This window comes from Pirellulales bacterium, from assembly GCA_036267355.1.
Lineage (GTDB): Bacteria > Planctomycetota > Planctomycetia > Pirellulales > DATAWG01 > DATAWG01.
The window spans coordinates 57672-115342 of sequence record DATAWG010000036.1 but is presented as its reverse complement, the minus strand read 5'-3'; the positions used below and the strand labels follow the sequence as shown (position 1 = coordinate 115342).

Below are 57671 nucleotides of genomic sequence, written 5' to 3'. Positions count from 1 at the left end.
GTCCGCGAGATGATCCTCGCCGAGAACAAAGCCGATCGCGTGACGGCGATCGCCAAGCTGCTGCCGTATCAGCGCGAAGACTTCGAGGGAATTTTCAAGGCGATGAAGGGCCTACCGGTGACGATCCGGTTGCTCGATCCGCCGCTGCACGAATTCCTGCCGCAAGACGACAAGAATCAGAAGGAAATGGCGCAGCGCTTGGGCGTCAGCCCGGCCAAGGTCAAGCAGCGCGTGTCGCAGTTGCACGAAGCAAACCCGATGCTCGGCCATCGCGGTTGCCGTTTGGCGATCACGTATCCCGAGATTCTGGAAATGCAGGTGACCGCGATCGTCGAAGCGGCGATCAACTGCAAGAACCGCAAGATCGACGCTCAGCCGGAGATCATGATCCCGTTGGTTTGTGCGGCGAAGGAACTGGCCGTGCTGGTGGATCTAACCAATGCGACGATCGAAAAGGTGAAGAAGGACAAGAAGTTCAGCGGCAAGCTCGATATCACCGTGGGCACGATGATCGAGATTCCGCGAGCGGCCCTGACGGCCGACGACGTCGCGAAGCATGCGGATTTCTTCAGCTTCGGTACGAATGATCTGACGCAGCTCACATTCGGCTTCAGCCGCGACGACGTGAACACGTTCCTGCCCGATTATCTGAAGCAGGAGATTTTGCCGCGCGATCCGTTCCAAACGCTCGATGTGACGGGCGTCGGCCAGTTGGTCGAAATGGCGGTAATGAAGGGGCGGTCAACCAAGGCGGATTTGAAATGCGGCATTTGCGGCGAGCACGGCGGCGACCCGGCGTCGGTGGTGTTCTGCCATAAGGCCGGGCTGAACTATGTCAGCTGTTCGCCGTTCCGCGTGCCGATCGCCCGGCTCGCGGCCGCCCAAGCGGCGCTGAATTCGAAATAGTGCCAGTGGCGGTGTGAAGCCAGCGGCGGCGTTAAGCCCAGGGAAGGCCTGGAACGCTTGTGCCATTGGAGGGCGGTTTCCAGGCCTTCCCTGGGCTTGGGGCGCCGCTTGCAGATTTCAGATGCCGCGATCGGTATAGTGTATGATTGAGCGTATGCCGTCCGACGCCGCTTCCCTTCCGCCGTCCGCCGAATTCGAAGTGCGGCATAATGCGCTCGGCCGCTTGGAATTGATCGATGGCGCCGGCCGGCGGCATGAAGATGTCGAGCCGATCCGCGCATTTCCGATTTCCGATCCCGACCGCGGAATTTCAATCTGCGATCGCGATGGACACGAGCTTTATTGGATTGATCACTTGTCGGCCCTGTCGCCGGCGGTTCGCGCCGTGCTCGAAGCCGACCTGAGCCAGCGGGAATTCATTCCAGTCGTCCGCCGGATCGTGCGCATGGCGGCGTTTTCGGAGCCCTCGGAATGGGTCGTGGAAACCGACCGCGGCCAAACGCAATTCCTGCTCGGCAACGAAGAAGACGTGCACCGCATCGACGCCAAACGAGCGATGATCGTCGACACCAACGGCGTCCGCTATCTAATCGCCGACATCGGCGCCCTAGACGGCCACAGCCGCCGGATTCTCGAGCGCTATTTGTAGCAGGCGACAGTCTTGAGCGCACGTCGTAGCGCTCGGGCACTGGCAAGCGCGGTCGGCCAGCACCGGCCGGGGCCCAAGATCGAAGCTCGCTTGCGGTTTTTCGCGTTTGAATCCCGAGCCAGATGCCGTCGGCAACTATTTCTGCCGCACGTAGCCGCGGTTTACGCAATCGATCAATTGCCGCAGTCGGCCGAGACTGCGGCGGTTGAAGCGGAACACCAACCGCGGCAGTGCCACGAGCGACGGCTCGCCGCGCTCCTCGGGCAGCGCATTGCTCAGCTCGATTTTGCCTTCGATGACGATGTCGCGAAATTCGGAATTGAGCTCGTCGAGCAATTCGGGTGTCGGCCGTTGGGTCAGCCGCATTACGAGCCGATGCTTCACATAGCGCATGCTGTGATAAACGCGGAAGAATTGCATAATCTCGTTCACGGCCACGTCGACATTGTCGGTCGTCTTATAGAGCGAAAGATCTTCCGACGAAATCATACCGCGGGCCAGAAGTCGATCGCGAACGAATTGCTCGAACGGCTGCCAAAAATCGCCGCCGGCTTGGTCGAGAAAGACGACGGGCACCATCTCTCGCTTGCCGGTTTGCAAGAGCGTCAGCACTTCCAAGCCTTCGTCGAGCGTGCCGAATCCGCCGGGCAGAAGACACACGGCGTCGCACTCCTTCACGAACATCAGCTTACGCGTGAAGAAATATTTCATGTGCACCAGCTTCGAATCGCCGGCGATGATCGAATTCGACGATTGCTCGAAGGGGAGCATGATATTTAGCCCCATCGAGTTTTCGCGGCCGGCGCCGACGTGCCCGGCTTCCATGATGCCGCTGGCGGCCCCGGTGAGCACGAGCCAACCGAGTTGGGCCATGGCGTGGCCAAACGCGACCGCCTGCTGATAAGCCGGCTCGGTCGGGCGCGTGCGGGCCGAGCCGAACACGGTCACCTTCCGCCGGGAGCGATAGGGCGTAAACACCTTGAAGGCGTAGCGCAGCTCGCGAAGCGTGCGGCTGAGGATCTTCAGATCGCCATGCGACGTTTGGTCGGAGGCCAGCTTATCGGCCGATTCCTTGATCTGCTCGATCAGCTCATTCAGCCGCTCGCGGTCGAGCGGCTCCGTCACCACCGGAATGTCGTCCGGGGGCTCGGGCAAAGATAGAGATTCCGAATCGATGTCGCTCACGCCTATTTCTCGCACTTCCGCCGCGTGCAACCGCCTAACCGCGACCGTTCAGGGAACGGGAGGCCGCCTCTGAGCACCAAAGGGTCGTAGCGCCAAGGGGTCGGGCACATTTTCCGGCGTCGCCATCGGCGGCAATTCAAGCCGCAAATGTGCCGAAAAATGAGCCAGACCCCGGTAGCACCGGCCACAATTATACGCCATAGCCGTTGCGCGGGTAGCCGAGGCGGAGGGTGCCGGCGCAAAGCGGAGGAATGTAGCGAAGGCGGCGTTCGCTTCAAGTGAGGCGCTCCCGGCCGGAGAATGCGAAATGCAGCAAGTCCGACGCGCACGTCGGCGGCGAGTCAGCAGCTCCCTGGCGCCAAGGAGCCGGCGAACAACGATGGCCCGGTGGGCCTCGTAGGAGCTTTAGCTACCGACGGGCAGTTTGCGCACGCGATGCCGGGCATCCTCGACGACCACGATAGCCCCTTGAAGCAAGTCGGCGCTCGAATCATTCAACACCTGGCCCAACCGCGGAATCACGAAGTCGGCGCGCGTATTGTGGAGGCGAAACAAGACAACGCTGATGGTTTCGCTGCCGCTGCCGGCAAGAATTTCACCGAAATCCAGGTCAAAGGTTAGGACGATCCGCTGTTCACGCCCGGCCTTTCTGAAAATCTCGCCGTTGGGGAGGCGCTGCAGCCTTCGAGCGAATCTAAATGGGACGAGCGCGAATTCAAGTTGCCGCAGAAAAATAACTTCGGCATCTGGAATTCGAGATGCCCACGGTCGGCGTTGGCGTCAGCGGAACCGCGACACCGCTCGTGTACCACTGGCATTGCCAGAGATGGCATGTAAACATCCGTTCGGCACACAAACTGGCAGAGCCAGTGGCACATGAGCGGCGCGTGGTCGCTCAGGCCGACGGCCGGCGGTAGTGTTGATAGGCCAGGATCACTTCGTAGAGATCGCTCGAGATCGTGATCTCGTCGTTTTGGAAGTCCTGAAGCCAGGTGCGGCGGCTGGCGACGGCGTCGGCCAGCAAATGCAAGACATCGCCCAACGGCACGTTGACCGTCTCTCGCGCGACGCGCGATTGGCTCAGTGTGGCGGTTTCGTTTTGTGGTCCGTTGTACACGCGCAAATGACGTTGGGCCATCGTAGACGCATCCTTACGTCGGAGTCAAAGTTGACATTGGCGGCGGCAAAAGCGTTTTTGCCGCAGCGCCCGCGGCGTGGAATCCCTTCCCCGCCACTTCGGCTGCCTGGCTTACTGGCACGCGCGTAGTTATCGACCGGATGTGCCGCGCAAGTTTGGTGAATTTCGCAGCGCGTTTGGATTTTTCGCGGGTGCGGTGCTAGCAATCCGTTGCTCGATTCTTGACAGGAAGATGTAAAACCGCTTAGATGTTTGGCTTAGGGGCAATTTGGGCCTGCGGCGGCTGCTTGCATTGGGCGAGCGGGTCGACTTGGGCTGCCCGTCGCGCACCGTCGCTCGACGGCGCGAAGGATCTTTTTTCGCGCGCAACAGCGTCTCGTTCGAGGTGGCTTTGGCCCTCTCCCGGCGGGAGTTGATGCGATTAGGGGTTTTTGCGTTTGGGCATGGGTCTGACCATTACTGTCGATCTTGGCTCCGTTGCCCACAGCGTCGCCTTGCCATTGGTGCAGGTCGAAAGCGTCGTTCGCCTGCTGGACGCCGGCAACACCGTCCCTTTCATCACCCGCTACCGCAAGGACCAGACCGGCGGGCTGGATGAGGAGCAGATCCGGCAGATTGAGGATCGCGTCGGCCGGCTGCGAATGCTGGCCGAGCGGAAGCAGACGATCTTGCGCTCGATCGAAGGCCAAGGAAAGTTGACGCCCGAACTGGCGGCCGCGATCAATAGCGCGGATAGCACGAAGCGGTTGGAAGACTTGTATTTGCCCTACAAGCCGAAGAAGCAGTCGCTGGCCACCTTGGCCCGCCAACGCCAATTGGAGCCCTTGGCGAAAGAGCTCTTGTCGGCCGACCCCGCCGCCGCCGATCTCGATGCCCGAGCGCGCGATTTCATCAACGCCGATCGGCAAGTGCTGACCTCGGGGGATGCGCTGTTGGGCGTCGGCCATATTCTGGCGGAAGATTTCAGCGAGCGCGTCGAGCTTCGCGATCGGCTGCGGAAAATTCTCAAGCGCACCGGCAAGCTGGTCTGCACGAAGACGGAAATTGCCGACAAGCAAGGGAAGGAATTTCTCGACTATTTCGAGTTCCAGGAACAATTGAGCAAGATTCCGCCGCATCGCATTCTGGCGATCAACCGCGGCGAAAAGGCGAAGATGTTGCGCGTGCGGATCGATGCCGAAGCCGACGAGATGGCGCGCGTGGCCGAGGAGCTGTTCGTGCGGCCGGAGCATCCGCATGCCGATTTCTTGCGGGGCTGCGTGCGCGACGCGCTCGCTCGCCTGGTGGTGCCGAGCTTGGAGCGCGAGATTCGCCGCGAGATGACCGAGTTTGCCGAGACGCATGCCGTCGAGGTGTTCGCCAAGAATTTGCGAAACTTGTTGCTCCAGCCGCCGGTGCGAAATCGCCGGGCGCTGGCGGTCGATCCCGGTTTCAAGAGCGGCTGCAAGCTGGCCGTGCTCGACGAATTCGGCAGTTTGCTCGATCACAGCGTCGTGCACCTGATCGGCAAGGCGGAGCGCAAAGCGGAGGCCCGGGCGAAGCTCGTCGAGTTGATCAAGCAGCACAATGTCTCGGTCGTGGCGCTTGGCAACGGCACGGCCTGCCGTGAGACGGAGCAGGTGTTGGCCGAGATGATGGGCGAAGAATTGAAAGACAGCCACGTGGCCTATGTGATCGTCAACGAGGCCGGCGCGAGCGTTTATTCGACAAGCCCGCTGGGGCGCGAAGAATTGCCCAGCTACGATGCAACGCTCCGCGGTGCGATATCGATCGGCCGGCGGATGCAAGATCCGCTGAGCGAGCTGGTCAAGATTGACCCTGCCAATATCGGCGTCGGGCTGTATCAACACGATGTCAAGGCGAAGCATCTGCGGACGTCGCTCGATGCGGTGGTCGAGTCGTGCGTGAATTATGTCGGGGTCGATTTGAACACCGCCAGTCCGGCGCTTCTGCGATACGTGTCCGGATTGAATCAGTTGACGGCCCGGCGATTGTACGATCATCGGACAGCCAACGGCCCGTTTAAGAGCCGCGAGCAATTGAAAGAGGTGTCGGGATTCGGGGAAGCGACATTCGTTCAAGCGGCCGGGTTTTTGAAAATCGGCGACGGCGAAAATCCGCTCGACGGCACGTGGATTCATCCGGAAAGCTACGATGTCGCGCGGCGCGTGTTGGATCGGCTCGGCCATTCGCCGGCCGAATTGACGGGCAAGGAAGCGGCCGGCGAGTTGGCGCAGAAAACTGCCGAATTGAATCTGGATCAGCTGGCCGGCGAATTGCAGGTGGGCCGGCTGACCTTGGGCGATGTCGTCGCGCAGCTCAGCCGACCGGGCCGCGATCCGCGCGAAGATCTTCCTCCGCCGATTTTCAAGACCGGTATCTTGAAGTTGGAAGATCTTGCGCCCGGCATGGAGCTATACGGCTCCGTGCTGAACGTGGTCGATTTCGGCGCCTTCGTTGACATCGGCTTGCGCGATAGCGGGCTGGTTCACGTCAGCCAATTGGCAAATCGCTACATTCGCGATCCGCACGAAGTGGCGGCGGTGGGCGACATCGTGAAAGTCTGGGTTTTGGAAGTTGATAAAACGCGGCGCCGAGTATCGCTGACGATGATTCCGCCGGGCTCGAAACGGCACGAACCATCAGGCCGATCGCACGGCGGCCGATCGCACGGTGGCCGATCGCACGGCGAGCGGTCGAACGGGCAGCGCGACGGAGGCCAGCCGACGGGCGGAGCGCAGGCGGGTGGCCAACCGTCCGGTGGAGAGCCGGCTCGTGGTGGCGGGCGGCAGCGTCGAGGTTCGCGTCCACCGCGGCCCGGGACACCGGCGACGCAACCTGCCGCGACCGCGGATGCGTCGCCCGCCGGCGCGGCTTCAGCCGACGGCGCTTCGACGGACGCCGCGGTTCCGGCGATCGCCGCGAGCGGCGAAAAATCTTCGACGAGTTCCAACGCCGAACGGTCGGCCGCCCCGCCGCGCCCGCCGTATGGCAAAAAACCGTATGGCCAGTCCCATGGAAAGCCGTCGCGCGGCGGTGATCATTCCCGGCCGGCATATCGACCGCCGCCAAAGCCGAAGCCGATGATCCCGATCACGGAGGCGATGAAAAAGGGCAAAGAACCGCTGCGCACGTTCGGCGACTTGAAGCAGTTCTTCGAGATCAAGGCTACCGAGCCGACCGAGAAGCCGGCAGCCGAGGAACCGAAATCCGGTTCGTAGGGCGCCGCCTAGAATGGCTTCGGCCGTCCCACCGCTTCCCTCGCTAACGCTTCGGGCTAATTTGCAATCGAGGAAGCCAGATTGTAGCCCGAAGCGTTAGCGAGGGAGAGCCGCGAGCCGAGCTTCTTTTTCTTCAGGCTTATGGCATCGCACGGGGACAGCCGAGTCGCTCAAGGCCGAAACGCAGCCGGGGCAGCCACGCATTTCCTTGCTGGCGCTTCGGGCTCCTGAGCGTTTACGCGGCCGAGGCGCTCGTGGCCCACGGGATCGAATTCCAAGGGGGGATCGAGGGCTGCGGCTCTTGCTGACCGAGCAACCGATCGGCAGCGTTACAAACATCGGTGATTTCGATCGCGCGCATCGATTCGTCGCTGGCTTCGCGGCGCTCGCGGCTCGATCCTTCGACGAGCATTCGCTGGATGGCGATATGCGCTGCCCCGTACGGTCCGTTCTTGAGGGCCGATACCGGTCCATACAATCCCACGCAGGGCGTGCCGACCGCGGCGGCCAGATGCAAAGGCCCTGTGTCGGAGCCGACGAACAAGCGGGCCCGCCGGGCCAATTCGGCAAGTTCGCCGAGCGATGTCGGCGGAGCCATGTGAGCGAATCCGGAAGAGGTGGTGATAATCTGGTCGGCCCACGCACGTTCCTGCGCGCCGGCCCAAACCACGACGCTCGGCAAACGGCGATTGCGCCCCAAATGCCGGGCAACCGCCGCGAATCGTTCGATCGGCCAACGCTTCGAAACCCAGCCGGCTCCCGGGTTTAAAAGTGCAAACCCGCCGCCGAGACCGCGCTCGCGGACGAATCGTCCCATGCTGAATTCATCCGCGGCCTGACGTGGCACGTCGAATCTCACCGCCGGCCGCGAAATGCCGAGCGGCCCGAGCAACTCCAAATAGCGATCGACGACGTGCGTGCCGGTCTGCGAGACCAGGCGATTGTTCAGCCACGTGCTGAATTCGCGTCCGTCGGGCGAAGTGGCCCCGATACGCACGGGAGCTCCGGAAAGCCGCGCTGCCACGGCGCTCTTGGTCAGACCTTGTAGATCGATGGCGATTTGCGGGCGAACGGCTCGCATCTGCCGCGTCAACCGCCACACGGCCATCGGGCTGCGCAGCCAACGCCGCGGGGCCACGATCAGGCGATCCAACGCCGGATGCCCCTCGAGCACTGCAGCCGCACGCTCTTCGACCACCCATGATAAATAGGCATTGGGCAAATGATCGCGCAAAGCGGATAACACGGGCAGGCCGTGCACCGTATCGCCGACCGCACTGAGCCGCACGATGAGGATTCGCATGGGACCAATCGTCGTCATGGCAGTCTCTCCAAACGCATGTGGGATCGATGGCTATTGGCGATGCGAAACGGGCGGCGTATATACTGGGAGATTGGGGAGACCACAATGCCAGATTGGCCGGCGGCAGGAAACGCGGGAAGAGCGGGAGAAGGTGGGATGGCGGGGCTGGTCTTGAGCGGGCTCGTGGGCTCAGCGACCCGTGGAAGGCCTGGGTAGCGGGGAGCAAGTGGGCGAGGTAGCGGTGGCCTTCCACGGGCTTGGAACCGAGGGAAATGTAAAAATGGAGGAAGGTAGCATGAAGCGCCGGCGATATTGGACAATTGGATTGGTCGTTGCTGCAACGCTCGCGTGGACCATCGCGGACGGGGCTCCGCCGATCGCGACAAATCCGGATTCGACACAAACCGCCGCCACCCAGGCGGTGTCCGCGAATTCGACGCCGGCCCATTCGACGGAGGCCGCGCCGCCGGTGCGCCACGGCGAGATTCAATTCAGCCCGAGCCCGAACGAGGCGACGGCCGTGCCCGAACCATTTCGCCTGGAAGCGAAGAAATTTCCGTTCGAACTAACGCCGCAGCCGAGCGTGTCGGATGCGGTAAGCGTGTCGCTGCTGACGTTTCCGTCGCCGGTGCATACGGACCATGTGGCCAACAATACGGTCCATTGCGAATATTATCGCCCTGCAGCGCCGGGCCGATATCCGGCTTGCATCGTGCTGCACATCCTCGGCGGCGATTTTCCTCTATCCCGAACGTTTGCCAATGCGCTGGCGCACCGGGGCGTTGCGGCGCTATTCGTGATCATGCCCTACTACGGCCCGCGGCACGATCCGAATTCATCCGTGCGGATGGTGTCGAGCGATCCGAAGCAAACGGTGCGCGGGATGACTCAAGCGGTGAAAGACATTCGCGTGGCGACGGCGTGGCTCGGCCAACAATCGGAGATCGATCCTCGCCAGCTCGGTGTGTTCGGCATCAGCTTGGGGGGCATTACCGCGGCGCTCGCCGGCGAAGCGGAGCCGCGATTCGAAAAGATTTGCCCCGTGCTGGCCGGCGGGGGCATCGGGGCCATTCTTTGGGATTCAACCGAGCCGCACGTGGCCGCGGCGCGGAAATATTGGGAAGCCGCGGGTGGCTCGCGGCAAAGCCTGCAAGACCTGATGGCGAAAGTCGACCCGGCCACTTACGCCGATCGAGCCCGAGGCCGCAAAATTTTGATGCTCAATGCGTCGCACGACGAACTGATTCCGCGAAAATGCACCGACTTGCTCTGGAAGGGCTTCGGCCAGCCGCGGATTGTTTGGTATGACTGCGGCCATTATTCCGCCCTGTGGCACCTCGTCGATGCCGTCCAACAGGTCACCGATTTTTTTCAGCCCAACGGGAAGTGACGGATGTCGGCCAACGGCGATCGCGTGAATCTTCAAGAAGCCGAGGCGGTGCTGCAGCGCTTGGCCGCGGCCCATGGCCATGCTGCGCCGGCCGATCCCGCCGACTCTGCCAAAGCACCGCACGAGGCCGCGCCGAATGAGTCGGCCGATTCCCGCTTGCGATCGGTCGAAGCGAAATATCGGGCACTGATCGAACAAATACCGGCGGTGACCTTTATGGCCCCCCTCGACGGCTCTCAGGGCGAGCTATACGTGAGTCCTCAGATCGACGAGCTGCTGGGTTTCTCGGCGAAAGAATGGCTCGAAGATCCCGTGCTGTGGTTTCGCCAGCTTCATCCGGAAGATAAAGAGCTGTGGCAAGACCGCTTTGCCCGCACGGTCAATGCCGGCGAGCCGTTTCAAGCCGACTACCGGTTTATCGCGCGCGACGGTCGGATCGTGTGGGTGCATGGCGAGGCGAAGGTCGTTTCCGATGAACATGGACGGCCGATCTGCTTGCAAGGCGTCGCCTTCGATATCACGGAACGCAAGCAGGCCGAAACCATGCTCGAGCAAGCTCGCCATGCGCTCGAAGAGCGAGTTCGGGAGCGCACGGCTGCGCTCGACAAGATCAATCATCAATTGCAGGCGGAAATCGCCGAGCGCACTCGTCTTGAAGAGGAGCTGCGATTGCGGGTAAGCGAATTGGCCGAGGCCGACAAACGGAAAGACGAATTCCTGGCCACGCTGGCTCACGAGCTGCGCAATCCGCTGGCGCCGATCCACAACGCGCTCGAAATCATGATCCTGCCCGATGTCGATGCAACGATGATCGACGCCGCCCGATCGATCATGGATCGGCAGGTGAAGAGCCTTGTGCGGCTTGTGGACGATTTGCTCGATATGTCGCGGATCACGCAAGGAAAGATTGAACTGCGCCGGCAGCACGTCGATTTGGCGAGCGTCGTGTCGCAGGCGATCGAAACGGTCCGGCCGATGATCGATTCGCATCGCCATGAGTTGAGCGTGTCGCTTCCCGATGAGCCGATGCTCGTGAACGTCGATCCGACGCGATTGGCGCAAATCATCGCGAATTTGCTGAATAATGCGGCGAAGTATTCCGATCAGGGCGGACATATATGGCTCTCGGCCTGGCAAGATGGCGGTCAGATGGCGCTCCAGGTGCGCGACGCGGGAATCGGCATCGATCCGGCCGCGCTGGCGAAGGTATTTGAAATGTTCGTGCAGGTCGAAAAGGGGCATGGCCGGACGCACGGCGGCATGGGAATTGGTCTCACGCTGGTACGCCGCTTGGTGGAACTGCACGGCGGAACGGTCGAAGCGTCGAGCGCCGGTCTGGGGCAAGGCAGCGAATTTGCCGTGCGGCTGCCGGTCATCGTCAAACCGCCGGAAAGCGTTAGCGGCGCGAGCGGAAATGGCAACCGGGCGCCCACTCGGGCGGCCGTATTCCCCCGTCCGATTCTCGTCGTGGATGACAACGTCGACGCCGCGAAAACCCTGGCCATGCTGTTGCGCGGCAAAGGATATCGCGTACACACCGAACACGACGGTCCCGCAGCGCTCAATTGGTTGGCGGGACACGTGCCGGCGATGATCTTATTGGATATCGGCATGCCGGTCGTCGACGGCTACGAAGTCGCGCGGCGGATCCGTCAGCAACCGGAGTTTCGCGATGTGCTGCTCATCGCCCTCACGGGGTGGGGACAACCGCAAGATCGCCGTCGCTCACAAGAGGTAGGCTTCGATCATCATCTGGTTAAACCTATCGATTTTGCGGCGCTTGATGATTTGCTCGCGCATCCAAAGTTGCGCGCCGTGCGCTAGACTTCGCTGCGCTAGGAGTCAATAATTCATGTAGCTTTTTCCGAGACCGGATCTTTTTTGAGACCATGGCGGATGCGTGCTTGCGGTTGAACATTCGAGTGCGATGGCGTCCGGGGGCGCCGATCGCGGCCGGTGAATTTGCTTTAGTGTTCGATCATCGCTTGCACGACTTTCCGCCGCCCGAAGTGCTAGCGGGGCTTCGATCGTCGGGGACAAATCGGTCTAGCAATTTCGTTCCAGGGTCGCGAAAATTTTTCTTCGCCTCGGGCTTGCCCCCCCAAGCCATTCATGGAATTTTCACCCTGAGGTTCACCCCGCCATGGCAACGCCCAGCGTCGAAGACAAACGGCCGCTCATACGGATTGATCCCTTGCGATTGCTGATTGTCGACGACAATCGCGACGAAGCCGATTCGTTGGCGATTCTGCTCGGCTATCGGGGATATCACATCGATGTCGCTTATTCGTCGAGCGAGGCATTGGAGCTCGCTTCGCGCTGCCGGCCGGAAGTGTTGCTCTTGGATCTCGGCTTGCCGGGAATGAGCGGCTACGAGTTGGCCACTGAATTGCAGCAGAAGCTCGATCACCCGGTGCTCATCGCCACGACCGGTTTCGCCGACGACGCCTACCGCCGCAAGGGGCAGGAAGTCGGGTTCGAATACCATTTCGTCAAGCCGGTCAGCGTGGCGCGATTGCGGCAAGTGCTCGAATCAGTGTTCAAGAGCCGCCGGCCCAAAGGATTCGGCGCCGCCGAACATCAATGAGGCTCGTTTGCGCAACGCGATCATGGCGGGCATGACGAGCGAGCCGCGGCCCGTTGCTCTCGCTTGCGATACGGGTTAGTCTGGGGGGGAGCACAGCCGCGCATGCTCTGGCCGGCGTCACTGGCTTCGGCAGATCTCGTTTTTCACAATCCGCGCTTTCTGAGGGAACCACTCAAATGTCGCGTCTCGCAGTCGTGGCTTTGCTTGGTGTTGGGCTCGCGCAAATCATGGCAGCCGCCGCCGAACCGGCATCTTCGCCCGCCACCGTGCCGCCGGCGCCGGCCGGGTGGAAGCTCGTGTGGCACGATGAATTCGATGGGCCGGAAATCGACAAAACCAAATGGGATTTCGACCGCGGCAACGGCTTTCAAACGGAAACGAAGCAATACGTGCCGGGCTGGGGGAACGACGAACTCGAGTTCTATACCAACCGGCCCGAAAATGTGTTCCTCAAAGACGGCATGCTCCACATCCGGGCCCTGCGCGAATCGTACAAAGGATTTCAATACACCTCGGCACGGCTGAACACGCGAATGAAAGACGGCAGCCCGCTATTCAACCATCGCTACGGCCGGTTCGAATTTCGCGCAAAGCTTCCCACCGGTCAGGGAATCTGGCCGGCCCTGTGGATGCGGCCGCAAGACGAGAAATATGGCGGCTGGGCCGCCTCGGGAGAAATCGACATCCTGGAAGCACGGGGACAAGCTCCCTCGACGGTGCAAGGCACACTACATTTCGGCTCCCGCTGGCCGGCAAACACTTGGATCAAAAAGGACTACGTGTTGCCCGCGGGGCAGACGATCGCCGACTTCCACGTGTATGCCGTAGATTGGGAGCCCGGCGAGATTCGCTGGTACGTCGACGACAAGCTTTATCAAACGCAACATTTCTGGTGGAGCTGCAGCGATCAGGAAGGCGGACGGGGCTTGCCTCCGAGCAACGAATCGGAGTTGAATCCTTGGCCGGCGCCCTTCGATCAGCCGTTCTTCCTGACGATGAATCTCGCCGTCGGCGGCCGCTTCTTGGGCAATCCCGCTGCGACAACGAAATTCCCGGCCGAGATGGTGGTCGACTACGTGCGGGTGTACGACAAGGCCGACGGCTACGGCGCGGCAAAACCGCGTGGGCCCGGGAAGTTTCCGTTCAGCGCCAACCCGAAGCGATAACGGCCATCGCGCTGAGAATTTCGGAGCCCGCAGCGCTAAGCCCGGATTATTCCATCGCGCCGCACTAGCCCGAAGCGTAAGCGAGGCAGCCACGGAGATTTATCCCTAACGCTTCGGGCTACTATTCCGCAGCGTGTCGCGAATTCCTGGCACGATGAATAACAACAATCCGGGCAAGCAAGGGCGAATCCGTATTCCCTTGCTCGCGCTGCGGGCTCGGGGAATTGCTGGATCACCGCGCGGCTCCCGGTTTCCATTCGAGCCGCGACACTCCGGGGGCCTTCGCAAGCTGTTCGACGACATCCGGCGGCGCGGTGCTTCCCTTGCGTCCGCGCCAACGAATGTCGTAGGTCAGGCGTCGCACTGCGGCGTGTTTCGCGTAGGCGATCGAGAGTGATTCCACTCGATAACCCGCCGTCGAAAGGTTGCGGCGAATGTCTTCCGTTTCGGGACCATCGGCTCCGGCGACCAGCGTCAATCGAGCACGTTGATCCTCGGCAAGCCAGTTTTCGAGATGGCGGAGGACGGAAAGCGTAATGATACCAAGCACGAACGCGGCGAGTCCCAGCATCAATTGTCCGCCGCCGAAGCAGAGCCCCATCACTGTTACGAACCATAGCGTGGCAGCCGTCGTCACGCCCTTCGACATATTCTTCCGCCGAAAGATGGCCCCTGCGCCGATAAAGCCCATCCCCGACAAGATGCCGAGCGGCAGACGCATCAGATCGAGCACAATAAACGAATCCGGCCTCTTGCCGACGGTGTTGAGCAGCAAATTCGCTTGAATCATCGCCACGGTCGCCGCGAGGCATACCAGCAGCGTCGTGCGCAGCCCGGCCGCATGTCCTCGTTCGCGATTGAAGCCGATCACAAAGCCCGTCGCTGCCGCCAGGCCGAGCCGTACTGCGATCTCGTTCCACCCCAATTCGGTTGGCATCGACATTCTCCCGCGTTCTCGCGTTTGGAACCCAAGTGCCTACGGCCAAGGCCGCGGCAGCCATGCCGGTTGCGCCCGATGCGTCAGAGCCGGTCGCCAAAGAACAGGCTGAATAGAAGCACGGCGAGCACGTATCCCGCGATGGCGACGTACATGTAGTCGCGCTCCATGAGAAAGGCAAAGATCGTGAACACGACCCGGGCCACCGGCGTCGCAATCAGCAACAGCAATCCCAAGGCGACCAGCCCTCGCGGGCGCAAGCCGACCGCCGCGGCGATGATTCCCGTCGGGCTTTTCAAATCGGCCGGCACGCCGTGAAACGTCTTGTACTGCGGCTCCGTCGTTCCATATTTGACGAGATAGGCCGCCCCGCCGATCAGCACCACCGCCGCCGCCAGAATCACTCCCGCGCGCAACAATTGACCGACGATCAACTCGACTTTCTTGTCCGTCCAACCGGGTTTATCGGGCTGCGGTGATGTCTGTTGTGGCATGGCTAGATTCCACCGCTCAGGCCTTTGTAAATCATTTGCACCGCCAAGGCCAAGATCACGACGCCGAACACGATTCGCAAAATTCGCGGCTCGATCCTCACCAACACCCGTGTTCCCAACACGGAGCCGACGAGGACGCCGAGCATCACCGGCATGGCGATTCCGGGGTCGATATATCCCCGGCTCAAGTAAATGCCGGCGCTGGCGGCTGCGGTCACGCCGATCATGAAATTGCTCGTGGTGGTCGACACTTTGAACGGTAGCCGCATCGCCTGATCCATCGCCAGCACTTTGAACGCGCCCCCGCCGATGCCGAGCAGTCCGGAAAGCACGCCGGCGATGAGGCTCACGGCGCAACCGGCCGGCACATTCTGAACATGATACCTCTGCGGCCCGTCGCGCGTTGGGCACGTCGAATCCATGCGTAGCAGCGTGGCAATCTTGTCGGACCGATCGTCGAGCAACTGTTCCGGCCGAGGCCGCGAGGCCAGATAGGCCGAAACAAGCAGCACAATGCCGAACACCACGGCGATGGCCCCGGCCGGAACAACCATCGCCAGAAAAGCGCCGCCGAGAGCGCCCGTCGTCGTCGCAATCTCCAGGAACATCCCCACTCGGAGATTCGAATATCCTTCGCGAACATAAGCCGCCGCCGCGCCCGAGGATGTGGCAATGACGGAAACCAGCGAAGCACCGATCGCATAGTGCACATCGACACCGAATACGAGCACCAGCAGAGGCACGATGATCACGCCCCCGCCCAACCCGGTCAGCGAGCCCACGAATCCGGCCGCCAATGATCCCAGCCACGTTAGCGCCGTGAAGACGAGGATGTTCATGGGCGAGAATAATCGGCCGGACCGACGGTTTGCTTAAGGCCGCGTTATAGCTCACTGCCGATCGTTCTTGGAAGCGGCCGGGCTTTTTTTCTCCCGTTTTTTCTTCTTTTGGGCTTCGAGTTTTTCGTGCAGGATTTCTTTCGCTCGCTCCAGTTTCTTGCGACGCGTTGCTGAGAGTCCCTTGCCTCCACGGTTGATGAAATACTGCACCATGCGGATGCCGGAGCCGATTCCCTTGGGGCTGACTTTCTTGTCGGCCAATGTCTCGGCGATTTCTTGTGGTCCCTTGGTAAAGGTTCCCTGGGGGGGAAACGTGGAAACCGTTTTCACCTTTTTAACCCAGCGTTTGTCGGTTCCTTTGCCGTGCGACTTCGAGCCTGTGGCGCGGGAATTCGTTTTCGACTTGGAATTCGTCGATTTGGAACTGGGAGAAGTTTTTGACCGAGGCATAGCTGCGACTGTTTGAATGTTCGGCAATTCGGCACGTTAGTGGTGTTTGAAATATTGCACGGCCCGTTCGTGCTTTTCGGCGGAGCGGCGCGAGTTGAAGGTGCCCAGGTTTCGCCGCTTGCCGGTGCGCGGATCGGTCTTTTTCGAATACAAGCGGAACTCTCCGGATGGCAATTTGCGGATCATGGATGATTCCTCCTTCTTGGTGTAGGTATGCGGCAATCGTTGTGCCGAAACGGGTTATTCCCTTGCCAATGCATCGAGATGTTTGGCCATGGACGCGGTGATTCCTTGGCGAATCTTGTCGATGTCGGCCCATGGATCTTTGGAAAGCGATTTCAGTCGCTGCGGAGTTTCCGCCATGAGAAATTGATTCGCCGCTTTCGTTTGCGGCAAGTCGCTCCAGGCGAGCGGCATCGACACCGGCGCTTCCGGCTTCGCGCGCGTTGAAAAGGGAGCCACGGAAGTCGCGCCGCGCTGATTCCGCAAGTAATCGACGAAAATCTTGCCGGTGCGCTTCTTTTTCGACATGTTCGAGACGTATTTGTCCGGCGCGGCCCGCTCGACCGCGAGAGCCACCGAATGCGTGAATTGGGCGATAAATTCCCAATCGTGTCGCCGCGCGATGGGCGCCACCAAATGCAATCCTTTGCCGCCCGTCGTTTTGACGAAACTCTCCAATCCGATTTCCTGCAAAAACGTTCGCATTTCAAGCGCCCCTTCGACGACCGTCTGCCAAGCGACATCCGGGGCGGGATCGAGATCGAAAATGATCCGGTTCGGCTTTTCCAGCGAATTGCGCTGCGATCCCCAAATATGAATTTCCAGGGCGGCGATTTGGGCCAAAGCCACGAGGCCCTTTTCATCCTCGACCACCAGATAATCTTCCACGCCCGAACTGTTGCGGATCGGTACGCGGCGGAGCTCTTTCGGGGCGATCTCGCCGGGATGCTTTTGAAAGAAGCGTTCGCCCCCCGCCCCGCCGGGACAGCGAACGATCGAAAGTGGTCGATCGACCACGCGCGGCAGAATCCAGTCGGCAATGTCGACATAATACTGAGCCAGATCGCGCTTCGTCGCATCCGCCTCGGCAAACAGCACCCGATCGGGGTGCGTGAGCCGCACGCCGTCGATCGATGTCTCCGCCGCGCCGTTGCGAGACGGCTTTGGCGACTTTGAGGTCGCTGTACCATCTGCACCGTCGGTCTTGCGGCTTCGACCTGCCGGCTTTGCCTTGGTGTGGCGATCCGCCGATCCGCGGGCTGGTTTCCGCGACTTGCCGCCCGCGCGCGCTGGCGAGCCTTTGGTCGTGGTTGGCTGCGGCTCGGAGTCGGGGGTCGGGTGGGGCGTTTCTTTAATCACGGCGCTGGCCGGCTTGTCTTCCCGCAGGCCTTGAAAAGACGGCTGCCGGAGTAAGCGGTCGTTGGTCCAATTGCTGAAGGCGATCTCGGCCACGAGGTCGGGCTGGACCCAGTGGACGCCCTTCATTCGGCCAAGCCCCGGCGAAGCTGAGTCAAACGGTGATTTCGTTTGTTCCAGCGGTTGCAAGCGGGATTTCAGATCGGCCAGCGTCTTGTCTGTGAAGCCCGTGCCGACGCGGCCCGCATAGTGAAGCTTCTTGTCGCCGTCGTGATAGCCGACCAGCAGGGCGCCGAAACCGGCTCGCGAGCCCCCCGGGTCGGTGAAGCCGCCCACGACGAATTCGGCCCGCTGATGGGCCTTTGTTTTCACCCAATCCATTCCACGGCCGGAAGAGTATGGCCGATCGCGGCGCTTCGAGACGACGCCCTCCAAGCCGCGCTTTTGCGCCTGCTCGAAGAACACCGGGCCATTGCCTTCGATGTGCTCCACGAGCCGCACTCGGCCGCGGTCGGTCGGCAATCCCAACTCCGCGAGCCGGGCCTTTCTCTCTTCCAGCGGCAAACCGCGCAAGTCTTCTCCATCGAGAAACAGCAGATCGAACACCATGAACGTCAGCTTCTGCCGCTTCCGATCGCGAAAAGCATTCTGCAGCAGTTGGAATTCAGTCACTCCATCGTCGTCGAAGGCCACGACCTCTCCGTCGAGGATCGTGTGCTGCAGATCGAGCTTGGCGACCGCCTCAACCAACTCGGGCAGCTTTTCCGACCAGTCGAGATCGTTGCGCGTCACGAAGCGAATGTCGGCTCCGTTCGCGGTGCAGATCATCCGGTAGCCGTCGAATTTGATTTCGTGCAACCATTCGTCGCCGTCGGGGGCCGCCTCGACAAGCGTCGGCAATTGCGGAGCAACGCTTGCCGGCGGCTTCGCCTTCTTGCCACGTGCCGAAGAGTTCGCTTTTCGCGATGCTGCACTGGTCGAAACCGCCTTGCTCGATTCCCTGGCGCTGCGCTTTGCGGTTCCGTTCGTCGAATGAGGAACCCATTTCGCCGGCGCCGATTTCTTGGAGTCTCGATTGCTGTGATGAACGCTCCGCTTGTCCGCGGCGATTTCATTCAGATCGCGGCCGGTTTTGACACTGAGCGGCTCGGCCTCGGCGATGTCGAATTTGGTTTCATCCCGCGCTTGGGCATCGCGCACCTTGAACAGCAGCCATTGCGGTTTGGCGGTTTGTGGACCATGGCGGCGGATCAGCAGCCACTCGCCTTTCAACTTTTCGCCGTGGAGGTTGAACTTCAGTTTTCCGTTGCGATATCCGGCTTGCGGATCTTCGAGTGGTTCCCACACGCCGTGGTCCCAGAGCATGACGGTGCCGCCGCCATACTCGCCTTGGGGAATCGTTCCCTCGAACGATCCATACTCAAGCGGATGATCCTCGACTTCGACGGCCAGCCGTTTTTGGCTTGGGTCGAGGCTCGGCCCTTTGGGGACGGCCCAGCTCTTCAGGACGCCGTCGAGTTCGAGGCGAAAATCGTAGTGCAGATGCGAGGCATCGTGTTTTTGGACGACGAAGGAAAAGCCTTTCTTTCGCCAGACTTTTTTTTCACGCGAGCTTTTCGATTTCCGGCCGCTCGGCTCGGGAGTGCGTTTGAAATCACGCTTTTGTCGATAGTTTGCCAGCGTCATTGCAGGAAGCCTCGTAGATTCGGTCGGTCATGCGGAACGCAAATCTGAACACAGCGCATCGCGTGCCGATTACGCTTCGTTACGCCGCACACGGCATAGAATTCGCATTATCGGCGCACGAGGTTCCACATTGAAAGTCGCAGGAGATTCGATCATGCCACGAGGCGACAAATCAAAGTACACGGGCAAACAGAAGCGGCAAGCCGAGCACATCGAAGAAGGATACGAGGATCGCGGCGTATCGGAGAAAGAAGCGGAACGCCGAGCCTGGGCGACCGTGAACAACATGACGAAGGGGGGCAAAAAGCCCGGCGGCTCGGGCCGCGGAAAGAAAATGGATAAAACATCGGCTAAGAAAGGGGGCAGGCTCGGCGGCAAAGCTGCCGGCAACCGTCCCGCTACCGCAAAAACCGCGTCGGCAAAGAAAGCGGCCCGCACAAGAGCGCGACACAAAGCGGCGAAATAGGGCGGCGGTATACCGCAGCGAAATAGGGCGGCGATAAGCGGAAGCGGAAACCTCCTTTGCCGCCGATGGCCTCCTTATCGCAAGCCGAATTTTTGCTCGTAGAGCGCGACTGCCGCTTCCAGAATTTCGAACGCGGCGCTCGCAGCACGGAAACCGTCAACGTCGACTTTCTTATCCTCCAACATCTTGTAGTCGCGGAAGAACTGCTCCAATTCTCGGAGCCGATGCGAGGGAAGGTCTTCGAGCCCGAAAATCTGGGAATAGTGGGGATCGTCGATATGCACGGCAATTAGCTTGTCGTCGATCCCCTTCTCGTCGCGCATCGGCATCAAGCCGATGGCCCGAACCCGCATCATCGCCGTCGGAAGGATCGCCTCTTCGCACAGCACGAGCACGTCGAGCGGATCACCGTCTGCGCAGAACGTCTGGGGCACGAAACCGTAGTTCTCGGGATAGTAGACCGCGCTGAACAGAATCCGATCGACCCGCAGCAGCCCGGTTTTCTTGTCGAGCTCGTATTTCACCTTCGAGCCCTTGGCAATCTCGATGACTGCCGGAAACCATGCCTTTCGATCGGCCGGAAGCGACACATCATGCCAAGGATGAAAGCCGCTCATGGTAATTTCCCCTGTCTTGGATCGATCGACACGGCATTGTAAAACACCTTCGCAACCGCCGTTCCCAACGCTGATACTGATCGGCCGAAACACGGAACGCTTGCCGTCCTGCCAGCGAAAGCCCGCAAAACAGCCGCGAATGTCCAATTCTTCCTGGAAAGGCGGTACGAAAGTTGCCCCGATTGTCAGCGGGCAATTGTCTCCGTGACCAAAGGAGTATTTTATGTCAGAGCTTAATGAAAAACGTGTTGCGATCATCGCGACCGATGGTTTTGAACAAGCCGAACTGGAATCGCCGAAGGAATCGCTGGAAAAGGAAGGCGCCCGGGTCGATGTGATTGCACCGAAGGCCGGGACGATCAAGGGCTGGAACATGACCGACTGGGGCCGCAAGGTGGACGTCGATCGCACGCTCGACCAGGCCAATCCCGACGATTACGACGCCTTGGTGCTCCCCGGCGGCGTGATGAATCCCGACAAATTGCGACGGGACGACCGAGTGTTGGAATTCGTCAAAGCGATTGCCGATGCCGGAAAACCGATTGCTGCGATCTGCCATGGTCCCTGGACTCTGATCGACGCGGGCTTGGTCAAAGGCCGCAAAATGACCTCCTGGCCATCGTTGCAGACCGACCTCAAGAACGCCGGGGCGGAATGGGTCGACGAAGAGGTGGTTGTCGATAACGGGCTCGTGACCAGCCGCAAGCCCGACGATTTGCCGGCTTTCAACAGCAAACTGATCGAGGAAATCAAGGAAGGCATCCACGCCCACGCCCGATAACCGTCGGAGTGGAACCTCATTGGCCCAGCAGTGCGTCGCCGGCCCGGCCGCGCACTGCTGGTTTTTTGCTTTGGTTTTCGCTAGGTTAATGGGGCAACAGGGTGGTCAATTCGTTCAAGGAACCGATTATGGCCGATTCGTCTGCGATGCAAGAGCGACCGATTCGCGTCGGGATTTTCGACTCCGTGGAAAGAGCGCACCGCGCCGTTCAGAATCTGCTCGGCGCCGGTTTTACGCGCAATCAGATCACGGTGATTTGCTCGGATAAGCATCGCGAGCGATTGTTTCAGGAATTCGAACATCAAGACCCGGCAGGGACCACGACGGCGGAAAAGGCGGTGGCGGGAGGCGCAGTCGGGGCGGTCGTCGGCGGCGTGGCCGCGCTCATCAGCGCCATAGCGACAGGCGGAATCGCATTTTTGATCGCCGGCGGAGTGATCGTGGCCGGCGCCGCTACCTTCGGCAGCTTGGTGGGCGCGATGATGTCGCGCGGCGTGGAAAAGGAACTGGCGAATTTCTACGACCAGGAAGTCGAAAAGGGAAAACTTTTGGTCGCCGCCGAAGACGAAGGCCCGCACGCGGCCGCCCATCTCATCCAAGCCGAGCGAATCCTCGCCGAAGCCGACGCGGTGCCAATGAAACTGCCCGAAGGCTGAAACGCCGGGCGCGTCAGCGCTTCAACACCAAAATCGCGAACAAATCGACGGCGAAGAAAATCAGCACCAGCACTTCCATCCACAGCATTCGCTTGTTGCCGACGTCGGAATTCACCACGGTATACAGATTGTCTACCTGGCTCAGGCGGTCTTCGACGCTGTTGCGCCATTGGTCGAGATAGAATCGCTCGCGGGCGCCGAGATACACCCGGGCCAGGTGCCAATCGCCGAAAAATTTGCTGATGTGAGTCACTTCGTCGTTCAGCTTCGTCACATCGACGCGAAAAGCCCGCAATGCCGCGAGCGTTTTGGAATACGTGCCGAAGAATCCGAAGCGGTGCGACTTCACGTCTTCATAGGCCCGGTCCAGATAGCCGTCGAGCCGCTCATCCATGACGCGGTATTCTTCGAGCTGCAAATTGGCCAGTTCGAGCACGTAGAGCACGTCGTCGATATAGCCGGTCAGATCGATCGCCAGCGCGGCGTCCCAATCGACGACCACCGCGTCGGTCTTGGCGAACGATCGGCGGATGCGCACCACCTCGGCCACCTGCGTTTCGCTGAGCGTTCCCGGCTCCGATTCGGTCAGCAATTCGGCCGCCTCGCGGTGCTGCCCGGCCAGCCAGGCGTTTACATCCGCGACATCGTCGATCTGGGTCAGGCAGAAAACCGTATACGCCTCGGGCTCCGACGCCGACGACCTGCGGATCATCACATCTTGCAAGCTCTCGCATGTTTGGCGGCATAAATCGCGGGCGAACGCGTCGAATGTGCGGCGATCATCGAGCACCGGCTTGTGAAACGGCAAGAGCGCGCAGAGCCGCTCGACCTCGAACGACACGCGCATGGCGATCGACACGACGCCGACTTCGTAGATGCGGATCAGCAGCCGCACCGGCCGGCCTGCGAGCGTCGATTGCGCTTGAGGCTCGATCGCCAGCGGTTTGTAGAACTGCACATCGCGGGGCAGGGTGCGGTCGGAGGGGAGCTCGAAAGGAATCGGCTTGTCGGCGAGGATGTTTTCGATCTTCGCCATCTTGATTTCATCGGCGACATCGAAGGCATACAGATAAACGACCTCGCCTTTCATAAATCTATTGCGCTTCCTTCCGATCCTGGCGGTCGAGCGGCGGCAAAAGATGCGTCTCGCCGACTCGCAGATCGTTCCTTGCTAACGCTTCGGGCTACGATCGCCGCACTTCACCGGCCCCGCTAGCCCGAAGCGTAAGCGACGGGCGCCGGCCGGTTATCGATGCCATTGGTTCTATCGCCGCAAATATTGATCGAGCGGGTGCTTGCCGACGACTTTCCATTCGCCGTTGGCCATCTTTGTCCGCGCGCCCGGTCCAGGATCGGCGCCGGTGCTGGCCGGAAGCGGGGTCAGTTCGGCGATGTAGCGCACCTGCGGCTTGCGCCCGGAGCAGCGCAGCCAATCCTCTTGCAAGCGGAACAGGCGGTTGCCGCGCTCCGGCATCCGCAGCCGATCTCCCTTTTGCAACACCAACTCATGCGCTCCGGTCCAACCGAACCAGAAATAGCATGCCGTGTGAGCAGGAATCCAGTGCCCTTCTCCTTGTTCATCGATGAGATAGAACTCGGCCCAATTGTGATCCGGCACCCACACGAGCCGGGCCGGAATTCCTGCCGCACGGCAGAGGGCGACGAACACGGCCGACATCTCGGCACACGCCCCTTGGCGATCGTCGAGCGCCGCCGTGACGCTCGTATACGGCCGCACTTGCGGCTTGATGTGATGCGGAATCCAATCCGCGAATTTCTTGGCCAGGTCCCAGGGGTGTTGCGTGTCGCCACGCAGTTCGTCGAGCAGCAGGCGAACTTCCTTGATCCGCGTCTGGATGCCGGGGCTATCGCCCAGATACAAATTGGCCACGTCGCGAGGGGGCTTTTGCTGGCGCGGAAACTGATCGCGAACGTAGCCCATGTATTGCTTGTAGGCGGTGAGCCTGTATTCCACGGAGGCTGAGATTTTTTGGCCGGGAGCGATTTCGTCGGCCGTGAGATACAATTGGCTGGCATCCGGGCCGACATCGCGGATCGTCGCCTGGCATCCGTCGGTCTTGATCGCCGGCTCCTCGAGTTTTTGCTCGGGAACTTCGATCGGGGCCGGCGTGGTGGCTTGAATTTGGGATGCGCCCCCCCGGCCATTCAATTCGATTCCAATTTTGAGATGGAACGGGCGCGGTTCGAGATAGCCGGTTTCGTTCTTCGGCGGCTGGTTCCAGATCCATTTGCCGTCGCCCACGACCGGCACGATGCTGAATGCCGGCGGCACGGCTGCCGGTTGGCAATCGAAGGAGTTGCCATCGGGGCGAAGAACGCCCGCCGTGCCGCAAACAGCGACCCCGGCGCCCAACTGCAAGAATTTGCGACGTTCCATGATTGAAGCCTCTCCGCCGAATGCAAGCCCGAAGCGTTGGCGAGCGCGCCGCGTGGCGCCGCCCTCGCTAACGCTTCGGGCTAGTGTGATTCCTCGCTAACGCTTCGGGCTAGTGTGATTCCTCGCTAGCGCTTTGCGGCCAGGTTTGTTCCTTGCGTCGCACCTACGGCTGAAACTTGAACGTCGGTTTTCCCATCTTGCCGGCGTAGAAGATGTTGTTCGTCGGGTCCCAGCCGCATTGGCACATGTAGTCGCCGTCGACACCGTGCGGTAGCGGCGCGGCGAGCTTCCAGGTTTGACCGGCATCGGTGGTTTTCATGATCCCCTGCTTGCCCAGCACAACGATGTTGCGTTCGTCCTTGCCAAAATAGGGACCGAGCGAGCACTCGACCGGTTTTCCCAGGGGCGACCAAGTCGCCCCTTGGTCGCGGCTTACGAGCAAGCCATGCGGTCCGACCCAATAGCCGATTCCCTTGAACACGCGCATCGCCTTGCCGCTTGGCCTGAGATCGGAGACGGCTGTCCAGGTCTGGCCGCCGTCGGTGCTGCGAACGATGCCCTTAGCTTTGCAGCCGACGAACGTTTTCGCATCGAACAGCCCGATGCCGTTGAATCCCTTGTCCAGCGTTTTCCAGGTTTTTCCGCCGTCGGGGCTGACGATTAAAACGCCGCCGCTTTCATGCTTGATCGCCAGCAGGCTCGTTTCCGGCCAAGCGACGGCGACGCAATCCAAGTGGCTTTGCGAGCATTTTTGCCACGTCTTGCCCGCGTCGAGGCTGATGGCCGAATTGCCGTAGACGGTGATGCAGGCGAGCCGATTGCCGGCGGGGTCGATATCGAGGCCGAAGCCCGTTTCACAGCGTCCGGTGACATTCCCGCCGTCGACGCGGACAAACGTGGCGCCATGATCGGAGCTTTTCCACAGACCATTGTCGCAGACGACCATGTACACATCGCCATTGGTGCGGTCGACACCGACGCCGCTGGTGAGCCCCGGCCAGCCGATTTTCTTCCCCTCGCGGGCCAATTTGGCGACGACGCTGTCCGAGATATTGACCCATTTGCCATTTTGCGGAGCTTGGCCCGACGAAACGGTTGGCCAGGCAACTAACGTACCGATGGCCATGAGCAATATGATGGGGGCATGTGCCCACTGTTTTGCGGCAACGCTCAAATTCTGGAGGCCTAGCATGTGGCTTATGCCCTGTTTTGATTGGCGCCGGTTGGAGGTTTGTCAGGCTGGAAAGCCTGACCTACGCCGACGCGGCAATGATCGAGCATGGCCTTTGGCGGCATGATGTAGCTCACATAGAACGGCCCGAATTCGGCGTAGCGGGCGCTCGCCTCGTCGAACCGCATGCGATAGACGATGTCTTTGAGAAACTCGGGCCGGCGGGCCCATAGCGTCACGCCCCATTCCCAATCGTCGTAGCCCAGGCCGACCGTGATGAGCTGCGTCACGCGGCCGCCGAACGTCATGCCGGTTCGGCCATGCTCGGCCATCAACTTCTGGCGATCTTCGATCGGCAGCAGAAACCAATTCTCGCCCACCTTGCGCTTCTTGTTCATCGGGTAGAAGCAGGTGTTCGGCCAGGGGGGCAGATCGGGCGTCAGCCGCTGTACGCGCATCATCGCCTCGCGGCTTTCGTAGGCCTTCACCTTTGCCGCGAAAGCAGGGCTATCCGCCGGCGTCCCCTCTTCGACCAACCGACGGCCATATTGCTCGACCGTCGGCACGTATTCCGACACCTCGGTCATCGATACGAACGAATACGTCGGCTCGAGCGCCGACCCCAGCGGGCCAGCCATCAAACGCTGATGAACGGCGTCGACCTTCAGCGGATCGGCATCGAGCAGCATGAGGCCAAAATCGGCCTTATGACCGGCGACGACCGAGGTTTGCAGCCGCGCCGGGGCGTCGGCCGATTCGGGATCGAGCGTGGCGGCGAATTGCTCTCGCCCGGCCTGAATCTCCGCGGCGCTCATCGCCGCCAGACGCCCACGATCGAATCGGTAGAAGAGATGGCTGCAATGCCAACCGTCGGCGGGCTTGAGCGCAACTTCCGACTCTCCACGATTGGCATGACTCATCTTGCAACCGGCTCCGGATGGGGGCGCGAAAGAAAACACTGCGTATGCCCTTTTTAGGGCACGCGGCAGCGGTTGGCAAGCGTTTTGAAGGCAGTCGAAGACAGACGACCGACAGACTCACGCGGAGACGCGGAGGACGCGGGGGATAAGCGAAGAAGAGACTAAAGGCCGGCAATAGTCGGCACGCTATCGTCATCTCTCGCGCGAAGAGCGAGCGGCCGGGTGGCTTGGTATCGCACGGGCGGCCAACTTTCTTTTTCTCTCCTTCGCTTCCCCCGCGGCTCCACGTGATACGTCTTCGCGTGATACGGCTCGTCGTTGCCGTGCTGACCGCCGATCAGCTTGCGGCGGCGGAGAAGTCGGCCACTAGACGCAAGAAGACTTCGCTGGTGACTTGGGAGGGAATCGCTTGCCGGGCGGCGCTCGGTTCTTTCGTCCACCGGCGGAGGCTCAATTTTCCCCCATGCTCGACCAGCAATTCGTAGTAGCTGGCGCCGGCTTCATCGCGTTGGGGCGGGTTCGACCGAAGCTGCACGACGCATTTGCCGGCGTCGACCTCCACCGGGCTAATCGGCTCCAAGAGATACGTCAACCGCCGCGAAAGGTCCTCGGCGACGGCCTTCAATCGATCGATCGAAGCGCCGGCCAGCGGAGCCGATTCCAGCTCGAAGCGAGCAAAAGCGAGCGCCAAAGTTTCGTGGGCGGTGACTTCGGTATGCAGCCGCTGACCTGCCTCCTGGCAGTCCAGGGAGTGTGGATGCAGGGTGTGCGCGAAGAGCGGAATCGAATTCAGGATTTTGGCGGTGTGGGATTGCAACAACATAGCTAATTTCCCCCCTCGAATCACGCTGGGGATTTGCCTTTCTCTCTTATCGGACGGCGAACACCATCGGCTGCAATAGCCATGCCGGATTTGCGGTCAATTTGCCGAGCCACGCTAGTCCGCTCGCAGCTTCGGCGACGAAAATGGCTGAGTTTTTGGGCGGGATCGATCGCTTTATGCTTGTCTCAAGTTGCAACGAAGAAACAACCACGGATCACACGGATGAAACGGATACGAAAGCGGCGGAAATCGAAGCCGGGGTTGCGCCGCAGTCGTTCCACGTTTGACTTCCAGCAAATCTGTTTTTCATCCGTGTCATCCGTGTCATCCGTGGTTGCGTTCTTCTTCCTTCAGCCTGGAGCCTTATTTCACCTGCGTGCCTTTGTGTTCATGCCCGTCGTATGACAATGTGGTCTTCACCTCGTCGATGACCGTCTCGATGTGTACTGGCCGGGCCCACAGGCGGTAGAGGTTCACCAGCGTGTCTTGGGCGTAGCCGGTTTTCAGTTCCAAGCCGTTGAATGTGTGTTCGAGAAACAATTCGCCGCGATTTTTGTAGTTGCCGTCGCGCACGGCGATTTGCGGCCGGCCCATATTCGTCAGATTGAACAATAGGCGTTCTTTGATTTGCGGAAACTCGCGGCTTTCGATTTCGTAGGCGTCGTTGCCGGGGTTGTAGCCGAACGAAAACAACTTGTGCTGGCGGCAAAAATCGAGCGTCAGGAATTCGTCGATGAACATCAGGTCGTTGTAAATCCGGCGGACCTCGAAAATTTTCTGCTTTCCCAGCCCGGCGGCGGTGTCCCAATGATGCTTGGCGACATAGTCGTCGCACTCGTCGAAGTCTTTGCCGAAGCGGCCGCGATTCCAACGATCTTCGATGTCGCGGAACAGCTCGATGCCGAGCTTATAGGGATTCAATCGGGTCGAAGAGCTGGCCATGGTGCCGCTATGGTGGTCGCAATAGCAAATCAAGTCGGCCGGCTGGATGCCTTGCCGGGTCATGATGGTCGAGTGCCAATAGCTGGCCCAACCTTCGTTCATGATCTTGGTCTGGCCTTGCGGCGCAAAATAATAGGCTTCGTCGCGGATGATCGAGAGCACGTCGGCCTGCCACGGCTTCAGCGGGGCATTTTCCAAGACGAACAGCATCACATCGCGCACCGGCTGGCTTGGAAACTGCTCGCTTTGCCGGCGCTCGACCCGCCGCCGCTCGGCCTCGGCCGAGAGCACTTCCGGCGGATTGACGAACGATTCCATATAGCCCTTGGCTGCGAAGCGGCCCGACGGCTCGTCGTGGGCATCGTCTTCCAGCGCCTTGGGCTTGACGCTTTCTTCGTGCCGCTTGATGAACGGCAGATGGATGTCGATCAGGTCTTCGATGCTCAGGCAGGCATCGATAAAGTTTTCAACCTCTTCGACGCCGAAGCGATCCATGTGGCGGCGGATCCGCATGCCATGGTTGGCCATCTGGTCCATCATCTTGCGATTCGTCTTGCTGAACCAGAAGTTGTTCTTGAAGAAATCGCAATGGCCATACACATGCGCCATCACCAGCTTTTGATCCGTGAGCTCATTCGATTTCATCAAATAGGCGTAGCACGGATCGTTGTTGATCACGAGTTCGTAGATCTTTTGCAGCCCATAGGCATACCCCTTCGCGAGTTGTTCGAATTCCATGCCGAACCGCCAATGCGGATAGCGGGTCGGAAACCCTCCGTAGGCGGCCACTTCGTTGAGCTGGTCGGCTTCGACCACTTCGAAGATGGTGGGAAAGAAATCCAGCCCATGCCCGCGCGCATAGCCTTCCATTTGCCGTTGAATATCGGCCAGGTGCGGCGGCAGGGGTTCAAAAACGTCGACGGAAGCCATGGGGGAAGAGCGAGGGTGACGGGTGAGAGTGACGGGTGAGGGACTACGGTTGTGGGGACGGAGTGTGTGCAGCGAATAGGGCTTGGCAATCGCTTGCCGCGTCTCTAACCCCTCACCCTCGCCCTTTCCTACTTTCCTTTTCCCAAAAACGATTTGATTGCGTCGTAGATGCCTTCTTTGTTTTCAATTTCGGCCAGCGTCAGTTTGTCGTGGGCGCCGCCGAAGGCGGACCGCAGGGCGCGGATATACTCGCCGCTGCCGTACGGGCTTTCGACCTGGCCATAACAGAACAGGTTCGAAGCTGGAATGAGTTCTTCGCGCAAGATCCGCAGGCTTTGCTCGTTGTCTTCGCCCCAGTTATCGCCGTCGGAGAACTGGAAGCAATAAATGTTCCACTCCGAAGGGGCGAACTTTTGCTTGATCAATTCGGCGCAAACTTTATACGCCGAACTGATCCGCGTGCCGCCGCTTTCGCGGGTGTGATAAAACGTTTCTTCATCGACCTCGCGGGCCACGGCGTCGTGGATGATATAGCGCGTCTCGATGCCGTCGTATTGGCTGCCGAGCCAGGTGTCGAGCCAGAAGGCCGTCGTGCGAACGACTTGTTTCTGCTCGTCGGTCATCGAGCCGGAAACGTCCATCAGGTAAACCACGACCGCCGTGGTTTGCGGCATGGGCGTGGTGGTCCACGATCGATAACGCTTGTCTTCGCGGATCGGAATCACGCGCGGCGAACCGGCGTCGTAGGAATTCGAGGAAATCTGCCTGCGCAGGGCTTCCATATACGTGCGGCGGAAGTGGCGGAGCGACTCGGGGCCGGTGCGGCGGACGCTCGTGTAGCGCGCCTTTTCGTCGGTGATGTTCGCTTTTCCTTTCGGCTCGATCCGGGGCAATTCCAACTCGTCGCCCAGAATCTCGGCCAGCTCTTCGAGCGAAACATCGACTTCGAGAATATGCGCGCCGGGATCGCTTCCCGCGTTGCCCTGGCCCTGGCCGGGCTGCGGGGCGCCGCCGGCGATCGGAGTGCCCACCTCGCCCTCGCCCTGGCCGACGCCGCCGGAACCGTTTTGGCCATAGCGAAAATGCGGCACGTCGAGTTGGGGCAAGGGAATGCTGATTAGATTCCGCCCCTTGCGGCCGATCATCTCGCCATGCGTGATATATTTCCGCAAATTGTCGCGAACCTTGCCGCGAACGATCTGCTTGAACCGCCGTCCGTCTTGATCGATTTTTAGCATGGCTGGGGGCTGGGGGCTGGGGCGAGGGGCGAGGGGCGAGGGAAGCAGGCTTGCGCGCCCCCTAACACCTCACTCTAACCCCTAACCCTATTTAGCATCTCCTCGGGCAAATATGCTGGCGACGTAGTTCAACACATCGGTCGCGCTTTCTTCGTCGTAACCGTAGTCGCGGATCAAGCGGCCTTTGACCACGTCGATCTTGGCCTGCGTCTGCGCATCGACGACATTCGACACCAGACTGGTCAACTTGATCGTGTCTTTCTGGTCTTCGAACAATTTCAATTCGAGCGCCTTGTACAGCCGCTCGTTCGTCTTGTAGTCGAACGTTCGGCCGTCGATCGACAAGGCGCCGATGTAGTTCATGATCTCGCGGCGGAAATCGTCTTTGCGGCTGTCGGGAATGTCGATCTTTTCTTCGATCGACCGCATCAGCCGCTCGTCGGGCTCGTCGTATTGGCCGGTGAACTTGTTGCGCACTTTTTCGCGCTGCGTGTAGGCCTTCACATTGTCGATATAGTTGCCGCAGAGCCGCTTGAGCGCGTCTTCATCGGCGGCGATGGCTCGCTGCACCTCGTTCTTCACGATATTCGTGTACTCCTGCTTCACGACGCCGAGCAGCTCGCGATATTGGCTGCGGGTTTCCTCTTGGTTGATCAGGCTATGGTGCTTGAGCCCCGCCTCGAGTTCGTTCATGACCATGAAGGGATTGATCGATTTCGCGTCGGGATGTGCCACCAGGGCATTCGAGATCTTGTCTTGCACATAGCGCGGCGAAATGCCTTGCATTCCCTCGTTCACGGCCTGCTCGCGCAGCTCCTTGACGTTGTCTTCCGTGAAGCCGGGGAGCGTCTTGCCGTTATAGAGCTTGAGCTTTTGCAGCAGCGAAAGGTTCGCGTTTTTCGGCTCTTCAAGCCGGGTCAGGATCGCCCACATCGCGGCCATTTCGATCGTGTGCGGGGCAATATGCTTGCCGAGCACTTTTTGGCGGTTGTAGTCCTTCTCGTAGATCTTGATCTCGTCGGCAAGCTTGGTGACATACGGCACGTCGATCTTCACGGTCCGATCGCGCAGGGCTTCCATGAACTCGTTGTTCTGCAGCCGCCGATACTCGGGCTCGTTGGTATGGCCGAGAATCACTTCGTCGATATCGGTCTGCGCGAATTTCTTCGGCTTGACCTTGTGTTCCTGGCTGGCGCCCAGCAGGTCGTAGAGAAACGCCACGTCGAGCTTCAACACCTCGACGAATTCGACAATGCCGCGGTTGGCGATATTGAATTCGCCGTCGAAATTGAAGGCCCGCGGATCGCTGTCGCTGCCGTATTCGGCGATCTTGCGGTAGTTGATATCGCCGGTGAGCTCGGTCGAATCCTGATTTTTTTCGTCTTTCGGCTGGAAAGTGCCGATGCCGATGCGATCTTTTTCGCTGAGCACGAGCCGCTTGACGCGCACATCGTGCACCACGCGGGTCCAGTCGCCTTCGTAGCGCTTAAGCCGCTCGGCATAAACGTAGCGGCAGAAGGGGCACAATTCACCGTGGATTTTCGCTCGCGATTGTCCTTCCTGCCGGCCGCCATTCAGCTTCTCGGTGATTTCGCCGCGAAAGCGTTCTGGCACCAAGTGCAACGGCTCCTCGTGCATCGGGCACCAGTGCACCGTGTTCGGGTCGGCAAGCGCGACCCAACCGAGCGTGTAGAGCGCCCCGCAGTCGGTTTGCGAATAGCGCTCGAGGCCTTTTTTCAAGAGCCGGGCGATCGTGCTCTTGCTCGATCCGACCGGGCCGTGCAACAGCAATACGCGCTTCTCGATGCCGAACCCCTGCGCCGCGCTTTTGAACGCGTTGGCCAGCGATTGCAGCGGGCTGTCCAAGCCGAACACCGCATCGCGGCCACCATCATCGGGGTCGTCGAAAAATTTGTAGCGGACTCGCTTCTCACGGCCGACTTCGTACACCGACGTGCCGTACGACATGAGCATGTCGTAGACGCGCTCGAAGGCATTTCGAGTCACCGCGGGATCGGCGGCCACGAGGTCGAGATATTCCTCGAACGTTCCCTCCCAATTCTTTCGCCGGAATTGGTTGAGGTCTTGCCGCTGCGCCACAAAAGAAATAATTTCGCGTCCGCCGCTCATGATCGTACCTGGGGTTTGTCTCGTGGCAGGAGTCCGTCCGTGCCTTGGCGCGGCGTGCACGAGAACAGCATCGGCCGGATCCGAACCCGACGACCGAGCCGTCGAAATTCGATCCTGCCAGGACAACCGCCGGCAAATCAATCTCACCCACGCAACCACGCAACCTCTGAGGCACAAGCGCGCAGCCACGACCACGCATATCGCGGAAAAGCCGCGGAATCGGTCGGTTTCAGCCGGCGCAGCGCAAGTCCCCATGCCCCCAAACGTTGGGAATCGGAACTTCGCGGCGCGCAACGGCCATCACCGCCCAAACGCAACGGAGACAACCGGCAGAAACTTGCGACGCACGCAAGTGCACAGAAACTTGCAAAAGAACGCGATGGATGTTGCCAGCGCGAATGTTGGCCGAAGCGATCTTCTCGTTCACGCGTTGCCGGGCCGCCCCCGATGGGCTCGCCCGCTGGCCTTCACCTTTTCTAGTATTGCTACAAAATCCGACCAGAGCAATAGCAGCTTTTGAGCCAATCGCGATCGATGCCGAAATTTCTCGATTTTTCTTGTGTCGCGCCCCCACAAACCAATCCGGCGATTGTCCCACGCCCTGCAACTGCGGTTGCGATCGCGAGCAGCCCGGCGGCGCGCCGCGCATCGCGGGCTCTGGCAGCGCACGCTCAATCCGCAAAAGCCGAACGGCCCGCCGAATCGGGCGCACCGCGGATCACCGGCGGCTGCCGGTTCGCATCTCGAATCCAAAGCCCGATGAACACCGGCAACAGCGCCGCCGCAGTCCATTGATACGCCGTCAAGCCGAGCCAAATCCGCGGTTCGGGACGAATGAACTCGGTCCCAAAGCGATACACCAGATACGCGACGATATACAGCTTGATCAATTGCCCCCGCAACGCCCCCCGCCGCCAGAGCAGATAAAGCGCGACGGCAGCCGTAAGGTGAAACGCCGATTCATAGAGCTGCGTCGGATGCCGGGGCAACGCGTCCGCGGTTCGAAACACGACGCCCCAGGGCAGCGATGTCGGCGTGCCGTAGCAACAGCCGGCGCTGAAGCAGGCAAGTCGACCGATCGCCACCGCCGCGGCGACCGGCACAGCAAACGAGTCGCCGGTCTTCACCCGAATTCCGAGCCCCCATTTGGCCAACTCGACGCCGAAATAGCCGCCGACAATTCCCGTCACGATCGTCTTGCCGTTGCTGAACCAAGCCCCGCCGCTCATCAGTCCGCCGTAATCCGTCAGCACGAAGGGCAAGCGCGCCCCGATGAACGCTCCGCAAAACGCCCCTAGCCCGATTCCGAGCCGCTCCATTCGCGAAAGCGGCAAACCGCGCTGCATCCGCCGGCTGATGACAAAGCCGACCGCCAGCGCAAGCAACATTATTAACGGATACGTCCAAGGCATGTGGGCGCTGCTCGAAAAATACGGTCCGCGGCGGGGCTTCCCTCGCTAACGCTTCGGGCTGGCGCGACGCGGCCCGGGCACCGACCGATTCTACCGCCGGTTCAACCATTCGGCGGTCGCGAATTTGGCCGGCACGATCATTTCGGCGCGCGTTCGAAGTCGATCGCCGATTGCCGATTGTGCTGCCGACGTTTCCCACTCCAAATTCAGCCGCTCGCCAAGTCGATTCCGGAACACGGTCGCCAATTCTAAGGGATCGAGCCGCCGGCCCGTCAATTCCGCCAGGCCGGGCAGCTCCGGCGCATAGCGCGAGCGCGCCAAAAGCACGCTGCCATGCTGCAAGATCGCGCCGCGATGGCGGCGCTGCGCGCTGCCCGCGATCTTCGCATCGCCGAGCAGCACGTCGCCCGCGCCATGCCGCTGAAAGCAAAGAAATGGTTCGTTTTGTTTTGCGGGGGAACCGGCGCCGATTCGAACGTCGATCCCCATCGCGGCAAGCGCTTCGACCAGCGCGGCATGCACCGAATCGTGCAAACCGCGCGCAGCGGCCGCCAAACGATCGGCGGTCGGCAGCGCTAGGCTGTAGGTCAGCTCGGCGTCGTGCAGGATCGCCCCGCCGCCGCTGGCCCGGCGGACGAGTGGGCAGTCGCGACTGGCGACATGAACCGATCGCTCCGCGGCCCGCTGAAAATATCCGAGCGACAGAGTCGGCTTTCGCCAACCATAGAAGCGCAATGTCGCCAAGCCATCAATGTCGGCGGCTTCCAAAAGCGCCTCATCGAGGGCCATATTCCACGCGCCCTCCGCAGGCTCATCCCAAAGCCAGCGGCAAAGCGTGAGTTGCCGCCGCTCGCTTGGCGCTAATAGGCGGGCCTCGTTCTTCGGCATAGTTCCTGCGAAGCGTCCTTACTTGATTTCCAACCGATACGGCAGCACCAGCACCGCCGGACGATTGAACAGCCGTGTGAACTGTTCCGCTTCGCCATACGTGCGGCCCAGGGAACCGAGTTGTTTTCCCAGCCGGCTTTGCAATCGGGGCGGGATGAATTCGTCGTCTTCTTGCGAATCGCCAAACAGCGATTCCAAGAGCGTTTTGGGCTTCGGCAAATTCAGGCGATCCACCGCTTCGTCGGGCTTCAACCCGGCAAGCGATTTGGCGGCCGCCAAGGCGTCGTCGAGTGTGCCGACACTGTCGACCAGTTTTTTTCCGACCGCCACCCGGCCGGTGAACACACGGCCGCCGGCCAGATCGTCTTGCAGATGCTTCAAATCGATCTTGCGCCCCTTGGCGGCCTTGGTGGTGAATTGCCGATACATGTCGTCCATCGATTTCGACCAAGCTTCGCGCTCCGACGGCGTGAACGGGTCGATTTCCGATTGCCAGCCGCTATTCTTGCCGCGGCTCACGACCGATGTCGTAATGCCCACCTTGTCCATCAATCCTTTCAAAGCGACTTTGCCGCCGACGACGCCGATCGAGCCGGTGATCGTGCCCGGCTCGGCGATGATCTTTTTGGCGCCCATCGCGATATAGTAGCCGCCGCTCGCGGCCACATCCCCCATGCTTGCCACGATCGGTTTCTTGCAAGTGACCACCTCGCGCCACACGAGATCGCTGGCCAGGGCGCTTCCGCCAGGGCTATCGATCCGCAGCACGATCGCGACCACCTTCGGATTGCTTTCCGCATCACGAATGGCTTTGATCATGGTGTCGCCGCCGCATGCTTCGCTCGTGAACAGTCCGCCTCCTCCCTTGCCATCGACGATCTCGCCGACGGCATAAATCACCGCGATCTTCGGATTCTTGCCGCTCGTTTGCGAGGGCTCGTTTCCGGTGAGCATTTGCATCAGTTTCAGGAATCCGTTGAAGCCCGAGAAATCTTCATCGAGCTTTTTCTTGCCGTAGTTCTCGACCAACTTGATTTCGCTGGCCTGCATCGATTTCTTCAGTTCGTCGATCAATTGGTCGCGGTAGGCGACACGATCGATCAGTCCGGCCGCTTTGGCATCGGTCGCCGAAAAGATACCCTGATCGACGAGATCCTTGACGCGGCCTCGATCCAGCTTTCGGTCGCTGGCGATGGTGTCGATCAATTGGGTATAAAAATCGTCGACGAGCGAATCGATATCTTCGCGAAATTCGCGGCTCATTCCGCTGCGCGTAAAGATTTCACCGGTTCCCTTGTAGGCGCCTTTTTGCAAGATTTCTGCTTGGATGCCGAGTTTGTCGAGCAAGTCTTTGAAAAACGTGACTTCCGCCCGCACGCCTGCCACCGCCAGCGTTCCGCTTTCGGGCATGACGATTTCGTCGCATGCCGACGCGAGCAGATAGTCGCTCGCCTCGCCGGAGCGCAGATCGGCATACACCTTCTTGCCCGATTTACGGACCCGGGCGATCGCCGCACGCATTTCATGGGCCTTTCCGCGGCCGAGCTCGAGATCGCGAAATTCCAGGATCAAGCCCGAGATCTTTTCGTCCTTTCCCGCCTGGTCGATGCGCTCGATGATCCGATTCAAATTTTCCGAGACTTCGCCGAACAGGCCAGCCTCCCCTGCTCCTTCCGGATAAGAGCCGCTCAACTCAATTACCGCCAACTGCACCGGCTTGGCGGCCTTTGAATCCTTCGCTTCGTCGGGCTTAGCGTCGTCGGCCTTCGCCGTTCTTGCGCCGGCGACGAGCAATAGCCCTGTGGCCAACAGCGCGGTTCCAAAAACTCCGAAAGCACGCAAGCCAATTTCGAGCGATCCGTGGGGGCGGCGCATGGCAGAAATCTCCTGGACAGAAATTCAAAAATCGAACGTGCCGGGGTCAAGCAAAACGGTGTAGCCGCTCGCTCCTACAACGTGCGCGGGAAGCCGCACGGCCTCATCTTCGCTTGCGGCCAACCGCGGCGTCAAGCGGCGCGCACCATCCATACCGCACGCTAGCGTGACAGCATCTCTAGGCTGAACAACGCGATTGCGAACCGGTGGCCTGCCACGAATGAGCGGCGATCGCTGAAACAACCAATCCGCGTTGAAGGCTTGCTCGGCGTATGCTGTAATGCTACACGAGCGACCCGAAGGGAACGCGATGAACCGGCAGCGGGCGAGAGCACAGCTCGCTTTGTCTCAACACACTAAGCCCGAAGCGTTAGCACGGGATCAACGGCCGACGGATGCCGCTGTGCTCGGCCGTCCTCGCTTACGCTTCGGGCTAGCGTGCTGATCGCCAGCAAAGGCGAATTATCGCTGCTTTCGTTTAGCCGCAGAGCCAAACATGACCACGATTGATCCGATCCCCGCCGGCACTCCGCACGATCGGCAATGGTTTATTGTCAGCCGCTGGCACCAATATGAAGCCGAGGCCCGGGCAAACTTGCTGCGGATCGTTGGTATCGCGGCTTTTTACGTCGTGGAATTGATCAACCGCGGCGGGCGAATCGGCGCGCTCGAGTTGCCGCGGGTGAGCGATGATCGGTTTCACGCGGCCGTCACCGCGCTGGCTGTCGCCTGGACGATGGTCGCGTTGTCAACGCTGGTCTGCCTGCGCAGGCAATATTTTCCCGCCGCGATGAAATTCATCACGACCAGTTGCGATTTGGTGTTGTTGACCGCGGTGCTGACGATCGCAAATGGTCCGCGAAGCCCGCTGGTGGTGGTTTATTTTCTGGTGATTGCGTTGGCCGCGCTGCGATTGAGCTTGCCGCTCGTGTGGCTGGCGATGGCCGGATCGATGGCCGGCTATTTGTTCTTGGTTGGCTACGCCGATTATTTTGTCAGTGCGGAACGGGCCGAAGTGATGACCGTGCCGCGGTATTATCAATTGATCGTGCTTGTGGCGTTGGCGCTCGCGGGAGTGATCTTGGGCCAAGTGATTCGCCGTGTCCGGACGATGGCGGAAGATTTCGCGCAGCGAATCGCCCAGATGTAACCCCTGCGCGCGAGCCCAAAGCGCCAGCAAGAAAGTCACTAAGCCCAAGGCGTTTCACACACTAGCCCGAAGCGTTAGCGAGGAAGAAGTGCAATAGAGCGTTGCGCTCGCTATTCTTCCGCGCGTGGATCGCCGAGAGTCCCTCGCTTGCGCTTCGGGCTTGTGTTTTCCTCGCTTGCGCTTCGGGCTTGTGGTTCGTCAGGCGTCGTCGCCGGCGAAGAGTTGGCAATAGCTTTCATAACGCCGCGTGTCGAGCCGCCCATCGGCCACGGCGTCTTTCACCGCGCAGCCGGCTTCATGCGTGTGCGTACAGTTGGGAAACTTGCAACGACTCACATACGGTCGCAGATCGCGCATCCAGCCGCCGATCTCTTCCGGCACGACATCCCAAAGCTGAAACTGCCGGATGCCCGGCGTATCGATCACGTAGCTGCCGGGGGAGAGCGGGATCAATTCGGACGTGGTCGTCGTGTGCCGCCCTTTTTGCGATTCGGCGCTGACCGCCGCCACGCGCAAGTGCAACTGCGGTTGAATGGCGTTGAGCAGCGACGATTTCCCGACGCCGCTTTGCCCCACCACGACGCTGGCCCGCCCACCGACCAAGGCTTGCAATCGATCGACGCCGAATCCCGTCGCCGCGGAAACCAGCAGCACCCGGTATCCCATGCGGCTGTAAACGCCCACCAACGGTTGCAAATCGGCCCGATCGACGAGATCGACCTTGTTTATACACAGCACCGGCCGGATGCGATTTTGCTCAGCCGTGATCAGAAAGCGATCGATCAGATGCGGCTTGAGCCGCGGCTCGGCGGCGCTTGAGATAATGAGAATCTGATCGACGTTGGCGACCAAGATATGTTGCCGGCCACGGCTGCTGCGGGCCAACACGCCATGCCGCGGCTCGACCCGCTCGATGATCCCATCGCCTGAGCGATCGATGCGAAACGCCACCCGGTCGCCGGCCACGACCACATGGCGCTGGTCGGTGCTCAAAGTTTTCAGCAACCGCCGCGTCGCGCATTGGTGCAATCGGCCGTCGTCGGACTGCACGGTGCTGGTGAGCCCATGGACGGAAAGCACTCGGCCCCGATGGCAGACCGCTTCGTCGACGGCCGGTTGAACCGCGAAGCCACCCTTCTCCTCGCCGACCTCGCCGACGACGGTTCGCTTGCGCGTCAGATCGCCTTTGCCACTGATCCGTTCTTGGCTGGCGGCATCGAGAGTTTTCTCCTCGTCGGCATCGAAGCGGCGAGTCAGATCGCTTGGGCGAGTGCGCACCGAGCGGTTCTTGCGGAAATCGGCCCGAATCTTTTTCTGCTTCTTCGCCATCCGGGTAGCGGTCCACGGGTCGGGGTCTGGCTCATTTTTCGGCACATGGCGACGTGAACTGCGATCGACGCTTCAGCCGAAAAATGTGCCTGACCCCTTCAATCGCGAATCGTCAGACCGGCCGGTTCGGGTCCTTAATCTGCTGGATACCGTCGCTAGATATATTGTATCGCTTGCGATCGTCGGTGGGGCGCGGAGGTTTGCGCTCCGGCCGCGGCAATGGCTTGTGCGACAGGCCGGCCCGTTCCAGCAGCGACTTCGAAAGGATGTCGTTCGGCAAATTCTCCACGGGCGGCGGACCGATCGCGCCCAACTCCATCGGCGAATAGTTGATGATGTAGCTGTGCTTGGCCACCGAAAGCTCGTCGCCCGGGTCGAGCCGCTTTTCGGTGATCCGCGTGCCGTTCACCTTGACGCCATTGCGGCTCTTCATGTCTTTGATATACCAATAGCCGCCGTTGACGTTCAATTGGCAGTGGTGTGCCGACACGTTCGCAAAGCGGAGCACGATGTCGCAGCTTTCGCGTCGCCCGACTAGAAGCGTTCGCTTCATCAATGGAATCGAATCTCCGCCGCCGATAGGTTGCAACTCGCCGAACATGATGATTCGCAGCCCGGGGTGTTAGGGATGAGGATGGCGCCGCTTTTCGGTCGAGGCATCGCCACTCGGTCGAGTCGCATGTCCACGGCATTGTGGGCACATGCTTGTTGGCGGACGACAGCCGCGCTAAGATGAGCGAGACGTGGCCCCCCTGGCGACGATTCCTAACCAAACGCTAATCCTAAGCCCACCGTGGCGTGTCGTCAAATTAAGCCCCATGTCCATCTCCGTGCAGAATGATTCCGACTGGCGGGCGGCGGGGCTGCGATATTACGCCTACAACTATTTCCTGCGCCGGCGGTTCGGCTGCCGGGTACACAAGGTTAGCCTTGATGCGGGGCTGACTTGCCCGAACGTCGACGGCACCGTGGCTCGCGGCGGCTGCACCTTCTGCGACAACCGCAGCTTCAGCCCCAGCCGGCGTCTGCCGAGGCAAACGATCGAAGGGCAGCTTGAAGAGGGAATGCGGCGGGTCGGGCGGTGGTTCGGCGTCGAAAAATTTCTGGCCTACTTCCAGCCGGCCACGAACACCTATGCCCCCGTCGCCCGCCTGCGATCGCTCTACGAATCGGCGATCGCACATCCACAAGTCGTCGGGATGGCCATTGGCACCCGGCCCGATTGCGTGCCCGACGAAGTGCTCGAGTTGCTGACCGAAATTTCCAGCCGCACCTACCTCTCCGTCGAATATGGAATGCAGACGATCCATGATCGGTCGCTCGACTGGATGAATCGCGGGCATCATCACGATGCGTTTCTCGAGGCGATGGCCCGCAGCCGCGGCCGGGGCTTCGAGATCTGCGTGCATGTAATTCTCGGCCTTCCCGGCGAATCGCACGCCGACATGCTCGCGACCGCGCGCGAGTTGGCTCGGCTGCGGCCCGACTCGGTGAAGATTCACAACCTGTATGCCGTGAAGAACACACCGTTGGCCGAGCAAGTGGCTCGCGGCGAGGTGCAGCTAATCGAGCGGGCCGAATACATTCAAGCGCTGGTCGATTTCTTGGAGCTTCTGCCGCCGGACTGCGTGGTCGAGCGGATCAGCGGCGACGCGCCGCCCGACTATTTCATCGGTCCGGCGTGGTGCCTCGATAAACCGGCCGTGCGAATGGCCGTCGATGCAGAGCTTTCGCGCCGCGACACGTGGCAAGGCAAGCTCTGGCAAGCGGCCGGTTGACGGCGAGCGCGATATTCTGCCGCCCACGCGCGAAACCGCAAGCGAGCTTCTTTCTCAAACGGTTTTGGAGCTCGCTTGCGGTTTCGCCCGGGGCCCGATCCTGTTCGAACCGGCCCGCGCTTGTATTGCCATCTCTTCGCCGCTAGTGTGGACTTTGGATTCGGAGCAGACCGGATGGCCGCCGGCCGCGGGCGTTTGGCTTCGGCCAAGCGATTCGCGGCGGGAGGAAAGTCCGGGCTCCCCAGGATACGGTGGTGGGTAATGCCCACCGGCCGCAAGGCCCGGGAAAGTGCAACAGAAAGCAAACCGCCGCGCGCCCGCGGGCGCGCGGTAAGGGTGAAACGGCGAGGTAAGAGCTCACCAGCAGGCCGGGCAACCGGCTTGGCTTGGCAAACCCCACCGGGAGCAAGGCCAAACAGGGAGCAACTGCCGGCGCATGCGCCGGCGGGCGGGCCGATCCGGTCCGCTATCGACTTCCGGGTAGGCTGCTCGAGACGCCGAGCAATCGGCGCCCTAGAAAAATGGCCATCGCGCAGCGGCAACCGTCGCCGCGCACAGAACCCGGCTTATAGGTCTGCTCCGAATCTTTCTAAAACAGGCTGTGAGGCTGGAGACTGTGAGGCTTGAGGTACGAAGACACACGGCGGACGCTTGCGCGTCCTTCCACCTCACAGCCTCATAGCCTCATAGCCTCACAGCCTCACAGCCTCACAGCCTCACAGCCTTTCCCTCACACCTCGGCGGGCACGAACTGCTGATCGATGATCTGCAACAGCTTCGAAATGCAAAGCTGATTCATGCTGGTCTGACGGTTATGGGCCTCGGCGCGAAGCGCTTCGTGCAGGCTCTTCGGCAAACGCACCGTAATGACACGAGTCGGCTCGTCGGCCACGGGCACCTCGGCGTTTTTGCCGCGAAGCGTGGAAAGCATCTGCTGGATATCCTGGTAGTTGGTGCTCTTCTCGAATTCGGCCCGCGCTTCCGGTGTGGAATAGCAGCGATGAACGATCCCGTTCACCCCGAGCACTTCGCGGAAGAATGTCGCCCAATCGATGCCCTCTTTGTTGAAGAGTTCCTCGGCGCGTTGCTGAATGGCTTGCAACTTTTCCATAACGGATCATCTCCTTCGTGAAACTCCATTTTCCTCCGGCCACGACGGCCGCGGATTCGTCTTGATTTTGAAGTGCAGTCAATCGATGCACCGATATCATTGCAGTGCTGTCACTTACGACGATTGGATTCGTTCGCTCAATATCGCGGCAGGGCTGCCCGAAATCGAGCATTGAGCCGGCTGCCTAATTCTTAGGCAACGCGGTTTTTACCATTTGCCAAAGTGTCTACTTTGGCCCGTCGATCCCGCGTTCCGGAAATCCGCTAGCAGAGTTGAGAGCTGTTTTTCAGGCGCGCTGCGGCTGGTGTTTCTAAACCCAGGCTGCGCCGCTATTTCCTTGCGTGGGATCGACCGAGCAATTAGGATATTTGAAGGGATTTTCAAGCCCTCTTCTCTTTTTCAATTTCAAAATGGGCGTTTTCTCGCGTTGCGGCGTGATCGGCTGGCCAGCGCGTCACCACGCTGGCGACAGCCGTTTTTCAAACTACGTGTGATCGATCCAGATCCCAGGAACTTCGAGACGAGGAGTTGCCATGTGTGGTTACAAAACGAGTCGGACCCGGCTGAATGCGGCGATTCGCGCCTTGGCACTGGTTTCAGTGGCGGCGCTTGCGGTCGGCCAAAGCCGCGTTGCCCATGCGCAGGTCGTGCAACAGGCGATCGGCGGCGTGTGGATCAATGTCAACGGCGTGTTGCAGGATGTCGAGCCGGGCTTCCGCCCCGAACTGCGGGCGCTTCGGCTCAAGGCCCTCGGCCAAATGCCCGGCGACATGAATCAGCGGACCGAGCTGCGCATGGTTTCGCTGAGCCGACTGCAAGAAGCGATTGCCGCATGCCAGAAGGCCGGCACGCCGCTACCCAATGAAATCCGTTACTTGGCCGGCTTGCAACGCGTGCGCTATGTGTTCGTGATGCCCGAACTGCATGACATCGTGTTGGCCGGCCCGGCCGAAGGCTGGACGATCAACGCCGCCGGCGACGTCGTCGGCAGCAACAATGGTCAACCCGTTTTGCAGCTCGACGATCTGCTCGTCGCTTTGCGTTCCGTCGACGCGGCCCGCAATGGCGGCATCACTTGCTCGATCAACCCGCGCGACGAAGGCGTTCGGGCTTTCCGCGAATTCGCCCGCACTCTGAGGGCCGGCGACGATCTGCAAGCCACGATGCGCGAAATCGAACGGCTCTTGGGCCCGCAGAATATCACCGTCGGCGGCGTGCCCGATTCGAGCCGCTTTGCTCATGTGTTGGTCGCGGCCGATTATCAAATGAAGCGGCTCGGCATGCACTTCGACGAGTCGCCGGTGAAGGGTTTGAAGAGCTATTTGGAAATGGTCACTAGCGGCGCTCGACCGACGAACATGATGCCGCGCTGGTGGATGGCCGCCAACTACCAGCCGCTTGCGAAAGATCCGGAAGGCTTGGCCTGGGAACTCCGCGGACAGGGCGTGAAATGCATGGCCGAGGAAGATTTCATCAATTCGACCGGCCAAGCACACGGCACCGGCAAAGCAAATCCGACCGCCCAGAAATGGGCCGACCAGATGACGCTGAAGTTCAACGATCTCTCGGATCACTTCGCGATTTTCCGCGAGCTGCGCAACTGCATGGATCTGGCCGTGGTCGCGTCGCTCATCGAGCGTGAAAACATGGCCGACAAGGCCGACTGCCGCCTGACGCTGTTGATGGACGCCAAGCAATTGCCCATCGCTACCTACAACGTGCCGAAGCACGTCGACAGCAAAGCCACGTTCGTCAAGCGCTCGCGCGACTATATCATCAGCGCTTCCGGCGGCGTGCAGTTCCAACCTTGGGCCATCATCCAAAACCCGAAGGAAGACGCCGGCAACTCCGCCGCCCGCGGCGAAGCAATCGCGACCGCCAAGAAATCAACCGCTTGGTGGTGGAACTGATTCGCGGCCAGGTTTTTTTGGCCGAACCAAATAAATTTGCAATATCTTGAAACCCAGGGAACCCGTTCCCTGGGTTTTTTCGTAGCCCGAGCCGAATTCAACCGGCCTGACCTTCTGCAATGAAATGCATAACGAGCAAACAAGCGCTCGATTCGTGGCTGCGACTGCCGAATTAGCCTGTCGCAATCCCTTGCGATTTCATGCCTGAAGATATTGCCTTACACGGTTGCAGAAGAGCGGGCGAAGGGACTCGAACCCTCGACATCCAGCTTGGGAAGCTAGCGCTCTACCAACTGAGCTACGCCCGCAAATTGATATAGCCTGATACGGTTTTTGGCAATCGTATCAGGCTTCTGTCGTGCTTCGTATCGGCCCTGTACGAACCGATTTTAGCCAGCCGCATGGCAGAAAACTAGAGCCCGAGCGGACCTGCATAGCCCTGCGCTCGTACCAATAGTGGACGCGGCCCCCGTCCACTTTTCCTCCAGGGCCGTATGAGCCGTCTGGCGCGAAGCAAGCGCTGATTTGAAACTTGGTGGGAGCCATGCCCACTCCTGTTCACTTCGGCGGGTCGATGCCGAAATCGCGGATCGTTAGCAGGCTCGAAAAGGGGTAGCCTCTCGCGGCGAATGCTTGCGCGCCTCCTTCCAGGCGATCGATGATGGCGACGACACAGGTCACCTTCAGCCCGAACTCTTCCACCCGCGCAATCGCGTCGAGCGACGAGCCGCCGGTGGTCACAACGTCTTCGACGATCGCCACGCGCTGGCCCGGTCGCACCGGCCCTTCGACATAGCGATTGGTGCCGTGCCCCTTGGCTTCCTTGCGCACCAGAAAGCCCGACATCTGCTGCCCGCGCACGCCCGCCATCGTGATCACCGCGGCGGTAATTGGATCGGCCCCAATCGCCATCCCGCCGACCGCGTCGGGCAACGGCAATTCGTCGGCCAGAAGATTCAAAATACCGTCGGCGATCAGGCGGGCGCCGAACGAATCGAGCGTCACCTGTTTGCCATCGAGATAGTATGTCGCTTTTTTGCCGGAGGCCAACGTGAAATCGCCGAACTTCAAGGCCCGACTGCGAACCAATTCGATCAATGTCTGTTTGTCGTACACGAGCGTCACTGGGGAGCGAGTGCGTGCGGATCAACGCCAATACTTCGAACGCCGAACGACCAAAGTATACGGATTGTCGAACCGCATGCCACTGGCGAGCCGCATCGGCGATAGCATCGGCGTCTGCGCAGGCCGCCGCCCGGCGAAGACCGAAACAGGGACACGGGATGCCATTGCCGCCAACGGTCGGGTTCAGGAGCCCGCAGCGCTTGCAAAGACGAATCGGTTGATTCCCTTGCTAGCCCGGATTATTCACGGTGCCAGGAATTCGCGACGCGCTGCGCAATGGTGGCCCGAAGTGTTAGCGAGAGTACGCCTCGCGCTGGCTCCCTCGCTGACGCTTTGGGCTGGTGTGGCGGCATGAATAATCGGGCTAGCGCTGCGGGCTCCGCGCGGCTCACACGGTGGGCAAGCCAGCAAGCATATCCGCTTGGGCGGCGGCAAAGCGTGCGGCCGTTTGCTACCGCACGACGACGGTCGAGCCGACCGAGAGAATGTCGAACAGATCTTCCGCGTCGCGTGGATTGAGCATCAATCCGTGCGAATCTTCTCCCCCCGGCCCGGCGGCGCAGAAACCGAACGGCGCATGGAAGTCGATCCAATGGCTGCCCGCATGCGGGTATTTCATGCCGGCCTCGGGCGGAGGAATGTTGCCGTCGAGCGATTTCCAATCGACTTTGAAATCGCCGCTCAACGCCGCCGCGTCTTTTCCGACACCTGCGAGCGTGAACCGGCCGGCAAAGCATTGCTGCACCAGCAACGTCAGATCGCGTTTGTTCATGCTCACCAGCGCCATGAAGGGCCCGCGTATGACCTTGAGCTTTGCTCCCACCGGCGGATGATCCGGATCGGCGATGCCATTGATTTTGGCCAACAATGCCGCCGGCACTTGGTAATTCGCGGCGATCGTTTCCAAACGATCGCCCGGCTGCACTTCGTACGGCGGCAACAGCAGATGTTGGCGGGAATAGACCACCGTGCCAGCCAACCGGCCGAGCAAATCGTTCAGTTGCTTGGTCTCTTCGGGACTGAGCTTCGGGTCGTCGTAGATCGCAGTGAGCTGCTGCAACCCGGCGGCCAGGCGTCCCTCGCGCAAAGTCGCCGTGACACTTTCCATCACGCTGGCAAACGGAGGCGCGACGGCAGGCGAACTCGGCTCGCTAGGGCTATTGGTTACAAGGCCGACTTGCGTCGCCGGAATGCCCGTGCGCGGCGCATCGGAATTTGCAACGGTCGGCGTCGCGGGCTGATAGCCGGTTGGGCTAAGGGGAACGTTGTTGGCCGAAGTTTCAGGGCTGGCCAGCGTGCCGGCGCTCGGCGCCGGCGCCGTGCTTTGCCCGTAGGCGCTCGTAGGCGCGGGATTATTTGGATACGAGCCGCTATTGGCGTAGCCGGTCGGTGGAATCGTCGCCGGGGTTGCGGGGGAATACGTGCCGGAACCGTAGGCCGGCGGCATGCTTGACGACTGGCCGGCCGGCGGTTGGCCATACGAGGGTCGGCCATATCCCGGAGGCACACCCGGGGCGCCGGAATTTACGATCGGCGGGCCCATCGCAGTGTTGGTCGACCATGATCCATCGTTGGCGGGCGATTCGACCGGTGCGCTTTTGTTGAGCACGAGGTTGACGCCGTACAGGATCGCGCCCAGCACGACCATCAGCAGCATCGCCTTGACCCAATTCACGACGGTTCTCCTTCACCAAACGGTTTCGAATGCAACGTTGTTTTGGCGCCGCACCGCGTCGGCATTCGGCCGACCGCCCGATCAAGCCCCATGCAAGCCGCGAAATAGTAGAAAAAACAGCCATTTGCCGCTATGGCAGTTTGGGGGAGAACGCGTCGACCCGCGAAAAATCCGCCGGCCACGGTGAATCCTCCAAATCAAAAACGGTTCAATTCCGTGTGCGGCGCGTTGGCGTTGCACAATCGATCCCTGTTCCTGCCGCGGCGGTTGGCTCCTATAATCAGCGTCGGAGTCGCCCGACGGAACCGCCCCGGAAAGCCCGCTGAATGGCCGCTAGCAAATCGAATTCGAAACGAAAAAGCCGCATCCTCATCGCCGATGATAATCCGCCGAATGTCGAGCTGTTGGAAGCTTTTCTGGCCGGAGTGGATTGCGATATCGCCATCGCTGTCGACGGCCGCGATACGCTCGACAAGGTGGCCAGCTTCCAGCCCGATCTGATTCTTCTGGACGTGATGATGCCGAAACTGAGCGGCTTCGAGGTGTGCAAGAAACTGAAACAAGACTCCGCCACGCGCGCGATCATGATCCTGATGGTCACCGCGCTGAACGAACTGGGCGACATCGAACGGGCGGTCGATTCCGGCACCGACGATTTTCTCAGCAAGCCGGTGAACAAGGTCGAGCTGCTGAAGCGCGTGGAAAACATGCTGCGGCTCCGCCATGTGACCGATGAATTGGAACGCCTTCGCCGCTATATCCAGGGGATGGAAGACGAGCTTGGTCCGAAGGAGTAGGAAATTGGGTGAGGGGTTAGGGAAGAATGGCGCCACTTTGGATCAAATGTCGACCCAATACGCATCGCTGACTGCTGCATCGCCTGCCACCGCAGGCTCCGCCGTGAAGCCGCCACGTGCGCGCCGGCGCTGGCCGCCGATGGGCATTTGGATCTTCATCGGCATCGTGCTGGGCGTGAATCTGTGGACGCATTCGCCGAACTTTTTCGACCACGCCGTCGCGAACATCATCCTGATGGTTTCGACGATTGTTACGGCGGCGGTGCTGCTGCTGTGGTTGGCGATTTTTAGCGCTTATCGGCCAGTGGTGCGCTGGACGCCGCTCGTCGCGACGCTCGTTCTTGGCGGCTTGTGGCTCGCCACGCATCGTGTCGACCATTACACCGGCGAATTGGGATTGGTTTGGACATTGCGCTGGGCAAAACCGCCCGATGAAATGCTCGCCGTCGCCAAAACCAAACCGGCCGTGGCGGTCGCCCTCGATCACACGACCGACAATGATTTCCCGCAGTTTCTCGGACCGACGCGATCGGCCGGCCTCGATCGGCTGTCGCTGGCCCGGGATTGGGCCAAACAGCCCCCCGAGCGGCTCTGGCGGCAACCCATCGGCGCCGGCCATTCCGGATTCGTGGTGGTCAACGGCTTCGCCGTGACGATGGAGCAGCGCGGTGAAGAAGAACTCGTTACTTGCTACGACGCGCTGACCGGTGCCCCCCAATGGTCGCACGGCATTCGCGCCCGGCATGAAACCCCGCTCGGCCGCATCGGCCCCCGCAGCACGCCCACGATCAACGCAGGCCGCGTGTATGCGCTCGGGGCCACGGGTGTTTTCCGCTGTCTCGATGGCGCCAACGGGAAGCTGCTCTGGGCGCACGACATCTTGGCCGAATGCAACACCACGGTCGACGACGATTTGCAGAACGTCTATTGGGGCCGGGCCGCCTCGCCGCTGGTGGTCGATAACCTGGTGATCGTGCCCGGCGGCGGCCCTGGCGGCGGACCATGGATTTCGCTGCTGGCGTTCGACAAAGTAAGCGGCAAGTTGATTTGGGAAGGAGGCAGCGAACAGGTCAGTTACAGTTCCCCCGCCGTCGCCGTGCTGGCTGGAGTGCGGCAAATTCTCATCGTCAACGAATCGAACATCACCGGCCACGACCCGACCACCGGCAATGTCCTCTGGAAATTCCCCTTCCCAGGCAGCAGCAAGCGCAATGCGAACAATTCGCAAGTCGTGCCGGTCGGCGGCGATCGTTTGTTCGTCTCGAAGGGCTACACCGGCGGCGCCCGCATGTTCCACGTCAGCCGCGACGATTCGGGCCATTGGACAGCCGATGAACTTTGGCGCGCCAACAATATCCTCAAGACGAAATTCACCAACGTCGCCGTGTTGCGCGGATTCGCTTTCGGCCTCTCCGACGGCATTCTCGAATGCGCCGAGCTAAGCACCGCCAAGCGGCAGTGGAAGCAGGGCCATTATGGGCACGGCCAGATTCTCCGCGTCGGAGAGCTGTTGCTGATAGAATCGGAAGACGGCGAAATCGCGCTCGTCGAGGCATCGCCCGAGGCCTTCAGCGAGCTTGGCCGCTTCCAGGCATTGGACGGCCAGACGTGGAACACGCTCTGCCTCTGGGGCCGACATCTGCTGGTGCGCAACTCCGAACAGGCCGCCTGCTGGGAACTCCCCCTTGCCGGCCATTAACAAACCCAGCCATACAAGCCCGAAGCGTTAGCGAGGGCCGCCGCTGACAGACGTTCTTTTTTCGAGTTCTGGTTCTATTGCGACGGACGACGCGGGCTGGGCGCTCGTGCAACGAAATGGATGGATCGTCCCGCGGCGGTTCGTTCCTCGCTAACGCTTCGGGCTAGTGTCGCGATATACAAGCCCGAAGCGTTAGCGAGGATGCTATCGGTCGGTTCCCCGCCTGTTGCTTCCGCTGCCGCGCGCTCGTATCCTAGATTCTTCGCGATTTCCTCCCAGCTTCACCCGAGGGGCGGAAGTGGTTCGCGATCGAGCCCAATAGCGATTTTCCACTTCGACAAAGGACGGCATCCATGAGCGGCTGGCGATTCTTGTTTGGGGGCGCGGTTTTGTTCTCGATGGCCTTTTCCGGTCTGGTCGCCGCGCAAGCGCGGGCGGCCGATCCTTGGATCGTGTTCGACGGCAAGGAAGGGCCGGGGCATGGCAAGCAAATCGTGTTGCTCTCGGGAGATGAAGAATATCGATCCGAAGAAGGACTACCGCAGTTGGCGAAGATCCTCGCCGAGCATCACGGCTTTCACTGCACGGTGCTGTTTTCCATCAACCGCACGAACGGCACCATCGATCCGAACGAGCATTCCAACACGCCCGGCCTCGAAATGCTGAAAACGGCCGACCTGCTGATCATGCTCACGCGTTTCCGCAATTATCCTGACGCGAAAATGAAATACGTGGCCGACTATATCGAATCGGGCCGGCCGATTATCGGGCTTCGCACGGCCACGCATGCGTTCGACATTCCGCGCTCGAGCCCGTATGCAAAATACTCGTACAACAGCGGCGTGAAAGGCTGGGATGGCGGTTTCGGCCGGCATGTTCTCGGCGAAACTTGGATCAACCATTGGGGTGGCCACAAAAGCCAGAGCACGCGCGGAATCTTCGCCCCCGGCATGGCCAACCATCCGATTCTTCGCGGCATCAAAGACGGCGAAATTTGGGTGCCGACCGATGTCTACGAAGTCCGCTTGCCGATGCTGTCGGATGTCAAGCCGGTAATTCTCGGAGAAGTTTTGCAAGGGATGAAGCCGACCGATCCGCCGCTGGAAGGGAAGAAAAATAACCCCATGATGCCGATCGCCTGGATCAAGCCCTACACCGGCACCTCGGGCAAGACGGCCCAAAACTTCTGCACGACGATGGGCGCCTCGGTCGACCTGGAAAACGAAGCTCTCCGACGCATGCTCGTCAACGCGGCCTATTGGTGCATGGGCATGAACGTGCCCGAAAAGGCCGATGTCGATTTGGTCGGCCGATATAATCCGAGCTTCTTTGGCTTCGGCGGTTTCAAAAAAGGCGTGAAACCGGAAGATTTGATCGCAAACTAAGATAGATTCGCCCCTGGGGCGACGGCGATGCGTCGTGCATACCAACCGCTGGTCGTCGTGTTTGCAGCGGCATGCGGCGGCATTGTGGTCGATCGTTGGCGCGGGCCAGCGCTTCCGGTTTGGCTCTGGACGGCCGCGGTCGCGTTGATCGTCTGGCGGTTGCTATGGCGGCGGCGCGCACTGCCCGCAGCGTTGGCCCTATTGATGTGCGTGGCCGCGATCGGCGGGGCGTGGCACCATCTTTACTGGCACTTTTTCGCGGCCGACGACATCGGGCTGTTTGCCCGCGAATTGCCCGAGCCGGTGTGCATCGAAGCAATTGTCGCCGGCGGTCCGCGATTCATCCCCGCGCCGCCGTACGATCCGCTGCGCTCGATCAAGAAGCGCGATCAAACGCGGTTCGCCATTCGCGCAGTTGCGATCCGCGATTCGGAGCGATGGCGGAGCGCTTCCGGCATTGCCGACGTCGAGGTGGACGGCCGGCTTGACGATCTCTCGATTCATGCCGGTGACCGGCTGCGAATTTTCGGCCGCATCTCGGCCCCATCTCCGGCCAGCAATCCGGGCGAAATCGACTACGCCGAACTGGCGCGCGGCCGCAGAGATTTGGCCGCGCTCCACGTGAAGGTGCCGGCCTGCATCGCGATCGTCGAGCGAGCGTCGGGCTGGAGCCTTGCGCGGCTGGTCTCGGAAGTGCGGCGGCGCGGCCAAGATCTTCTGCACCGCTACATCTCAAAAACGCAATCCCCGTTGGCCCAAGCCGTGCTTCTCGGCGCGCACGACGATCTCGATCCGAGCCGCGTCGAGCCGTTCATGCTCACCGGCACGATCCACATCATGGTCGTCGCCGGTTTGCACGTCGGCATCCTCGCGTATCTGCTTTTTCTGGCGTTGCGGACGGGTTTCGTGCCGCGGCCGCTCGCGCTGCTGGCCGTCGCTGCGCTGACGGGCCTCTACGCGCTTGTGACCGACGCTCAGCCGCCGGTGGTGCGGGCGATGATCTTGGTTTGGATCGTATGCGGTTCGATGTGGCTCTCCCGGCGCCGCGCGGGGCTGAACTCGCTCGCTTTGGCGGGCTTGGTGGTCGTGGCATTCAATCCGACCGATTTATTCCGCGCCGGAGCGCAATTGTCGTTCCTGGCCGTCGCCGGCTTGATCTTGTTCGCCGATCGCGAACACCGCCGCATGACCACCAATCCGCAAGGCAAGCCGATCGCCTACGATCCCTTGGCGGCACTGATCGAGCGAACGCGGCCTTGGCCGGTGCGCGCGCTGCGCTGGTTTGGCGAAGAGGTGCGGCGCACGACGCTCGCCGGCCTCGTGATTTGGCTGGTGGCGATGCCGCTGGTGATGGCTCGATTCCATTTGCTCGCGCCGGCCGCGATCGTGCTCACGCCGCTTGTGCTTCTGCCAATGACGATCGCGATGGCCGCCGGCTTCGCGGTGTTGCTGGTGGGCTGGGCCGTGCCGCCGCTTGGAGCCGTGTTCGGCTCGGTTTGCGATTGGAATTTGCGGCTCTTGGAATGGATGGTGACCAAAGCGTCGACGCTGCCGGGAAACCACTTTTGGTTGCCCGGTCCGCGCGAATGGTGGCTCGCGGGTTTCTATGTCGGCCTGGCTTGGGTCGGGTTGAACTACGGCCGCATTCTGTCGCATCGCCGCTGGTTGCTTTGGCCGGCGGCGGGATTCGCGGCCTGGTGCGGAGTTGGATTCGCTGCGGCGCGATTCCTGCCGGCCCATTCCGGTGGACTGGATTGCACGTTCGTTTCCGTCGGCCACGGCTGCGCGGTCGTGATGGAGTTGCCCGGCGGCCGCGTGCTTATGTCGGATGCGGGCCGGCTCGGCCAACCGCTCGTGGCCGCTCGCGACATTTCCAACTACCTCTGGTCGCACGGGCAAACGCACATCGATGCCATCGTGATTTCGCACAACGATGTCGACCATTTCAACGCCGTGCCCGAATTGCTCGAGCGTTTCTCGGTCGGCGTGATTTATGTCTCGCCCGTGATGTTCAATCGCGACACCGGAGCGTTGCGGACCTTGCAAGCCGCGGTTCGCCGCACGGGGGTGCCGATGCGCGAAATCGCCGTGGGCGACCGGCTGGCGAGCGGCGACGATTCGCGGATCGAGGTGCTTCATCCGCCGCCCGACGGCATGGGCCAAACTGAAAATGCCGACAGCATACTGCTTTCAATCGTGTGGCACGGCCGGCGATTCTTGATGACCGGCGATCTGGCTCCCCCCGGCACCGAAGCCGTGGTTGCGGAGCCGACGATTCCGTTCGACGTGGCGATGGTGCCGCACCACGGCAGCCCGACCGCGCTACCGGCGATGTTTGCCGCCTGGTGCCGCCCGCATTGGGCCGTGATCAGCGGCGACATTTCGCACGATTCGCGCATCGCCGTGAATGCCTATCAGGCCGCCGGCGCGATCGTGCTCAACACCTCCACCTCCGGCGCCGTGCATTTCGGCATGGGGCCCGTCGGCGACACGATCCACGTCGATTGCTACCGCCGCGGCGACCGTTGGTAACGCCCCCGAGCCCGCAGTGCTGGCAAGGGTGTTCGTCCCGATCGCTCCCGAGCCCGCAACGCAAGCAAGGGTATTCATCCCGACCCCCTTGCTTGCGCTGCGGGCTCCGGGACATCCCATTCCGCCCCCGTGACGGGCCGGCTTGCAATTCGTAAACTAACGGCCGACGAAATCATTCCGGCCGAGCAAGACCCCAATGGGAGCCAGCTGCGATGGACATGCACCACCTGACCCGCGAGTTGAAGCAAGCGGCGGATTCGAAGATCGTGCTCTTGGTGGCCGACGGGCTCGGCGGATTGCCGCTCGAGCCGGGCGGCATGACCGAACTGGAAACCGCCCGTACTCCGAATCTCGACGCGCTGGCCGCCCGCGGCACGCTCGGCTTGAGCATTCCCGTCAAACCCGGCATCACGCCCGGCAGCGGGCCCGGCCATCTCGGCCTGTTCGGCTATGATCCGTTGGAATATGTTATCGGCCGCGGCGCCCTCGAGGCCACCGGCATCGGCTTCGAGCTCACGCCGCGCGATGTCGCCATCCGCGGCAATTTCTGCACGCTCGATTCGGCCGGCAATATCAGCGACCGCCGCGCCGGCCGCATTCCCAGCGAGGAAAGCCGGGCCCTCGCCATCCGGCTGCGCGAAGCGAAGCTGCCGGGAATCGAAGTGTTCGTCGAACCGGTCAAAGAACATCGCTTCGTGGTCGTGCTGCGCGGCGACGGACTGAAGGGCGACGTATACGACACCGATCCGCAGATCACCGGAGTTCCGCCGCTGGAGCCGAAGGCCCACGATCCGGCGAGTCAGCGCACGGCCGAGATGGCCGCCAAATTCGTCGCCGAAGCCCGGCGTATTCTGGCGGGCGAAAAAAAGGCCAACGGCGTCACGCTCCGCGGCTTCTCGGCCAAGCCGAACTTGCCGAGCTACGAAGAAGTGTATGGCCTGCGGGCCGCGGCGATTGCCGTGTATCCGATGTATAAGGGCCTGGCCCGATTGGTCGGCATGAAAATCGTCGGCCAAGCGCAAACGCTCGCCGAACAGGTGGCCGTGTTGCAACAGCATTGGAATGATTTCGATTTTTTCTTCCTCCATTTCAAATACACCGATTCGACCGGCGAAGACGGTGCCTTCGAAAACAAAGTGAAGCGGATCGAGGAACTCGACGCCGCGATGCCAGGGATCACGGGTCTGAAGCCGGCGGTGCTGATCGTCACCGGCGACCACAGCACGCCGAGCTATTTGAAGAGCCACAGTTGGCACCCGGTGCCGACGCTCTTGGTGTCCGACTGCTGCCGCTGCGATCCGGGCAAGAAATTCGGCGAAAGCGAAGCCCTGCACGGCGGCCTCGGCCAATTTGAGGCCAAGTATTTGATGCTATTGGCGCTGGCGAACGCAGGCCGGCTGGCGAAATACGGCGCTTAAGGACGAAGCAGACTCACGCGGAGACGCGGCGGGCGCGGAGAGAAAAGAGAAGAGGATGGCCGGGCAATTTTAGGTCGATCGAGAATGCAATCCGAACTCGCGGCGCCGCACTGGCAGACTGCGCTTGCCAGTGGCACACCCTGCGGCGCGGCACTGGCAGACTGCGCTTGCCAGTGGCACACCTTCTGCCCTAATGCGTCTCCTCGTCCCCCGCGTCTCCGCGTGAGCAATGCTTCGTCGCTTCGTCGTAGCGGCCGGACCTACGGCTTCGCACCCAGCCAGCGGACGGCGTTTTCGATGATCTTCAATACCGTCGGGTTTTTGTAGATCGGATAGATCTCGTGGCCGGGGCGGAAATAGAACACACGCCCCCGCCCGACTTGCCACACGCTGCCGCTGCGAAACCATTCGCCGGGCTCAAAGTGCTCTTCGAACACCACCGCATCGGGCTGGGGCACATGAAACGGCTCGTTGTACATCTCCGTTTGCGGCAACACGAATTCATGCGGAATGCCCTGCGCAATCGGATGCTGGGGCAGCAGCGTCACGATGTGGCTCGGCTTGCCGTCGGCCCGGTAGGAAGGAAAGATGCAGTTCGGCAACCGTAGCGTCGCTTCGACCGGCTGATCCGGCTTCTTGCGGTAGTGTACGCTTGGCGTCAGCAGGTCGTCGGGCGAGGGCACCTTGTTGAGCACGGCCGGAATCGTCGTGAGCCGGGCGGTCGCACGTTGCTCGGGCGGCAGATTGGCCATGGCGTCGGTCTTGGCCCGTTCGGCCATCGCTTCCACGAACGGCGTCGACCAGTGGGCCGAGTGCAGCGCGATCAGCGAGAGCTTGCCGGCCTTGATTCGCTCGACGATTTCGCGGCCTTTTTCCGGCTTCACTTCGCGATTGCGCTTGTGGCCCCACCAGATCAGCACATCGCAATTGTCGAGCACGTCGGCCGTCAGCCCTTGCTCGGGATCGTCGAGCCGGGCCGTGCGAACGGCGATGCCCGGCAGCGATTTCAAATGCGACGCAATTTGATTGCCGAGAAAATTCTCGTAGGCTTGCTTTTGCTCCGGCTGCTGCTCGTCCCAAATCAGCACGCGAATACTGCGCTGCGGCGGTGAATCCGCCGCACGAACAAGCGAAGCGCAAGCCGACGCGCCGGCGACGGCCGCCAGCAACAGAACAATTATGTGGCGAATTCGCGCAAACATCATGGTGTAGCTCAATGCGATGCGGTCGTAGCCGATGCCTTCCTTACTCGCGGCGCGGCACTGGCAGACTGCGCTTGCCAGTAACACACCTTCTGCCCTAATGCGTCTCCTCGTCGCCGCGTCCCCCGCGCCTCCGCGCGAGCAATGCCCGCCGCTACGTCGTTATTTCTTCTCGACGAGCCAGATATTCCGATACAGCACGGGATTGCCATGGTCTTGCAAATAGAGCGGGCCATGGTTCGTTTTCTCGTTGCCGATCGGAGCGGCGGTCGTCGGATGCGGGATTTCGACGTTGTCGATCGTGAGCACTCCATTGTGCCGCACGGTGATGCGGGCGTTCGCCGTTTTCTTGCCGGCGGAGTCGATCTTGGCGGCGGTGAAATCGATGTCGTAGGTTTGCCAATTTAGCGGCGGAAAACTCATGTTCACTCGCGTGTTGGCGATTTTGTAGATCGCGCCGCAATCGTCGTTTTCGCCCGGCAACCCGAATGAATCGAGCACCTGCACCTCATACCGGCTCTGCTGATACACGCCGCTATTGCTGCGGCCTTGGCCGCGAGCGTCGGGCATGAACGAGCATTCGAATTCGAGGTGCAGTTTGTAATCGGTGAACTCTTGCTTGCTCGTTACGCCCCAATTCAGCAGATCGCCGTCGACCAGGCGGCCGTTCTTCCACGCGGCGGCACTCGTGCCGTCGAACAACACGACCGCATCGGCGAGCGGCTTTTCGCCGAGCGTGGGGCTTTTGCGTTCGACCTTTTTCAATTCGCCGAGCGGATCGCCGTTGCTCTTGGTCATCGTCATCGCGCCGTCTTTGATCGTGGCGGTGAACATCTTGCCCGACGGCGTGTGCTTGCCGGTGAGCTTGGTGACGCCGTCGGCGGTTTTGCCGTGGGCGATGTCGGAAGCGTCGCCGCGGTTCCATCCGGCGCCGGGCAAGCCGCCGGCGAAAAACGTGGCGTTGAATTCGCCTTTGCCGAGGGCAACGACTTGCGCGCCGACTTTTTCCGGCCCATTCACGCCATTGGCCTCACCGACATATTCCCCCTGCACTCGGAAGTCCGGCCCCGCTTTCGCCGGATCGGTAATCGCGACGCCGGCCGAAGCCCGCCGTCCCATGAAACCGACCGCAGCAATCAAACACAGAATCGCAGCTAGATGGCGAACAGTTCGAACATGCATGAAATTTCTCTCGGATTGAACTTGATCTTGATCGAGCATTGCGGAAAACGCTTCCAACTTCGTCTCGTCTTTTTATTCGCGTGTTTCGTGGTTAAACCGTCTTCGTCTTGGCGTCACTTCGCCTTTGCGGCCGGCGGAGTCCACTTGCTGACTTTGTCGGGGCCGGGAAAATCCGCGGGCACTTTTTGCGTCACGTTGCCCGTCGCGGCCCATTCCGCACCGCGGTCGAGCGTGACGACGAAGCCGACATCTTCCATCGACTCGACGCTATGGCCGAGCGTGGTGTGAAACACGCGCCCCTTGCCGTAGGAAATCGCCATCAGCATCGGTTCGTTTTCATGCGTCGTGTCGGATTTCGCCGTGGCCAGGATCGTCACATCCTCGGCCGGTCCGCAAAGCGTCGAATAAAGTTCGTCGGGAGCGTGCAACCATTTCTCGGGCAACCCGCGCATGATGGGGTGGTTGGGATCGCGCGTTTCGACGAGGAATGAAAAATAGCGGCCGTGTTGGCCGTGGCCCCCCTTGGCGTCTTTCACTTCCTTGCCGTCGCGCCAGCGGACCATCGGGCCGAACTTGTCGTTTCGGCCGCCCCAACCGCCGACGCCGATCATGCGGTTGTATTCCTTCCAATCGGGAAACGAATTGTCGGCCGCATGCACGCTGACGAATCCGCCGCCGCCCGAGACATAATCTTCGAAGGCCTTCTTGGTGTCGGCCGGCCAATCGGCGCCGTTATAGTTCGACACCACGACGCCATACTTCGCGAAATCGGGCTTGAAACCGTCAAGCTTCTGTCCGTTCGGCGGGCTGGTCGCCACATC

General features: G+C 60.9%; 48 protein-coding genes, 1 tRNA gene and 1 other RNA gene (2 of these 50 cut by a window edge). 20 read left to right on the top strand and 30 right to left on the bottom strand.

What is annotated here, in order from left to right:
• Positions 1 to 906, top strand: the final stretch of a protein-coding gene (ppdK, locus tag VHX65_06240; protein HEX3998130.1) for a pyruvate, phosphate dikinase. The gene continues 1722 nt to the left of window position 1, outside the view; only the last 906 of its 2628 coding nucleotides appear in the window; the start codon falls outside the window, past its left edge; the stop codon is at positions 904 to 906.
• A gap of 154 nt (positions 907 to 1060) precedes the next feature.
• Complete coding sequence (locus VHX65_06235; GenBank protein ID HEX3998129.1) at positions 1061 to 1555, top strand: DUF1854 domain-containing protein; 495 nt, start codon at positions 1061 to 1063, stop codon at positions 1553 to 1555.
• 135 nt (positions 1556 to 1690) lie between these two features.
• Here VHX65_06235 and VHX65_06230 read toward each other — a convergent pair whose 3' ends face one another.
• The gene (locus VHX65_06230; protein ID HEX3998128.1) at positions 1691 to 2740 is read right to left on the bottom strand and encodes an LOG family protein; all 1050 of its coding nucleotides are present in this window, start codon (positions 2738 to 2740) and stop codon (positions 1691 to 1693) included.
• 300 nt (positions 2741 to 3040) lie between these two features.
• On the opposite strand from VHX65_06230, the gene VHX65_06225 reads away from it, so the two are divergent.
• The gene (locus VHX65_06225) at positions 3041 to 3361 is read left to right on the top strand and encodes a hypothetical protein (protein ID HEX3998127.1); all 321 of its coding nucleotides are present in this window, start codon (positions 3041 to 3043) and stop codon (positions 3359 to 3361) included.
• Between the two features lie 274 nt (positions 3362 to 3635).
• Here the strand turns inward: VHX65_06225 and VHX65_06220 are convergent, their stop codons facing one another.
• Positions 3636 to 3878 (bottom strand): hypothetical protein, encoded by a 243-nt coding sequence (locus VHX65_06220; GenBank protein ID HEX3998126.1) that lies wholly within the window; start codon positions 3876 to 3878, stop codon positions 3636 to 3638.
• Positions 3879 to 4321: 443 nt separating this feature from the next.
• On the opposite strand from VHX65_06220, the gene VHX65_06215 reads away from it, so the two are divergent.
• Positions 4322 to 7099: a Tex-like N-terminal domain-containing protein gene (locus VHX65_06215; GenBank protein HEX3998125.1), complete on the top strand. Its 2778-nt coding sequence runs from the start codon at positions 4322 to 4324 to the stop codon at positions 7097 to 7099.
• A 235-nt stretch (positions 7100 to 7334) separates the two neighbouring features.
• Here the strand turns inward: VHX65_06215 and VHX65_06210 are convergent, their stop codons facing one another.
• Complete coding sequence (locus VHX65_06210) at positions 7335 to 8420, bottom strand: glycosyltransferase family 9 protein (GenBank protein HEX3998124.1); 1086 nt, start codon at positions 8418 to 8420, stop codon at positions 7335 to 7337.
• Between the two features lie 277 nt (positions 8421 to 8697).
• Here VHX65_06210 and VHX65_06205 point away from each other — a divergent pair, with 277 nt between their 5' ends.
• The 4 genes from VHX65_06205 (at position 8698) to VHX65_06190 (ending at position 13545) form a co-directional block, all read left to right on the top strand.
• A complete protein-coding gene (locus VHX65_06205; GenBank protein ID HEX3998123.1) occupies positions 8698 to 9792 on the top strand; it encodes an alpha/beta hydrolase family protein in 1095 nt (364 codons plus the stop codon).
• Positions 9793 to 9795: 3 nt separating this feature from the next.
• Positions 9796 to 11616 carry an ATP-binding protein gene (locus VHX65_06200; protein HEX3998122.1) on the top strand — a complete coding sequence of 607 codons (1821 nt, stop codon included), beginning with the start codon at positions 9796 to 9798 and terminating at the stop codon, positions 11614 to 11616.
• A gap of 319 nt (positions 11617 to 11935) precedes the next feature.
• Positions 11936 to 12379, top strand: coding sequence for a response regulator (locus VHX65_06195; GenBank protein HEX3998121.1), 444 nt, complete (start codon positions 11936 to 11938; stop codon positions 12377 to 12379).
• Positions 12380 to 12555: 176 nt separating this feature from the next.
• Positions 12556 to 13545 (top strand): glycoside hydrolase family 16 protein, encoded by a 990-nt coding sequence (locus VHX65_06190; protein ID HEX3998120.1) that lies wholly within the window; start codon positions 12556 to 12558, stop codon positions 13543 to 13545.
• Between the two features lie 232 nt (positions 13546 to 13777).
• Here the strand turns inward: VHX65_06190 and VHX65_06185 are convergent, their stop codons facing one another.
• From VHX65_06185 to ligD, 6 genes are all read right to left on the bottom strand, one after another.
• Positions 13778 to 14482 carry an MgtC/SapB family protein gene (locus VHX65_06185; GenBank protein ID HEX3998119.1) on the bottom strand — a complete coding sequence of 235 codons (705 nt, stop codon included), beginning with the start codon at positions 14480 to 14482 and terminating at the stop codon, positions 13778 to 13780.
• 83 nt (positions 14483 to 14565) lie between these two features.
• The gene (locus VHX65_06180) at positions 14566 to 14976 is read right to left on the bottom strand and encodes a DUF1634 domain-containing protein (protein ID HEX3998118.1); all 411 of its coding nucleotides are present in this window, start codon (positions 14974 to 14976) and stop codon (positions 14566 to 14568) included.
• A 2-nt stretch (positions 14977 to 14978) separates the two neighbouring features.
• The gene (locus VHX65_06175; GenBank protein ID HEX3998117.1) at positions 14979 to 15815 is read right to left on the bottom strand and encodes a sulfite exporter TauE/SafE family protein; all 837 of its coding nucleotides are present in this window, start codon (positions 15813 to 15815) and stop codon (positions 14979 to 14981) included.
• Between the two features lie 51 nt (positions 15816 to 15866).
• Complete coding sequence (locus VHX65_06170; protein ID HEX3998116.1) at positions 15867 to 16265, bottom strand: DUF3175 domain-containing protein; 399 nt, start codon at positions 16263 to 16265, stop codon at positions 15867 to 15869.
• Positions 16266 to 16301: 36 nt separating this feature from the next.
• Entirely contained in the window at positions 16302 to 16451 is a 150-nt protein-coding gene (locus tag VHX65_06165) for a hypothetical protein (GenBank protein ID HEX3998115.1), read from the bottom strand.
• Between the two features lie 54 nt (positions 16452 to 16505).
• Positions 16506 to 19310, bottom strand: coding sequence for a DNA ligase D (gene ligD / locus VHX65_06160; GenBank protein HEX3998114.1), 2805 nt, complete (start codon positions 19308 to 19310; stop codon positions 16506 to 16508).
• A gap of 154 nt (positions 19311 to 19464) precedes the next feature.
• On the opposite strand from ligD, the gene VHX65_06155 reads away from it, so the two are divergent.
• Positions 19465 to 19776 carry a hypothetical protein gene (locus VHX65_06155; protein HEX3998113.1) on the top strand — a complete coding sequence of 104 codons (312 nt, stop codon included), beginning with the start codon at positions 19465 to 19467 and terminating at the stop codon, positions 19774 to 19776.
• A 74-nt stretch (positions 19777 to 19850) separates the two neighbouring features.
• Here VHX65_06155 and VHX65_06150 read toward each other — a convergent pair whose 3' ends face one another.
• Positions 19851 to 20393, bottom strand: a complete 543-nt coding sequence (locus VHX65_06150) for an inorganic diphosphatase (protein HEX3998112.1) — start codon at positions 20391 to 20393, stop codon at positions 19851 to 19853.
• A gap of 223 nt (positions 20394 to 20616) precedes the next feature.
• Between VHX65_06150 and VHX65_06145 the strand changes: the two genes are divergently transcribed.
• Both VHX65_06145 and VHX65_06140 read left to right on the top strand, forming a co-directional pair.
• Positions 20617 to 21174, top strand: coding sequence for a type 1 glutamine amidotransferase domain-containing protein (locus tag VHX65_06145; GenBank protein HEX3998111.1), 558 nt, complete (start codon positions 20617 to 20619; stop codon positions 21172 to 21174).
• Between the two features lie 128 nt (positions 21175 to 21302).
• Positions 21303 to 21830 (top strand): hypothetical protein, encoded by a 528-nt coding sequence (locus VHX65_06140; GenBank protein ID HEX3998110.1) that lies wholly within the window; start codon positions 21303 to 21305, stop codon positions 21828 to 21830.
• Positions 21831 to 21843: 13 nt separating this feature from the next.
• On the opposite strand, the gene VHX65_06135 is transcribed toward VHX65_06140, so the two are convergent.
• The 11 genes from VHX65_06135 to sppA form a co-directional block, all read right to left on the bottom strand.
• Positions 21844 to 22920, bottom strand: a complete 1077-nt coding sequence (locus VHX65_06135) for a hypothetical protein (protein HEX3998109.1) — start codon at positions 22918 to 22920, stop codon at positions 21844 to 21846.
• A gap of 174 nt (positions 22921 to 23094) precedes the next feature.
• The gene (locus VHX65_06130; protein ID HEX3998108.1) at positions 23095 to 24228 is read right to left on the bottom strand and encodes a transglutaminase-like domain-containing protein; all 1134 of its coding nucleotides are present in this window, start codon (positions 24226 to 24228) and stop codon (positions 23095 to 23097) included.
• A 163-nt stretch (positions 24229 to 24391) separates the two neighbouring features.
• On the bottom strand, positions 24392 to 25354 hold the full coding sequence (locus VHX65_06125) for a sialidase family protein (GenBank protein HEX3998107.1): 963 nt from the start codon (positions 25352 to 25354) through the stop codon (positions 24392 to 24394).
• Positions 25355 to 25425: 71 nt separating this feature from the next.
• The gene (hemQ, locus tag VHX65_06120; GenBank protein HEX3998106.1) at positions 25426 to 26319 is read right to left on the bottom strand and encodes a hydrogen peroxide-dependent heme synthase; all 894 of its coding nucleotides are present in this window, start codon (positions 26317 to 26319) and stop codon (positions 25426 to 25428) included.
• Between the two features lie 337 nt (positions 26320 to 26656).
• Entirely contained in the window at positions 26657 to 27142 is a 486-nt protein-coding gene (locus VHX65_06115; GenBank protein HEX3998105.1) for a hypothetical protein, read from the bottom strand.
• A 363-nt stretch (positions 27143 to 27505) separates the two neighbouring features.
• On the bottom strand, positions 27506 to 29014 hold the full coding sequence (locus tag VHX65_06110; GenBank protein ID HEX3998104.1) for a SpoVR family protein: 1509 nt from the start codon (positions 29012 to 29014) through the stop codon (positions 27506 to 27508).
• 128 nt (positions 29015 to 29142) lie between these two features.
• Positions 29143 to 30252, bottom strand: coding sequence for a DUF444 family protein (locus VHX65_06105; protein HEX3998103.1), 1110 nt, complete (start codon positions 30250 to 30252; stop codon positions 29143 to 29145).
• Positions 30253 to 30339: 87 nt separating this feature from the next.
• On the bottom strand, positions 30340 to 32382 hold the full coding sequence (locus tag VHX65_06100; GenBank protein HEX3998102.1) for a serine protein kinase: 2043 nt from the start codon (positions 32380 to 32382) through the stop codon (positions 30340 to 30342).
• A 671-nt stretch (positions 32383 to 33053) separates the two neighbouring features.
• Positions 33054 to 33794, bottom strand: a complete 741-nt coding sequence (locus VHX65_06095) for a prolipoprotein diacylglyceryl transferase family protein (protein HEX3998101.1) — start codon at positions 33792 to 33794, stop codon at positions 33054 to 33056.
• A 90-nt stretch (positions 33795 to 33884) separates the two neighbouring features.
• Positions 33885 to 34682, bottom strand: coding sequence for a lipoate--protein ligase family protein (locus VHX65_06090; protein ID HEX3998100.1), 798 nt, complete (start codon positions 34680 to 34682; stop codon positions 33885 to 33887).
• Between the two features lie 18 nt (positions 34683 to 34700).
• A complete protein-coding gene (gene sppA / locus VHX65_06085) occupies positions 34701 to 36557 on the bottom strand; it encodes a signal peptide peptidase SppA (GenBank protein HEX3998099.1) in 1857 nt (618 codons plus the stop codon).
• Between the two features lie 496 nt (positions 36558 to 37053).
• On the opposite strand from sppA, the gene VHX65_06080 reads away from it, so the two are divergent.
• Positions 37054 to 37707: a hypothetical protein gene (locus VHX65_06080; protein ID HEX3998098.1), complete on the top strand. Its 654-nt coding sequence runs from the start codon at positions 37054 to 37056 to the stop codon at positions 37705 to 37707.
• A gap of 198 nt (positions 37708 to 37905) precedes the next feature.
• Here the strand turns inward: VHX65_06080 and rsgA are convergent, their stop codons facing one another.
• Positions 37906 to 39036: a ribosome small subunit-dependent GTPase A gene (gene rsgA / locus VHX65_06075; protein ID HEX3998097.1), complete on the bottom strand. Its 1131-nt coding sequence runs from the start codon at positions 39034 to 39036 to the stop codon at positions 37906 to 37908.
• 112 nt (positions 39037 to 39148) lie between these two features.
• Positions 39149 to 39637, bottom strand: coding sequence for an FHA domain-containing protein (locus VHX65_06070; protein HEX3998096.1), 489 nt, complete (start codon positions 39635 to 39637; stop codon positions 39149 to 39151).
• A 217-nt stretch (positions 39638 to 39854) separates the two neighbouring features.
• Here VHX65_06070 and VHX65_06065 point away from each other — a divergent pair, with 217 nt between their 5' ends.
• Together VHX65_06065 and rnpB are read left to right on the top strand one after the other, a co-directional pair.
• Entirely contained in the window at positions 39855 to 40814 is a 960-nt protein-coding gene (locus tag VHX65_06065; GenBank protein ID HEX3998095.1) for a TIGR01212 family radical SAM protein, read from the top strand.
• Positions 40815 to 40976: 162 nt separating this feature from the next.
• Positions 40977 to 41399, top strand: an RNA gene (gene rnpB, locus VHX65_06060) — RNase P RNA component class A.
• A gap of 145 nt (positions 41400 to 41544) precedes the next feature.
• Here rnpB and VHX65_06055 read toward each other — a convergent pair.
• Complete coding sequence (locus VHX65_06055) at positions 41545 to 41925, bottom strand: toxin-antitoxin system HicB family antitoxin (protein ID HEX3998094.1); 381 nt, start codon at positions 41923 to 41925, stop codon at positions 41545 to 41547.
• A gap of 533 nt (positions 41926 to 42458) precedes the next feature.
• On the opposite strand from VHX65_06055, the gene VHX65_06050 reads away from it, so the two are divergent.
• The gene (locus VHX65_06050; protein ID HEX3998093.1) at positions 42459 to 43835 is read left to right on the top strand and encodes a DUF1598 domain-containing protein; all 1377 of its coding nucleotides are present in this window, start codon (positions 42459 to 42461) and stop codon (positions 43833 to 43835) included.
• Between the two features lie 235 nt (positions 43836 to 44070).
• Here the strand turns inward: VHX65_06050 and VHX65_06045 are convergent.
• The 3 genes from VHX65_06045 to VHX65_06035 form a co-directional block, all read right to left on the bottom strand.
• Positions 44071 to 44143, bottom strand: a tRNA-Gly gene (locus VHX65_06045).
• A 250-nt stretch (positions 44144 to 44393) separates the two neighbouring features.
• Entirely contained in the window at positions 44394 to 44951 is a 558-nt protein-coding gene (pyrE, locus tag VHX65_06040) for an orotate phosphoribosyltransferase (GenBank protein ID HEX3998092.1), read from the bottom strand.
• A gap of 460 nt (positions 44952 to 45411) precedes the next feature.
• Entirely contained in the window at positions 45412 to 46635 is a 1224-nt protein-coding gene (locus VHX65_06035; protein ID HEX3998091.1) for a LysM peptidoglycan-binding domain-containing protein, read from the bottom strand.
• Between the two features lie 326 nt (positions 46636 to 46961).
• On the opposite strand from VHX65_06035, the gene VHX65_06030 reads away from it, so the two are divergent.
• The 5 genes from VHX65_06030 (at position 46962) to VHX65_06010 (ending at position 54466) form a co-directional block, all read left to right on the top strand.
• Positions 46962 to 47432: a response regulator gene (locus VHX65_06030; protein HEX3998090.1), complete on the top strand. Its 471-nt coding sequence runs from the start codon at positions 46962 to 46964 to the stop codon at positions 47430 to 47432.
• 46 nt (positions 47433 to 47478) lie between these two features.
• Entirely contained in the window at positions 47479 to 49131 is a 1653-nt protein-coding gene (locus VHX65_06025; GenBank protein ID HEX3998089.1) for a PQQ-binding-like beta-propeller repeat protein, read from the top strand.
• A gap of 353 nt (positions 49132 to 49484) precedes the next feature.
• On the top strand, positions 49485 to 50516 hold the full coding sequence (locus VHX65_06020; GenBank protein HEX3998088.1) for a ThuA domain-containing protein: 1032 nt from the start codon (positions 49485 to 49487) through the stop codon (positions 50514 to 50516).
• A gap of 27 nt (positions 50517 to 50543) precedes the next feature.
• Positions 50544 to 53048: a ComEC/Rec2 family competence protein gene (locus VHX65_06015; GenBank protein ID HEX3998087.1), complete on the top strand. Its 2505-nt coding sequence runs from the start codon at positions 50544 to 50546 to the stop codon at positions 53046 to 53048.
• Between the two features lie 212 nt (positions 53049 to 53260).
• Positions 53261 to 54466: a 2,3-bisphosphoglycerate-independent phosphoglycerate mutase gene (locus tag VHX65_06010; GenBank protein ID HEX3998086.1), complete on the top strand. Its 1206-nt coding sequence runs from the start codon at positions 53261 to 53263 to the stop codon at positions 54464 to 54466.
• Positions 54467 to 54726: 260 nt separating this feature from the next.
• On the opposite strand, the gene VHX65_06005 is transcribed toward VHX65_06010, so the two are convergent.
• From VHX65_06005 to VHX65_05995, 3 genes are all read right to left on the bottom strand, one after another.
• Positions 54727 to 55755, bottom strand: coding sequence for a ThuA domain-containing protein (locus tag VHX65_06005; protein ID HEX3998085.1), 1029 nt, complete (start codon positions 55753 to 55755; stop codon positions 54727 to 54729).
• A 75-nt stretch (positions 55756 to 55830) separates the two neighbouring features.
• Positions 55831 to 56850 carry a DUF1080 domain-containing protein gene (locus VHX65_06000; protein ID HEX3998084.1) on the bottom strand — a complete coding sequence of 340 codons (1020 nt, stop codon included), beginning with the start codon at positions 56848 to 56850 and terminating at the stop codon, positions 55831 to 55833.
• A 113-nt stretch (positions 56851 to 56963) separates the two neighbouring features.
• Positions 56964 to 57671, bottom strand: the 3' portion of a protein-coding gene (locus tag VHX65_05995; GenBank protein ID HEX3998083.1) for a ThuA domain-containing protein. The gene runs 201 nt beyond the window's last position; 708 of the gene's 909 nt are visible here — the last part of the coding sequence; its start codon lies beyond the right edge, outside the window; the stop codon is at positions 56964 to 56966.

Excerpts from the sequence above, each read along its gene's own strand:
- VHX65_06170 (HEX3998116.1), bottom strand. The coding sequence starts at position 16,265 with ATGCCTCGGTCAAAAACTTCTCCCAGTTCCAAATCGACGAATTCCAAG.
- VHX65_06050 (HEX3998093.1), top strand. The coding sequence starts at position 42,459 with ATGTGTGGTTACAAAACGAGTCGGACCCGGCTGAATGCGGCGATTCGC.
- VHX65_06220 (HEX3998126.1), bottom strand. The coding sequence starts at position 3,878 with ATGGCCCAACGTCATTTGCGCGTGTACAACGGACCACAAAACGAAACC.
- VHX65_06205 (HEX3998123.1), top strand. The coding sequence starts at position 8,698 with ATGAAGCGCCGGCGATATTGGACAATTGGATTGGTCGTTGCTGCAACG.
- VHX65_06095 (HEX3998101.1), bottom strand. The coding sequence starts at position 33,794 with ATGCCTTGGACGTATCCGTTAATAATGTTGCTTGCGCTGGCGGTCGGC.
- VHX65_06025 (HEX3998089.1), top strand. The coding sequence starts at position 47,479 with ATGTCGACCCAATACGCATCGCTGACTGCTGCATCGCCTGCCACCGCA.
- VHX65_06130 (HEX3998108.1), bottom strand. The coding sequence starts at position 24,228 with ATGGAACGTCGCAAATTCTTGCAGTTGGGCGCCGGGGTCGCTGTTTGC.
- VHX65_06140 (HEX3998110.1), top strand. The coding sequence starts at position 21,303 with ATGGCCGATTCGTCTGCGATGCAAGAGCGACCGATTCGCGTCGGGATT.
- VHX65_06105 (HEX3998103.1), bottom strand. The coding sequence starts at position 30,252 with ATGCTAAAAATCGATCAAGACGGACGGCGGTTCAAGCAGATCGTTCGC.
- ligD (HEX3998114.1), bottom strand. The coding sequence starts at position 19,310 with ATGACGCTGGCAAACTATCGACAAAAGCGTGATTTCAAACGCACTCCC.
- VHX65_06175 (HEX3998117.1), bottom strand. The coding sequence starts at position 15,815 with ATGAACATCCTCGTCTTCACGGCGCTAACGTGGCTGGGATCATTGGCG.
- VHX65_06070 (HEX3998096.1), bottom strand. The coding sequence starts at position 39,637 with ATGTTCGGCGAGTTGCAACCTATCGGCGGCGGAGATTCGATTCCATTG.
- VHX65_06090 (HEX3998100.1), bottom strand. The coding sequence starts at position 34,682 with ATGCCGAAGAACGAGGCCCGCCTATTAGCGCCAAGCGAGCGGCGGCAA.
- VHX65_06150 (HEX3998112.1), bottom strand. The coding sequence starts at position 20,393 with ATGAGCGGCTTTCATCCTTGGCATGATGTGTCGCTTCCGGCCGATCGA.
- VHX65_06235 (HEX3998129.1), top strand. The coding sequence starts at position 1,061 with ATGCCGTCCGACGCCGCTTCCCTTCCGCCGTCCGCCGAATTCGAAGTG.
- VHX65_06215 (HEX3998125.1), top strand. The coding sequence starts at position 4,322 with ATGGGTCTGACCATTACTGTCGATCTTGGCTCCGTTGCCCACAGCGTC.
- VHX65_06030 (HEX3998090.1), top strand. The coding sequence starts at position 46,962 with ATGGCCGCTAGCAAATCGAATTCGAAACGAAAAAGCCGCATCCTCATC.
- VHX65_06055 (HEX3998094.1), bottom strand. The coding sequence starts at position 41,925 with ATGGAAAAGTTGCAAGCCATTCAGCAACGCGCCGAGGAACTCTTCAAC.
- VHX65_06135 (HEX3998109.1), bottom strand. The coding sequence starts at position 22,920 with ATGAAAGGCGAGGTCGTTTATCTGTATGCCTTCGATGTCGCCGATGAA.
- VHX65_06110 (HEX3998104.1), bottom strand. The coding sequence starts at position 29,014 with ATGGCTTCCGTCGACGTTTTTGAACCCCTGCCGCCGCACCTGGCCGAT.
- VHX65_06000 (HEX3998084.1), bottom strand. The coding sequence starts at position 56,850 with ATGCATGTTCGAACTGTTCGCCATCTAGCTGCGATTCTGTGTTTGATT.
- VHX65_06015 (HEX3998087.1), top strand. The coding sequence starts at position 50,544 with ATGCGTCGTGCATACCAACCGCTGGTCGTCGTGTTTGCAGCGGCATGC.
- VHX65_06210 (HEX3998124.1), bottom strand. The coding sequence starts at position 8,420 with ATGACGACGATTGGTCCCATGCGAATCCTCATCGTGCGGCTCAGTGCG.
- VHX65_06145 (HEX3998111.1), top strand. The coding sequence starts at position 20,617 with ATGTCAGAGCTTAATGAAAAACGTGTTGCGATCATCGCGACCGATGGT.
- VHX65_06195 (HEX3998121.1), top strand. The coding sequence starts at position 11,936 with ATGGCAACGCCCAGCGTCGAAGACAAACGGCCGCTCATACGGATTGAT.
- VHX65_06020 (HEX3998088.1), top strand. The coding sequence starts at position 49,485 with ATGAGCGGCTGGCGATTCTTGTTTGGGGGCGCGGTTTTGTTCTCGATG.
- VHX65_06010 (HEX3998086.1), top strand. The coding sequence starts at position 53,261 with ATGGACATGCACCACCTGACCCGCGAGTTGAAGCAAGCGGCGGATTCG.
- rsgA (HEX3998097.1), bottom strand. The coding sequence starts at position 39,036 with ATGGCGAAGAAGCAGAAAAAGATTCGGGCCGATTTCCGCAAGAACCGC.
- VHX65_06080 (HEX3998098.1), top strand. The coding sequence starts at position 37,054 with ATGACCACGATTGATCCGATCCCCGCCGGCACTCCGCACGATCGGCAA.
- VHX65_06115 (HEX3998105.1), bottom strand. The coding sequence starts at position 27,142 with ATGTTGTTGCAATCCCACACCGCCAAAATCCTGAATTCGATTCCGCTC.
- sppA (HEX3998099.1), bottom strand. The coding sequence starts at position 36,557 with ATGCGCCGCCCCCACGGATCGCTCGAAATTGGCTTGCGTGCTTTCGGA.
- VHX65_06225 (HEX3998127.1), top strand. The coding sequence starts at position 3,041 with ATGCGAAATGCAGCAAGTCCGACGCGCACGTCGGCGGCGAGTCAGCAG.
- VHX65_06180 (HEX3998118.1), bottom strand. The coding sequence starts at position 14,976 with ATGCCACAACAGACATCACCGCAGCCCGATAAACCCGGTTGGACGGAC.
- VHX65_06155 (HEX3998113.1), top strand. The coding sequence starts at position 19,465 with ATGCCACGAGGCGACAAATCAAAGTACACGGGCAAACAGAAGCGGCAA.
- VHX65_06185 (HEX3998119.1), bottom strand. The coding sequence starts at position 14,482 with ATGCCAACCGAATTGGGGTGGAACGAGATCGCAGTACGGCTCGGCCTG.
- VHX65_06125 (HEX3998107.1), bottom strand. The coding sequence starts at position 25,354 with ATGGCCATCGGTACGTTAGTTGCCTGGCCAACCGTTTCGTCGGGCCAA.
- VHX65_06190 (HEX3998120.1), top strand. The coding sequence starts at position 12,556 with ATGTCGCGTCTCGCAGTCGTGGCTTTGCTTGGTGTTGGGCTCGCGCAA.
- hemQ (HEX3998106.1), bottom strand. The coding sequence starts at position 26,319 with ATGAGTCATGCCAATCGTGGAGAGTCGGAAGTTGCGCTCAAGCCCGCC.
- VHX65_06165 (HEX3998115.1), bottom strand. The coding sequence starts at position 16,451 with ATGATCCGCAAATTGCCATCCGGAGAGTTCCGCTTGTATTCGAAAAAG.
- VHX65_06100 (HEX3998102.1), bottom strand. The coding sequence starts at position 32,382 with ATGAGCGGCGGACGCGAAATTATTTCTTTTGTGGCGCAGCGGCAAGAC.
- VHX65_06200 (HEX3998122.1), top strand. The coding sequence starts at position 9,796 with ATGTCGGCCAACGGCGATCGCGTGAATCTTCAAGAAGCCGAGGCGGTG.
- VHX65_06065 (HEX3998095.1), top strand. The coding sequence starts at position 39,855 with ATGTCCATCTCCGTGCAGAATGATTCCGACTGGCGGGCGGCGGGGCTG.